The following is a 41,047-nucleotide window of genomic DNA, read 5'->3' as shown; positions in this document are numbered from 1 at the left end:
CTGATCGCTAAGTGGAAAATGAGGTTGGCGACGGTTGCAGCCAAACTGGAAAATTAGGCTGGCGACGGGGGTGGAAAATTTCGTTGGCGACAGCCCCCTTCAAACTGGCAAATTACCATGGCGGCCGACAAGTGTTACCAGCACCCCAGGCTTAACAGTGGACCAGACAACCACCGCCCATGACATTAGTGCCAACATGCAAATGAACACTGGCAACCCAATCACGTAACCATCTGATATTACGTTCACTATTGCGAGCAACGGGTTATCCACCCTAAGACCATATAGCAATATCACCAACTTACACGTTCCATGGAACAGAACTGACGCTTAAAGCATAGAATCCACGTCATAACTGCCACCTGATAACAGTTACATATCAAAGGGTTTAGGGTCTTTCGACTCGGATCAGGAGAGATCGTTTTGCAGCCTTTTTGCAAAATGATCTTGAGTGACCGAAAAGGTTCTTAGACCTTACTACAACGGCGACCATATTAGCCTCTGGACAGGGGGTATCGCTTCTAAGCTGGTCTACCCTATGCCTCTTAGACCGACTATCCTCTAACTACGCCATTTTGGCGGGCCTGAGTTTTTGGGGTGTGGGATTGAAAACTCGTGAGAGTCAAAAGGAGGGGATGTTACGTAATATTCGCACCATTATATTCTGGGATCACGGTAAGGTACTGATATGTTGAAGGTAGGAACTAATAGGAGGGTTACAGTGGTATGTCGATATGACGGGAATTGCAGGATCAAAGTAGACACACTTGCCTCTACTGCGTCAGAGTACCACCTGCGTCAACATCTGCGTCAGGATAACAAAAAGGCCACTTAGCTTTTGAGGTCTAAGTGGCCGTAATGTTTTGGTTGCGGGGACAGGATTTGAACCTGTGACCTTCGGGTTATGAGCCCGACGAGCTACCAGACTGCTCCACCCCGCGTCATGAGCAACTTCATTTATATACTACAGGCGATCTGCGGCGTCAAGCTAAAGTTGCACGGGCGTCGATTTGATGAACAAGGCCCCCATCCTCATCCTGTCCTTCTCCCTGAAGGAGAAGGAACCCAGGGCAAACCTATTTCCTGGCAGCCAGTCTTTGGCGGACGACTTCGAAGAGGAGGATGCCGCCGGCGACGGAGGCGTTGAGGGAGTTGACGCCCCCTTGCATCGGGATGCCTACCAGTTGGTCGCAGGATTTGCGGACCAGGGGACGGATCCCCTCCCCTTCCCCGCCGATGACGAGGGCCACCGGGCCGGTGAAGTCCTGCTGGTAGAGGGTGGACTTGGCCGATCCGTCGGCCCCGAAAACCCAGAAGCCGCTTTTCTTGAGCTCCTCAAGAGCCTGGGAGATGTTGACGACCTGGGCGACGGGGACGGTGGCCACCGCTCCCGCGGAGGCTTTCTCGGCGACGGCGGTGACGCCGGCGGCGCGGTCCTTGGGAATCACCACGGCGTGCGCGCCGGCACAGGCGGCGCTCCTGATCAGGGCGCCCAGGTTGTGCGGGTCCTGAACGCTGTCGAGCACCAGGATGAGGCCGTTGCCGGTTTCCTTCACCTTTTCCAGGATGTCGTCGAAGTCGGCGTAGGGGAAGGGTTCGACCTTGAGGGCCACGCCCTGGTGGTGGTCGGTCCCGCAGAGACGGGAGAGATCCCCCTTGTCGCGCTGGCGCACGGGGACCTTGCGGTCGGCGGCGAGCTTCAGAAGCTTTTCGATTCTCTTGTCGGAGGAGGAACCGGAGATGAAGAGCTCGAAGATGCGACGGGTGCCGCGGAGGGCTTCGGTGACGGGGTTGAGGCCGTAGATTATTTCTTCTTTGGGGGACATGGGGAACCCTTAAACACTAAAAACATCGAACGCGGATGACGGATAAAAAGGAATCAGGCGACAAACCATGAACGCGGATGACGCGGATTGAGCGGATTTACGCGGATAAACCTGAAGGCTTTCCTGATTAGCAGCCATCTTCCGCTTGGCCAACTCTCCCTCTCCTTCAAGGAGAGGGCGGGGGTGAGGATGGGGTAAAGGAGCCGGAACGATGCCCCCATCCTCATCCTGTCCTTCCCCTTGAAGGGGAAGGGACGCATAGCGGAAGATCATCGCTAATCGGCAAAGCTTTTGGGGTTACCCCAAAGGCTAAAGGGCTTAAGACTTGATCCTGCTTTTGCAGTATCCGCGTACATCCGTTACATCCGCGTCATCCGCGTTCTATGGCTTTTAGGTTTTAACCGGCTACGATCTCGTCGACGATGAGCTTGGCGGCGGCGACCGGGTCCTTGGCGGCGGCGATGGGGCGGCCGATCACCAGGTAGGAGGAGCCGGCTTTGACGGCGTCGGCCGGAGTCATGATCCGTTTCTGGTCGTCGGTGGAGGCGAAGGCGGGACGCACGCCGGGGGTGACGACCAGGAAGTCGTTGCCGCAGGCCTCGCGGATGAGGCCGACTTCCTGCGGGGAGGCGACCACGCCATCGACACCGGCGCTCTTGGCGAGCTTGGCGAGCTTCACGACCATCTCGGGGACGGAGAGCTCGATGCCGATGCCGCGCAGGGTCTCCTCGTTGGAGGAGGTGAGGATGGTGATGGCCAAAACCTTGGGACGCTCGGCGGCTTTGAAGTTCTTGTCGAGGGTCTCCATGGTGGTGTTCATCATCTCGAACCCGCCCAGGGCGTGGAGGTCGCAGAGTTTCACGCCGAGGTTGGCAGCCTCGAGGGTGGCCATGGCGACGGTGTTGGGGATGTCGTGGTACTTGAGGTCGAGGAAGATCTCGCCGCCATGCTTCTGGATCATGCGGACCGCCTCGGGGCCGCAGGAGGTGTAGAGCTGCTTGCCGACCTTGAAGACGCCGACGTGGCCGGAGAGGCGCTCGGCCCACATCTCGACCTCGTCGAAACCTTTGACGTCCATGGCGAAAATGATCTTCTTGATTGCTTCTTCTCTGGTCATATTGGAACCCCTAAAATCATGGAACGCGGATGACGCGGATTGGGCGGATTATCGCGGATCAAACCTAAAAAGCTTTTGGGGGTCCCCCAAAGTCTAAAAGATTTTAGTCTTAATCCTGATATTGCAGTATCCGCGTAAATCCGTTAAATCCGCGTCATCCGCGTTCTAATTGTGTTTGATGTTAAGCCTTCAGTGCCTCTTTGACGGCGGCTTTGACTTTGGCGACGGCGTCGGCGATCGGGAGGATCTCTACTTCACCGCTTCTTCTCTCTTTGAGCTCGACTTTGCCGTCTACCAGGTTCTTCGCCCCGACCACGATCCTGAGCGGGATGCCGATCAGGTCGGCGTCCTTGAACTTGAAGCCGGGACGCTCGTCGCGGTCGTCCAAAAGCACCTCGACACCGGCCTCCATCAGCTGCTCGTAGATCTCCTCGGCAGCCTTTTTCACCGCTTCGTCCTTGGCGCCACCCAGCTCGGAGATGATGCAGTGGAAGGGGGCGATGGGGATCGGGAAGATGATCCCGTTCTCGTCATGGTTTTGCTCGATGCAGGCGGCCACGGTGCGGCCGATGCCGATGCCGTAGCACCCCATGAAGATGATCTGCTCTTTCCCCTCGGCGTCGAGGTAGCTCGCGTTCAAGGCCTTGGAGTACTTGGTCCCCAGCTTGAAGACGTGCCCGACTTCGATGCCGCGCCAGATCTCCAGGTGGCCGTCCACGCAGCGGGGGCACTCGTCTCCCACTACGACGTTCCTGATATCGACGAACTCGGGCGCCGGGAAGTCGCGGCCGGCGTTGACGTTCTTTAAGTGGGTGTCGGCGGCGTTGGCGCCGGTCACGAAGTTGCGGAGCCCCTCGACGGAGAGGTCGGCAACGATCTTGACCTTGCCGGCGAGACCAACCGGGCCGGCGTAACCGGTCGGTGCGCCGGTGACTTTCACGACCACCTCGTCCTCGGCCATCTCCAACTCGGTGCAGTTCAAATGGTTCTTCAGCTTGATCTCGTTGAGGTCGTAGTCGCCCCTGAGAAGGGCCACCACCGGCTCTCCGTCGGCCACCAGCACCAGGGTCTTCACGATCTGGGTGGTGTTGAGGCCGAGGAACTTGGCAACGTCCTCGATGCTCTTCTGCCCCGGGGTCGCCACCCTTTCCAGCGGGCGGGGATCGGCGTGCTCGGCTCCGGTCGCGCTCTTCGCCTCGGCCTTCTCCATGTTGGCGGCGTACTCGCAGTGCGAGCAGGAGACGATGGCGTCCTCGCCGGAGTCGGCCAGCACCATGAACTCATGGGAGTAGTTCCCCCCGATGGTGCCGGTGTCGGCCTCGACGGCGCGGAACCTGAGGCCGCAGCGCTCGAAGATCCGGCGGTAGGCCTTGTACATCTTCTCGTAGGAGACGTTGCCGCCGGCCTCGTTCACGTCGAAGGAGTAGGCGTCCTTCATGATGAACTCGCGGCCGCGCATCAGGCCGAAGCGGGGGCGGATCTCGTCACGGAACTTACCCTGGACCTGGTACAGGTTGATCGGCATCTGGCGGTAGCTGCGGATCTCCTTGCGGATCAGGTCGGTGATTACTTCCTCGTGGGTGGGGCCCATGCAGAATTCGGCGTCCTTACGGTCCTTGAAGCGGAGGAGCTCCTTGCCGTAGAAATCCCAGCGGCCCGACTCCTTCCAGAGTTCGGAAGGCTGCACGGCCGGCATCAGGAGTTCGATGGCGCCGGCGCGGTTCATCTCCTCACGGACGATCTGTTCCACCTTCCGGATGGAGCGAAGCCCCAGCGGGAGGTAATTGTAGATGCCGGCGGCCAGTTTGCGGATCATGCCGGCCCTCAGCATCAGCTTGTGGGAAATGACCTCGGCGTCGGAGGGAGTCTCCTTGACGGTCGGGATGAAGTACTGGGAGTAGCGCATGGGTTAGCCTCTCTATTGGATTAAATAAAAACCGAATCAAAAGCCAGGGAACGCGGATGACGCGGATTGAGCGGATTTGCGCGGATAAGGCAAAAGACAGTGATTCAAAAAAGCCTTTGGGTTACCCCCTGAAAGCTTTAGGGTTTATCCGCGTAAATCCGTCCGATCCGCGTCATCCGCGTTCAATGGTTTAGGTGTTATTAGTTTTTATCGCTGTTAGTAGCTTTCAGGACTTCCTCGACCAGTGCGTCGGCCATCTCGCCCTCGGGGACTTTGCGGATGATCTCCCCGTTTTTGAAGAGGAGCCCCTCCCCTTTTCCGCCGGCGATACCGAAGTCGGCTTCGCGGGCCTCGCCGGGACCGTTGACGGCGCACCCCATCACGGCGACCGTGATGTTCTTGTCGAGGAAGCCGAGCCTGCGCTCGACCTCTTCCGCCACCGGGATGAGATCGATCTGGCAACGCCCGCAGGTCGGGCAGGAGACGAAGTTGATCCCCCGCTGCCTGAGACCGAGGCATTTAAGGATGTCGTAGGCCACCCGCACCTCGTCCACCGGGTCGCCGGTCAAGGAAACGCGCATGGTGTCGCCGATCCCCTGGTTCAGGAGGATGCCGAGCCCCACGGACGACTTGATGGTGCCGGAGAACTTGGTGCCGGCTTCGGTCACCCCGATGTGGAGTGGATAATCGACGGCTTCGGAGAGAAGCTGGTAGGCCTTGAGGGTGCGTACGACATCGGAGACCTTGATGGAGATCTTGATCTGGTCGTAGTTGAGCTCTTCCAGGATCCGCACGTGACCAAGTGCCGACTCGACCATCGCCTCGGGGGTCGGGTGGCCGTACTTGATCAGCAGCTCCTTTTCGAGTGAGCCGCCGTTGACGCCGATGCGGATCGGGATCTGCCGTTCTGCGGCAGCCTTGACGACCTCGGCGACCTTCCAGCGCTCGCCGATGTTGCCGGGGTTGAGACGGAGACCGTCGACGCCTGATTCGAGCGCTTTGAGGGCCAGTTTGTAGTCGAAATGGATATCGGCGATGAGGGGCATCGGACTTCCGGCCTTGATCTTGCCCAGGGCCAGGGCCGCGTCCATGTCGGGAACGGCGCAGCGGATGATCTCGCACCCGACTTCGGCCAGTTGACCGATCTGGGCGAGGGTCGCCTCTACGTTTCGCGTGTCGGTGGAGCACATGGACTGGACGACGCAGGGAGCGCCGCCGCCGATGGGGATATTACCTACCTTGATCTGCTTGGTTGTTTTTTTCATAGCGGGACATAGTAGCTAAATCAGCCCCGGAAATCAAGGAAGATCCCCCCTTTATGGCTCTTCCCCCATCCTCACCCTGTCCCTCCCCTTGAAGGGGAGGGAACGTTGGCCGGAGGAGTTGATCTGATTTTATTTCTTGCTGTAGGTCCCCATCAACTCGCACTGTGCCAGTATCTTCCCTTGCATGGCATGCTCGAGGTCCTTTTTCTGGGCTGACGAGGGGAGGGTGAGAGTATCTTTCAGAGCATAGAGCTTGAAGAAGTAGCGGTGGGTACCGGAGGGGGGACAGGGGGCGCCGTAGTTGGTCTTCTTCCAGCTGTTGGTTCCCTGGCGGGCTTCGGCGGGGGCGTGGCCGGCGGGTATTTCGATGGTGCCGGGAGCGATGTTCCAGACCACCCAGTGGACCCACGTACCCACCGGGGCATCGGGGTCGTCGACGACCAATGCGAGAGATTTCGTTCCGCTGGGGACACCCTGGATCGCCAGCGGAGGACTCGCGTCCTTGCCATCGCAGGTGTACAGGGCCGGGATCGGCTGGCCGTCGGCAAACGCGGGGCTGGTCAGGTTCATCTTTCGCACCTCCTTGGCTGACAGGGAAACGGCAAGGACGAATAACAGGAGCGGGATTAAGAGATAGAGGGGGCGTGGCATGATGGGCACCTCCTTATCGGATTCGTCTAGGCAATATCCCCCCTGTCCCCCCTTCGCAAAAGGGAACCAGTCTCCACCCTTTGGGAGTGAGCAACGAAAGATGCGGGGAGCGAGACTATGGAGAAGGGGGAAACAATGGTCAAAGTGTAGCGCCGGCGGGGGGCGGTGCAAGAGAGATCGGTGATTCGGCGGTTGACAGTGGGGGGTTTTCCATTTAAGTAAGAGGGCATGAAAAATAAAAGACATACGACAGACATCACGGCCAAAGCCGGCAACGCCCACTCAGAGAAAAAAGACCACGTAAAGAGTGGTGCGTCGAAGGGGACCGCCGCAAAGCCCTTCAAGCCTCATGCGGATAAGGCTCTCTTTCCCAAGCGTGGCGGCGGCGCTCCCTCGAAGGGGAACCCGGGACACGGCGATCAGGATCCCCGGGAAAAACGAAACGCGACCAATGCCGGCAGCAGCTCCGAGCCGGTGTCCAAGCCTCCCCGCAGAGCCGAGAGGCTGAAGCACCGCGATTTCGATAACGAAGAGGCCAAACACGGAACCATCCAGGCCCCCAAAGGTACCAAGGCCCGTGCCTTTGAAAAGAGCCCCCCGCGTGCTGCACGGGGAGCGGATTCTCCTGCCGGTTCCGCACGCTCTAAGGCCGCGCGGGGAGCGGACTCTCCTGCCGGCTCCGCACGCTTTAAGGCCGCACGTGGAGCGGACTCTCCTGCCGGCTCCGCACGCTTTAAGGCCGCGCGAGGAGCGGATTCTCCTGCCGGCTCCGCACCCTCTAAGGCCGCAACCAAGGATAAGGCCCCCAAAGTAGCCACGCGCGGCGGCGAGCAGCGGGAAACGCCGGGCAAGCCGAGCCTGCGAAGCGGAATGACGGTGGAGCTATCCATCACCTCCACCAACGAGGACGGCTTCGGCGTCGCCCATCACGAGGGAACGCGCGTCCTGGTCGCCGGTGGGCTTCCGGGCGAGGTGCTGGTGGCCAGAATCACCTATGTCGGCCGCCGCGAATCGTTCGGCAACATCATCAAGGTTCTCAAGACCTCCGCCGATCGTGAGGCGGCTCCCGCCTGCGGGATGGGGAAAGCCTGCGACGGCTGTCCTCTCATCCAGATGCGCTATCCGGCCCAACTCGCCTGGAAGAAGAACATGGTCCAGCGCGAGATGACCAAGTACCCTTCGCTGGCGGCGGTCCCGATCCACGACACCATCGCCTCCCCGAAACAGCTGGAGTACCGGAACACGGCCAAGCTGGTGGTTGCCGGCAAGCATTCCGATCCGGTCATCGGCATCTACCGCCGCAACACGCACGACGTGCTGGAGATTGCGGACTGCCCGCTCCACCACCCCCTCATCAACAAGGTCGTTAAGGCGGCCAAGGAGGGGATCAAGAAAGGGAAAGTCCCTATCTACAACCCGAAGAGCGAGATGGGTCTTCTCCGCTACCTGGTGGTCCGCGTGGCCGAGCCGAGCGAGCGGGTCATGGTGGTCTTCGTCACCAGCGACCAGGGGTACAACGAGATCCACCACCTGGCGAAGTTCGTCCAGCAGGCGGTGCCGGAGGTCGACGTGGTCGCCCAGAACATCAACGCCTCGACCGGCAACGTCATCTTCGGGCACAAGGACCGCTTCCTCACCCGCGAGCACACCCTGCGCGCCTACGTCGGGGAGAAGAGCTTCCACCTTTCGCCCCACTCTTTTTTCCAGGTCAACAGCGGCGCAGCCAACATCATCTATGAGAAGGTGCGGGAGCTGGCCAAACTCTCCGGCAAGGAACGTGTGATCGACGTGTACTGCGGGATCGGCGGGATTTCCCTGTTCCTCGCCGACCAGGCCCGGGAGGTGGTGGGGATCGAGTTCGTGGAGGCGGCGGTCGCCGATGCCACGGCCAACGCGCTTCTCAACAAGGCGGAGAACTGCAGCTTCGAGGCGGGCGATGCCGCCCATCTCATCGACGAGATCGGGGAGGAGGGAGGCGCGGACCTGGTGGTGCTCAACCCCCCGCGCAAGGGGTGCGAGGAGAAGGTGCTGAAGAGCGTCGCGGCCATCAAACCGAAGCGGATCGTGTACGTGTCCTGCTCGCCAGAAACGCTCGCGCGCGATCTCGACATACTCTCCCGGCTGGGTTATCGGACGGTCGAGATCAACCCGGTGGACATGTTCCCGCAGACGGTGCATGTCGAGGACGTTGCGTTGCTGGAAACAGCCTGAGAGGGCCAGGGTGAGGGGGCGGGTTCAACGTAGAAAAAACCTCCCCCACCCGGCCTTCGGCCACCCTCTCCCCTGAAGGGGCGAGGGTATAAAATACACTCTCTTCATCGTCAGGGGATAATGGTGGGCACCGGGTGTCCACCATTTGTTTGTTTCGGCGTGCATCGAAACGTTTTATGTGGACGGGAAAGGGGCAACGCGATGGATCGTGTCATCGAAAAGGTAAGACGCCTCTTCCCGTCGCAACTGCACGACCGGCTCTTTATGGTCGGCGGGATGGTGCGGGATTTCATGCTCGGCATCCCCTGCCAGGACATCGATCTCGTTGCCATCGTCCCCCCCGACGATCTCACCTCGCTTGGCTTTCGTCTGGTGGAGGCCAAGAGCTCTCCCAATATCTATTTCCGCTTCGACAGGGAACTCGGCAAGGTGGAGGTGACGCGGCTTTCCTCCCCCGGGGATCTCGCGGAGGACCTGCGCCGAAGGGACTTCACCGCCAACGCCATGGCGATGAAGCTCGACGGCACGGTCGAGGACCCGCTGGACGGAAGACTTGCGGTCGAGAACAGGGTGCTTCAACTCTGCTCGCCGACGAGTCTCTCCGACGATCCTGCCAGGATCTTCCGCGCTTTCCGGTTCGAGTGCGAAGGGTGGCGGCTCGATGCCGAGGCGGAGGCGGCGATCTCCTCCCGGCAGTGGTCGGAAGCGCTCTCCCGCCTTCCGATGGAGCGTTTCTCCCAGGAGATGCTGAAGGCGCTCTCCAAGGACGCCCCGTCCCGTTTCTTCCGCCGCATGCTCCAGCTCAACGTAGGCGGCAACCTCCTCCCCGAGATTTTCCTGATGCCCCAGGTTCCCGCCGGGCCGCTCCACCACCCGGAAGGCGACCTCTTGGAGCACTCGATGCTGACCCTCGAGCGGATGACCGCCCTCACCCCCGACGTCAAGGCCCGCTTCTGCGCCCTCTTCCACGACCTCGGTAAACTGGCCACCGCGGAGGAGCTTTACCCGAAGCACCACGGACACGAGGAGGCGGGCGCGGATGCCGCCCGTCAGTTCTGCACCAGGCTCCGCCTCCCCTCCTCCCTGCAAAGAGGTTTGCGGGCCGCCTGCGCCCTCCACGGCAACGCCAACCGCTGGGATGAGCTGCGCGATTCGACGAGGATCAAACTGGCCTTGGGCGCCATCAAGGGGGGGATCGACGCATTCCTGCCGCTTCTCGTCGAAGCTGATTTCAAGGTTGGGATGAAGGGATGGATGGAGACCCTGGAAGTGGCGGCGCTGAACGCCGCCCGGTTGGGGATCGATCCGGCGCTTTGGAAGGGGCCGGACTTCCCGCCCGAGAAGGTCCAGCAGATCATCATGCAGCGCCGGGTCGAGGTGCTGCGGGTGCGGCGCAGGGAGGCGGAGTAGCTTCCGCCCGGTCGGAAGGGGTGGTCGGCGCGTGAAGGGCGTTACGGCTTACCTGCTTCGCTTCGCTCGCTCCCTTTCCTTTTCCTCCCGTTCATGGTCAGTTTCAGAATAGAACTGTCGTAGATCGCCTCGAACATCCCCTCGATCTTGAAGAAGGCGGCCAAAACGGCCGGATCGAAATGCCCCTCCGGATTTATCCGCTCGTCCCCCTCCCGGAAGACCTGCAGCGCCTCCTGGTGCGTCATCGGCCTCTTGTAGCTTCGACGGGAGCGGAGGGCATCGTAGACGTCGGCAACCTTGACGATACGGCCGGCGATGGGGATGCGCTCTCCTTTGAGCCGCTTCGGATAACCGGTGCCGTCCCAGTTCTCGTGGTGGGAGATGGCGATCTCGCGCGCCACCTTCAGCCGGGGAGAATCGCCCAGTATCTGCAGCCCCAAGGCGGGATGCTGGCGTATGAGCTGCATCTCCCGGTGGTTGAGAGGCCCCTTCTTGAGGAGGATGTCTACCGGGATCCTGATCTTCCCTACGTCGTGCATCTGCGCCGATATGGAGATGTCCTCCACGAAGGCCAGGTTGAATCCCATGTTGGCCGCCAAGGCACCCGCGTACCGGTTGACCCGGACCACGTGCCTCCCGGTGTCCTCCTCGGCCGCCTCGCAGGCGCGCGCCAGGGCCTCGATGGTGTAGGTGAAGGCCCGTTCGGTCTCCCGCATCTCGTCGGAGACGGTGACGAGGGAGCCGATCACCACCGCGGCGCTTCTCAAGACGTCGGCGTCGTACTCGCTGGCGCCACCCGGGTAATTGAAGGCCACCAGCACCCCGGGGGAGCCGCCGCTTATCCGGCAGCTCACGAAATTGAGGATGGGATCCCCCATCGCCCTCACCACGGAGGGATGAAAGAAGTTCTGGAACTCCTCGATGCTCCCGCTGATCTCCCTCCAGTTGATGGGGACCACGTCGGTGCCACCCTCCACCCGCACCAGGCTCAGGGCGTAGCTGGAATCCGGTTCGATGGTGATCTCATCGGATCGCTCGATCAGCTGTCCCTCCCTCAGGTGAAAGACCCTTCCGGTGCAGCAGGTGCAGTTGGGGCCTTCCTGGGCGATGAAGATCGCCGCCGGACCGCGCCTCCCCTTCCCTCCCAGCAGATGGGCCAGTACCTGGTAATACAGTTCATCCGAGGTGAACTTGCGGCGGGACAGGTCCTTCAGCGTGCTGTCGGTCAGGGAGATCAGGTCCAGGGTCTGTCGCAGGGCCATGTGGCAAAGTTCGATGGACATCGGGGCCTCGGGAGTATGCCTAAATGGTATTAACGACGGAGAGTATTGCTTTTAAGGAAAGTATAGCAGATGACGGAGGAGTCCTTGAGAACCTCCCTCACCCGTCCCGCGGCCGCCCTCTCCCCTGAAGGGGCGAGGAGGCAAAAAAAAAGCCCGGCGGGTTTCCCCGCCGGGCCGGTACTGCGATGTTCCGGGTCGGCTTAGGCCTGGGCGGCGATCGCCTTCTCGTAGCCCATGTTGAAGGCCTTCTTGTTCAGCTCGAGGAAGGCTTCCGGTACGCGGGAGAGCACGGCCTTCTCGGCGGACTCCTTGGAGACCACGCCGGTCAGGGCGACGATGGCGCCGAGAGCGACGATGTTGGCCACGATCTCGCGGCCGACTTCGTTCTTGGCGGTGTTGATGATCGGGAAGGCGACGGTCTTGAAGTTCCCTTTGGGGAGATTCTTCACGAGGTCGGAGTCGATCAGCAGCACGCCACCCTCTTTGAGGTCGTGGGAGTACTTGTCGCAGGCTTCCTGGGTCAGCGCCAAGAGGGCGTCGACCACGGTGGCCTTCGGGTAGTCGATGGTGGCGTCGGAAACGATGACTTCCGACTTGGAAGCGCCACCACGGGCCTCCGGACCGTAGCTCTGGGACTGGACAGCCTGTTTCCCGTCGTAGATGGAGGCGGCTTCGGCCATGATCACGCCGGCAAGGATGAGACCCTGCCCGCCTGCCCCGGAAAATCTGATTTCATATCTCTGAGACATTTTGGGTTCTCCTTACTTTTTTATTTCTGGGCGCGCTCGATGACTTTGGCGTACTCGGTGGTGTACTCCGGCTTCTCGACCTTGTGCAGGACACCGGTGATGATCTTGCCCTGGAGCTGCTCGGCGGTCATCTTCTCGGCGGCCTTGACCGGAACGGCGACGTCTTTCAGGCGGTTCATCATCTCGATGACCGACTTGAACTTGTTGCGGCGGCCGTAGGTGGTCGGGCAGTCGTCCAGGATCTCGACCACGGAGAAGCCTTTGTGCTGGATCGCCTCGACGATCAGCTTGTCGATCTGGGTCGCGTGGTAGGCGGTTCCGCGGGCCACGAAGGTGGCGCCGGCGCCGATGGCGAGCTGGGCGACGTCGAAGGACGGGTCGGGGTTGCCGTACGGGGTGGTGGAAGCCTTGGCACCGGTCGGGGTGCAGGGGGAGAACTGGCCACCGGTCATCCCGTAGATGTTGTTGTTCATGATGATGTAGGTCATGTCGATGTTACGGCGGCAGGCGTGGATGAAGTGGTTACCGCCGATGGCGGTGCCGTCGCCGTCGCCGCCGCACAGGATCACGTTCATCTCCGGCTTGGCAAGCTTCACGCCGGTGGCGAAAGCAGCGGCACGGCCGTGAGCGGTGTGCAGGGTGCAGCAGTCGAGGTAGCCCGGCAGACGCGAGGCGCAGCCGATACCGGAGACGATGGCGGTGTTGTTCTTGTCGAGGCCGAGGGTATCGATGGCCCTGATCAGACCCTTCATGACAATGCCGTGGCCGCAGCCCGGGCACCAGATGTGCGGGAGCTTACCGGGGCGGATGTATTTATCGTAATCAAAAGCCATGTTACTTGACCTCCTTGATCTTTTCGAGGATCTGCCCCGGGTTGATCGGCTCGCCGTCAACACGGAAGATGCCGTGGACCGGAGCCTTGCCGTCGATGCACCCTTTGACCACGCCGGTGCACATACCGAGGTTCATCTCCGGGGTGATGATGGCCTTCACCTTGCCGGCGAGAGCGTTGATCTGCTTCTCCGGGAACGGCCAGAAGGTCTTGATCCTGAAGAGGCCGGCTTTGATACCCTGCTTGCGGGCTTCGTTCACGGCGAAACGGGCGGAACGGGAGGTGGAACCGAAGGCGACCACGGCAACCTCGGCGTCGTCCAGCAGGTACTCTTCGAACTGGACGATGTCGTCCACGTTGGCTTCAACTTTACGGACCTGGCGCTCTTCCTCGGCCTGGACCCAGGCGGCCTTGGTGGTCGGGAAGCCGTCCTGGCCCTTGTTGAGGCCGGTGACGTGGAAGCGGTAGCCGGAGCCGAAGGCGGCCAGGGGCGGCACGTCGCCGAAGCTCGTGTCGTACGGCTTGTACTCGGCCGGGCCGACCGACGGAGCGGTGCGGTTGATCACTTCGAGCTCGCCCGGCTCGGGGAACACGATGCGCTCACGCATGTGGGCGACGATCTCGTCCGGCATGACCATGACCGGGGTGCGGTACTTCTCGGCCAGGTTGAAGGCGCGGACGGTTTCTTCGAAGAGCTCCTGGACGGAGGCCGGGGTCAGGCAGATGGCCGGGTGGTCACCGTGGGTGCCCCACTTGGCGCTCATCACGTCGGACTGCGACGGGCCGGTCGGCATGCCGGTGGAGGGGCCGCCCCTCATGACGTTGACGATGACGCACGGGGTCTCGGCGATGCAGGCGTAACCGATCAGCTCCTGCTTGAGGGAGAGGCCCGGGCCGGAGGTCGCGGTAAGAACTTTCGCGCCGGTGAGCGATGCGCCGATGACGGAAGCCATGGCGCCGATCTCGTCCTCCATCTGGATGAACTTGCCGCCGATCTTCGGCAGCTCAACGGACATCACCTCGGCCACCTCGGTGGAAGGGGTGATCGGATAACCGCCGAAGAAAGTGCAACCGGCGTAGAGCGCACCCTGAGCGGCTGCCTCGTTCCCCTGAAGGAATGCAACTTTTTTAGCCACTTTAACTACCTCCTGAAATTATTAAGCTGACACTTTGATGGCAAAGTCAGGGCAGCGCAGTTCGCACTGCATGCACTTGATGCAAGCTTCAAGGTTCTTGACGCTTGCCACAAAACCTTTCATCTCCAAGACTTTGGTCGGGCAGAATTCCACACAGATGTGGCACCCCTTGCAGTACTTTTCGATGATCTCGATCGTCGGCAGTTTTTTCTCCATCCACGTAGCTCCTTTGACTGAAATGCCTTTTTGAGGCTGGAAATGTTGCCTTATAACACAATCTGTATACACAATGCAAGCGGCAATATTCGGATAAAACGATACTTTATCGGTACCGTTGCCGCAAAAAAGGGGCAAGGAGGGGACACCTCCTTGCCCCTGGTACAGATTTCGTGAGGCCTGTTACTTCAGGGTGCCGACCAGTTCTTTAACGGCGGCGACCGACTTGTCCATCATGGCCTGCTCGTCGGCATCCAGTTCGAACTCGAGGATGGACTCGATGCCGCCAGCGCCGATCACGGTCGGAACGCCGACGTAGTACCCTTTCACGCCGAACTCGCCGTTGAGGTACACGCAGGAGGGGAGTACGCGCTTGGAGTCCTTGAGGTAGGACTCGGCCATCGCGATGGCGGAGGAAGCCGGGGAGTAGAAGGCGGAACCGGTTTTCAGCAGGGCGACAACCTCGCCGCCCGCACCGCGGGTACGCTTGACCATGGCGTCCATGACTTCTTTGGCCTTGGCTTTGTCCTTGTACTTCCTCTCGAGGAGCTCCATGACCGGGATGCCGTTCACGGAGGCGTAGCGGATCAGCGGCACCATGTCGTCGCCGTGGCCGCCCAGGGTCATGGCGTTGACGTCCTTCACGGAGACGCCGAGTTCCCAGGCGATGAAGGCCTTGAAGCGGGCGGAGTCGAGCACGCCGGCCTGGCCGATGATCTTGTTGTGCGGGAAGCCGGTGATCTTCTGGCAGAGGGTCACCATGGCGTCGAGCGGGTTGGAGATGACGATCACGAAGGCGTTGGGGGCGTTGGCCTTGATCCCTTCGGCGACGGAGGTCATGATCTTGGAGTTGACTTCGATCAGGTCGTCGCGGCTCATGCCCGGTTTGCGGGGGAGACCGGCGGTGACGATGACGACGTCGGCGCCTTTGATGTCCTCGTAGGTGTTGGTACCTTTCAGGCAGACGTCGAAGCCGTCAACCGGGGCAGCCTCGGCGATGTCGAGCATCTTGCCCTGGGGAAGACCTTCGACGATATCGAACATCACGACGTCGCCGAGTTCGCGCAGAGCGCAGAGCTGAGCAAGGACGCCACCAATCTGACCACCACCGATGAGTGCGATTTTCTTACGTGCCATTTTTTGTTCCTCCACAATGAGATTGAAGTTGTCTACGTGATGCTGCGGATTATTTGTTGATAGCGTCGATGATTGCGTTCAGGGTCGCGCTCGGACGCATGGCCTTCTCGGTCTTCGCGTCGTCCGGGTGGTAGTAGCCGCCCATGTCGACCGGCTTGCCCTGGGCCCCGATCAGCTCGGCGTTGATCTTCTCCTCGTTGGCCTGGAGCTCCTTGGCGATCTTGGCGAACTGGGCGGCGAGAGCTGCGTCCTTGGTCTGGGCGGCCAGCGCCTCGGCCCAGTACATGGCGAGGTAGAAGTGGGAGCCGCGGTTGTCGATCTGGCCGACCTTACGGGCCGGGTTCTTGTTCTGGTCGAGGAACTTGGTGTTGGCCGCATCCAGGGTGTCGGCCAGAAGCTGCGCCTTCTCGTTCTTGAAGGTGGCGGCCAGGTGCTCGAGGGAGACGGCCAGGGCCAGGAACTCGCCGAGCGAATCCCAGCGGAGGTACCCTTCCTGCTGGAACTGCTGCACGTGCTTGGGAGCGGAGCCGCCCGCACCGGTCTCGAAGAGGCCACCGCCGGCCAGAAGCGGCACGATGGAGAGCATCTTGGCGGAGGTGCCGAGCTCGAGGATCGGGAAGAGGTCGGTCAGGTAGTCCCTCAGGGCGTTGCCGGTGACGGTGATGGTGTCGAGGCCGGCCTTGGCGCGCTTGCAGGTGTAGAGCATCGCCTCGGGCGGTGCCATGATCGGGAGCTCAAGCCCGGTGGTGTCGTGGTCTTTGAGGTACTTCTGAACCTTGACGATCAGCTGGGCGTCGTGGGCGCGGTTCTTGTCGAGCCAGAAGACGGCCGGGGTCTTGGTGGCGCGGGCGCGGTTGACGGCGAGCTTGACCCAGTCCTGGATCGGGAGATCCTTGGCCTGGCAGCCCCTCCAGATGTCCCCCTCTTCGACCTGGTGCTCGAACACCACCTTGCCGGCCGGGTCGACCAGGCGGAAGGTGCCGTCGGCGGCAGCCTTGAAGGTCTTGTCGTGGGAGCCGTACTCCTCGGCCTTCTGAGCCATGAGGCCCACGTTGGAGGTGGAGCCCATGGTGGTCGGGTCGAACTGGCCGTTCTCCTTGCAGAAGTCGATGCAGACCTGGTACCACTCGGAGTAGCTCGTGTCGGGCACCACGCACTTGACGTCGTGGAGTTTCCCGTCCGGGCCCCACATCTTGCCGGAGTCGCGGATCACCACCGGCATGGAGGCGTCGATGATGATGTCGTTGGAGGCGTGCAGGTTGGTGATCCCTTTGTCGGAGTCGACCATGGCCATCTCGGGACGCTTGGCGTAGACGGCCTTGATGTCGGCCTCGATCTCGGCGCGCTTGGCGTCGGGGAGGCTCGCGAGCTTCTTGTAGAGGTCGCCCAGGCCGAGGTCGGGGTTGACCCCCAGCTCCTTGAAGGTGGCGGCGTGCTTGGTGAAGACGTCCTCGAAGAAGACCGAGACGAAATGCCCGAAGATGATCGGGTCGGAGATCTTCATCATGGTGGCCTTCAGGTGGACGGAGAAGAGGATCCCCTTGGCCTTGGCGTCGGCGATCTGCTCGGCGATGAACTTGCGGAGGGCCTTGACGCTCATGAAGGAGCCGTCGACCACCTCGCCGGCCTGCAGCTTCAGCTCTTTCATGCAGGTGGCCTTGCCGGCCTTGTCGACGAACTCGATCTTGTAGGTGCCCGCCTCCGGAACGGTGGCGGACTTCTCGGAGTGGTAGAAGTCGCCGGCGGTCATGTGGGAGACGTGGCTCTTGGAATCGGGGCTCCAGGCGCCCATCTTGTGCGGGTGCTTCTTGGCGTACTCCTTGACGGCCTTGGCGGAGCGGCGGTCGGAGTTACCCTCGCGCAGTACCGGGTTGACGGCGGAACCGAGCACCTTGGCGAAACGGGCGTTAAGGGCCTTTTCCTCTTCGGTCTTGGGATCTTCCGGGTAGTCCGGAATGTCGTAACCCTGGCTCTGCAGCTCGGCGATGGCGGCTTTCAGCTGCGGAATCGAGGCGGAGACGTTGGGGAGCTTGATGATGTTGGCTTCCACCTTCTGGGTCAGGTCGCCCAGGTAAGCCAGCTCGTCGGCGATCTTCTGGTCCGCTCTCAGTTTCTCGGGGAAGTTGGCGATGATTCTGCCGGCGAGGGAGATGTCCCTGGTCTCGACCTCAACGCCCGCTGCCTTCGTGAAGGCATTGACGATGGGAAGCAGGGAGTAGGTGGCAAGTGCCGGGGCCTCGTCGATCTTGGTCCAGATAATCTTTGCTGTTGTCATCGTTTAGTTCTCTCCTTGGTTTTTGTGCCTGAAGGCCGGAAGCTCGATGAAAAATCGGGTGGCGATCCGCCGCCAGTCGCCTGGAAACGGCCACCCCGTCGAAACAAAAGGGAAAAAGAGACCATCGGAGGCGAAAGCGCGCCCTCCGTCGTCCCCGTCCGATAATTCCTGTGGATTTGAGGGATGTTACAGGAAGCCTATCCTGAATAAAATTTTGTATACAGTATACAAATCGGTTTTCAGTGTCAAGGGAAAATCTTGGCGCAAACTTATGGATGGAAAAAAATTCGGGGCCCTTGGCGAGGGAGGATGGAAGGAGTTGAAAGTGCGACCTTTTTTGCCTCTGAAAGGGGGCGTCCGGCGGCCTTGCGACGGGCTTTTCACCCTCGCGGACCGCTCCAGTATAGCGCACTTTTTTGAGTTCGCCGCCGGGGCGGTTTTAATGTGAAAAAAAAGCCGGTCCGTGTGACGAAAAGAGGGAGACGGAAGGATGGAAAACGGGGTGGCCGGAGGCCGGGTGAGGGAAGACCTTGAAACCGGAAGTGGTTTTAGTGCAGCGGGCGGTCCTGCGAGTAGCGGCGGGCCTCGGCGATGTCCTCGCGGGAGAGGTTCCGCGGGATCTTCAGCACCTGGCCGGGCCAGATGTGGCGGGGGTCGCGGATCTGGGCGCGGTTGGCCCGGTAGATGAGCGGCCAGAGCATCCGGTCGCCGTAGACCTCGGGCTGCGAGGCGATGTAGGGAAGCGATTCGCCGCGCCGCACCGTGTAGGTGGAGACCAGCGCGTGCTCCCTGGGGACCGGCTTGACCGCCTTCTTGGCCCGGGCGGCCTCCTCGGCCTGCTCCCGCTCCTTCTGGGCCAGGGCCTCCAGCTCGGCCTGCGCCTTGCGGTTGGCCTCCTCGCGGGCGAGCCGCTCCTCCTCGGCGCGCTTTCTCTCCTCGGCAAGCCTCGCCTCCTCGAGCCGCTTCGCCTTGATATCGGCCAGTTCCTTCTCGAGGAGCTCCCCCTTCATGAGCGCCAGTCCGTAGTAGCTGTCGGCCTCCTCGGTATCGCCGTCCTTGAGAAAGGTTTCCCCCCTGCCGTACGCCTCGAGGGCGCTCCTGAATTCGGAGGCGAGCTGGGTGTCCGCTCCCGCGCTCCTTGCGCGCTCCAACACCGCCAGAGCCTCCCCGCGGTGACGGGGAGGCTCAGTGGCGCAGGAACAAAGGGCGCAAACGCAGAGCAGCGGTATGAGTAGAGCGCAAAGCCTCAAAGGCGACAGCCCCCGGGTTACTGCTTGGCCAGGCGGATGCCGAGTTCGCGCAGCTGCAGGGTGTCGACCTCGGAGGGAGCCTCGGACATGAGGCAGGCGCCCTTCTGGGTTTTCGGGAAGGCGATGACGTCGCGGATGGAGTCGGAGCCGGTGATGAGCATCATCAGGCGGTCAAGACCGAAGGCGATGCCGCCGTGCGGCGGGGTGCCGTACTCGAGGGCGTCCAAGAGGAAGCCGAACTTGCTGCGGGCGTTTTCGGCGGAGAGTCCCAGCATCTTGAACATGAGGGACTGCACCTGCTCCTGGTGGATCCTGATGGAGCCGCCGCCGATCTCGTTGCCGTTGAGGACCAGGTCGTAGGCCTTGGCACGGCAGCGCCCCGGGTCGCTCTCGACGAACTCGAGGTCCTCGTCCATGGGGGCGGTGAACGGATGGTGGACGGCGGCCCAGCGGCCGGCCTCCTCGTCCCACTCGAGGAGCGGGAAGTCGGTGATCCAGACGAAGCGGTACTCGTTGGGATCGGCGAGCCCCATCTTGGCGGCGAGGTGGTTCCTCAGGCGGCCCAGCGAGTCGTTGACCACCTTCGGCTTGTCGGCCACGAAGAGGAGCAGGTCACCTTCTTCCGAGCCGAAGGCCTTGTCCATGGCGGCGATTTCCTCGGCGGTGAAGAACTTGGCGATCGGGGACTGCCAGCCGTCGGCGGTGATCTTCACGTAGGCGAGCCCCTTGGCGCCGTAGATGGCGGTGAAGGCGGTCAGGTCGTCGATCTCCTTCCTGGAGAAGGCGCCGCCCCCCTTGACGTTCATCCCCTTGACGATGCCGCCCGACTTGGTCACGTCGGCGAACACCTTGAAGCCGGAGTTCTTGACCAGGTCGGAGAGCTCGACGAGCTCCAGGCCGAAGCGGAGGTCCGGGTTATCGACGCCGAAGCGGCGGATGGCCTCGGCGTAGGTCATGTGCTGGATCGGGAGCTGCACCTCGATCCCTTTGGCCTCGAAGAAGATGCGGGCCATGAGCCCTTCCATGACGCGGATGATGTCTTCCCTCTGGATGAAGGACATCTCGCAGTCGATCTGGGTGAACTCCGGCTGGCGGTCGGCGCGCAGGTCCTCGTCACGGAAGCAGCGGACGATCTGGAAGTAGCGGTCCATACCGGCGACCATGAGGATCTGCTTGAAGAGCTGCGGGGACTGGGGAAGTGCGTAGAAATTCCCCTTGTTGATCCTGGAGGGAACCAGGAAGTCGCGGGCCCCTTCCGGGGTGGACTTGGTCAAAAACGGGGTCTCGATCTCCAGAAAGCCGTTTTCGGTCAGGTAGGAGCGGGTGACCTGGGCCACCTTGGACCTGAGAATCATGTTCGACTGCAGGGTCTGGGTCCTGAGGTCGAGATAGCGGTACTTCAGGCGGATGTTCTCGTTCACGTCGACGAAGCCGTCGAGCATGAAGGGAAGCGCCTTGGAGGGGTTCAAAAGCTTGCACTCGGTGACGTTGATCTCGACCTCGCCGGTCTTCATCTTCGGATTGACGGTCCCCTCCGGGCGCGGGGCCACGATCCCCTTGACGGCGAGGACGTACTCGTTACGGGCGCTCTCGGCCTTGCCGTGCGCTTCGGCGGACCTTTCCGGGTCGAAGACCACCTGGGCGATACCGTCGCGGTCGCGCAGGTCAATGAAGATGAGGCCGCCGTGGTCGCGCCGCTTGGCCACCCATCCCATCAGCACCACTTCCTGCCCGATGTGCTCGGCCCTCAACTCGCCGCAATAGCTGGTCCTTTTCCAATCGCCCAGAAAATCTATCATCGAAAACCCTCCTTGGTTTTATCTAATACCGATAAATCGGGTAACTATACCCAAAAAGCCCCCCTGCATCAACCAAAAACAGCCTCTGGTGGTGAGCCTTTGCGGAGTTTATCCCATCTTCCCCGCCCCGGCCCGTCTCCTCATCCAATCCTCACCCCATCCTCACCCTGTCCCTCCCCTTGAAGGGGAGGAAACGCTGCCTGAAAGGCGTCGGGTACGGCCGGCAGAAACGGCGAAGGGCCCGGCGTTCTCGCCAGGCCCTTCTCTTCACTCTACCTGCTTTGCTCTTCATCCCTCCCCCCTCCGCGCACTCTCCCCCCCCTTCAAGGGGAGGGTTGGGGTGAGGATGGGGGTATACCTTCCGGCCTACGCCACCGACAAATCCGCCCCGCCGCGCATGGAGACGTAGGCGGAGCAGCGTTTGTGGGCGAAGGTGAGGTGCTCGAGCATGGCGTCCCTCGCCCCGTCGGGGTTGCGGTCGCGGATCATGTCGTAGATCCGGCGGTGGTGGCTGTAGAGAAGGTGGTGGTCCTCGGCGGTCAGGTAGACGGCCCGCCAGACGTCGCGCTGGAACTCCTGCATGGCGTCGAAGATGCTCTGCATCATGTGGAACCAGACCACGTTGTGGGTGGCCTTGGCGATCAGGGTGTGGAAGTGGGCGTCGAGGTCCTCGGAATGCTTGAGCTCCTCGAGGTTCTTGGCCATCCCCTCGATCACCAGCTCCAGACGCCTTAGGTCCTCCGGGAGCGCGCGGCTGGCGGCGTAGTACGACGTCCAGGACTCCATCCCCTTCCTGACCTCGATGACGTCCAGGGCGCGGTCGCCGTCGATCCGGATCAGCTCGGAAAGCGGGACGTTGGTCGTCACCTCCACCAGCGAACGGACGATGGTCCCCCCTCCCTGGTAGGTCTCGACCATCCCGCTGGAGGCGAGCAGGTTGAGTGCCTCGCGGACCGAGGGACGGGAAACGCCGAACATCTCGGCCAGTTCGCGCTCGGGGGGGAGTTTCTCGCCGGGAGTGAACTCTCCCGCCAGGATGGAGGCACGTATCTGCTCGGCTATTTGGGTGGAGACTTTTTTGGGCTTGATCGGCGTAAACATCATGACGCAACCGATACTATATTAACTATTTGTTGGCAACAGATTTTTGTAAACGGAATCCGGGTGGCTCCTGTCCTGACAGTTTCCCCACGGCGAGCAGAAGGGAGAGATGAGATAAAGACCGAATTTTGAGTAAGAGTTTGACGTGACTCAGGCATTCAGACTCATCTTCAGCAGCTCGGTGATGTGGATCACCTTAACCTGCGGCGAGGCGTCGGTGAGCGCTTTTTTGAGCTGCAGCAGGCAACCGGGATTCCCGGTCACCAGGTACTCGGCGCCCGTCTTCTGGACGTTGGCCACCTTCCGGTTCAGGACCCGTTCTGACATCTCCGGCTTCTCGAGATTGTAGGTGCCGGCCGAGCCGCAGCAGGCGTCGGCCTCGGGGAGCTCGCGGAAGTCGATCCCCGGGATCAGCTTGATCAGGGAGCGGGGCTGGCTGCGGATCCCCTGGCAGTGTGCGATATGGCAGGGGTCGTGGTAGGTGACCTTCACCGGCAGCGGTTTGAGCACTCCCTTGAGAGTTTCCGCCTCCCCCGCGAGGATCTCGGAAATGTCCGCCACCTTGGCGCTGAAGGCGGCCGCCTTGGAGTCCCCTTCCAGGTGGTGACCGTACTTCTTCAGCTCGGCCCCGCACCCTCCACAGTCGGTGACCACGAAGTCGAGGTTATGGGAGGAGAAGAGGTCGGTGTTGAAGCGGGCGGCCTGCTGCACCCCCTCGGCGTCGTGGCCGAGCATGTTGGGAGCCCCGCAGCATTTCTGCTCCTTGGGGGTGATCACCTTGTACCCCAAAAGGGAGAGAAGCTCGACGGTGGCGAGGCTCGCCTCGCTGAAGACGAGGCTCATCACGCAGCCGAGGAAAAATCCCACCGTCCCCTTCTCCTTGCCTTGGGCGGGAGTGACCTCGTCAAGGGTCTGGCGAAGCGGCGCCGCCGGGAGCTTCGGCAATAGCCCCTCCATGCGCCCCAGCGAGGCGGGGAACATCTTCAAGAGCCCCAGGGTCCGCACCACCTTCTGCACGCCGCTTCGCTGGTAAAGGCGTAAGGGGGCGGTAGCGGTCTCCAGCCGGTCCGGATGGGGAACGAGCTTTCTGAGGATCACCTCCTCCATGAAAGAGAGCCCCTCCTGGGCCTTCTTCTCGCAGCGGAACTCGGCCACCAGCTCGCCGGCGTTGACCCCGCAGGGGCAGGCCGAGGCGCAGGCCTGGCAGTCGAGGCAAAGCGAGAGGTACTCGAGGAAGTTTTCGGTGGCGGAGAGTTCCCCTTCCTGGAACTTCCTCACCAGCGCCACGCGTCCGCGCGGGGAGGCGGTTTCCAGGAAGGTTTCCTTGTAGGTGGGGCAGTGCGGGAGGCACATCCCGCAGCGCATGCAATTTATCAGCTTTAAGTAATCCATAGTCGTTACCTGCTTCTAGTATCCCCCTCCCTTCCTTGATCCACCTGCTTCGGCGAAAGGGTCCCCCCCTTGTTAAAGGGGGGACAGGGGGGATGTGCGTTGGTCACCGAACACGAGCATTAAGGGCAGTCTCCCACTCCCGACGGGGGAGCGACCTACCTGCCTGAGGCTCCCCCTAGAAGATCTTCCCGGGGTTTAGGACACCTTTGGGATCCAGCGCCCCCTTGATGCCGCGCATGACGCGCAGCCCCGCCTGGCCGACCAGCTTGGGAAGGTACTTCTTCTTGGCCACCCCTACCCCGTGCTCGCCGGTGATGGTGCCCCCCATCCCGATGGTCGCCTCGAAGATCTCCCCGAAGGCCTGGTGGGCGCGGGCGATCTCGTCCTGGTTTCTCTCGTCGGTGAGGCAGGTGGGGTGCAGGTTGCCGTCCCCCGCGTGCCCGAAGGTGCCGATCAGGAGGTCGTACTTCCTGGCGGTCTCCTGGATCAGCTTCACCATGGGAGCGATGCAGCTTCTCGGGACGGTGGCGTCCTCGAGGATGGTGGTCGGCTTAAGCCTTGCCAGCGCGGAGAGCGCCACCCGCCGCGCGGTCGCGAGTTTCAGCGCCTCGTCGGCGTCGGCCGCGGTCTGGAAGAAGGAGCACCGGTGGCGCTCGCAGATCTCCCGGATCCCGGCGGCATCCTCCTCGACCTGGGCGGGGTGCCCGTCCACCTCGATGAGCAGGACCGCGTCCACGTCGAGCGGGAGCCCCACGTGGGCGTAATCCTCCACGCACTTGATGGTCACCCGGTCGAGGAACTCGAGGGTGGCCGGGATGATGCGGGCGGCGATGATGTGGGAGACGGTCAGGGCCGCCTGCTCGAGCTGCGGGAAGTGGACCAGCATGGTTTTCTTGGTCCGCGGCCTGGGGATCAGCTTGACGGTGATCTCCGAGAAGATCCCGAGGGTCCCCTCGGAGGAGACCAGCAGGTGGTTCAGGTTGTAGCCGGCCACGTCCTTCACCACCTTGCCGCCGGTCCTGAGGATATCGCCGTCGGAGAGGACGGTCTTCAAACCCATGACGTAGTCGTCGGTGACGCCGTACTTGAGCCCCCGCAAGCCCCCGGAGTTCTCGGCGACGTTCCCCCCCATGGTGGAGATGTTCATGCTCCCCGGGTCGGGGGGATAGAAGAGGCCCCGGCTTTCCACCTCGCGGTGAAGCGTGCTGGTGACCACCCCCGGCTCGACGGTGGCGGTCAGGTTCTCCTCGTCGATCTCGAGGATGCGGTTCATCCGGCTGGTCTGCAGCACCACCCCCCCGTCGAAGGAGATCGATCCCCCCGAGAGGTTGGTGCCCGAGCCGCGGGGGGTGACCCGTGTCCCTGCCCCGTGGCAAAGGGCCAGCACCCGCGAGATCTCCTCGGTGGTGGCGGGGAGCACCACCGCACCGGGCCTGCTGTTAAGCTCGGGGGTGGAATCGTAGCCGTAGCAGGCGAGCGATTCGTCGTCAGCGAGGGTGTAGGTATCCCCCACTATCTCGGTCAGCGCCTTGATAAAACTCTTTTCCATGGGTGCCAGTCCTCTTGGTTCCACCCTGTCGTAACGCTGCGCAGTCGAATACGGCCCGCTCCGTAGCTGCCTGGCAGGGCCGTCCCCCCCCTTTTCGAAGGGGGGACAGGGGGATTTGCTTTTAAGGGTTCAAGAAAAGCCTTGTCGCTTGAGGCCAAGGCCCCTACGGAATCATCCACGGGAAGACGTAGGCCTGCAGCGCCACGATGCACCCCATCACCGCGGTCAGGAAGAGGGCGTGCTTGACGGTGAAGCGGAAGAGGTTCCCCTCCTCCCCAATGAGGCCGGTAGCCGCGCAGGCGACCGCGATGGACTGCGGGGAGATCATCTTGCCCATCACGCCGCCGCTGGTGTTGGCGGCACAGGTCAAAAGGGGATTCATCCCCAGGTTCTCCGCGGTCACCTTCTGCAGCCCGCCGAAGAGGACGTTGCTGGAGGTATCGGAGCCGGTCAGGAAGACGCCGAGCATCCCGAGGAAGGGGGAGAGAAACGGGAAGAGCGCGCCCGCCTTGGTGAAGGCCATCCCCATGCTGGTGGTCATCCCCGAGGCGTTCATGACGAAGGCGAGACCGACCACCGAGGCGACGGTGACGGCCGGAAAGCGCATGTCGTAGAGGGTCTTGCCGAGCACCTGGAAGAAATCGGCCACGCCGACCCCGCAGATGAGGGCCGAAAGGAGCGCGGCGATCAGGATGGCGGTGCCGGCCGCGGAGAGGTAGTTGAAGGCGAACTTGGCCGGGATCTTGGCGGGGAGCTGATCGGCGACGACCTTGTCGAGCGCCTTGAAGCGGTCCTTCTCGACGACCTTAGCCTTCACGAGCTCTTTCTCGAGCTTCTGGAGATCCTTCCCTTTCTTCTCGACGGCATCGAAGGCGGCCATCCTCTCCGCGGTGATAACCGGCGCTTCGGGGGGAAGGGTCATCTCGACCGCCAGGAGCTTCTCCTCTGCGCCACCGAGCTCGGCCAGGGCGGCGCCCAGGGCGGCCTGCTTCGGATCGGCCGGGGCGAGGAGGCCGAGCTCCTTGTCAATGGCGTCCTTCACGGCGGCCACCTTCTTGATCCCGTCGGAGGGCTTGGTCACCTTCTTCACGATCGCGTTGTCGAGACCGGCGACCGGGATGACGATCTTGCTCTTGTCGAGGGAATCCTTCACGGAGGGGATCCCCCAGATGAGCACCATGGCGGTCAGCGCGAGGTAGGGAGCCCAGGCGCGGAAGACCTGCCCCCCCGTGTAGTCGTGGCTCTCCTTCCCCTTCGGCTCGGGCTCGTGATCGAAGGTCCAGATGGTTTTCGGCTGCCAGAACTTGAGCAGGATCACCAGGGCGGCGAGGGTGGAGAGCGAGGCGATGATGTCGGGGAGGTAGGGCCCGAGGAAGCTCGCGCATCCCCACTGGGCCAGGGCGAAGGTGCCGCCGCAGACGATGATGGCCGGGAGCACCTCGATGGTCTTCTTCCAGCCGGCCATGATCATGATGACGTAGAACGGGATGAACATCGACACGAAGGGGAGCTGGCGCCCCACCATGGTGGAGAGCTTCATGAGCCCCGCGTCGTCGTACCCCATCACCCCCGCGAGGGCCACCACCGGGATGCCGATGGCCCCGAAGGCGACCGGCGCGGTGTTGGCGATCAGGCAGACGCTGGCGGCGTAGAACGGGCGGAAGCCGAGGCCGACCAGGGTGGCACCGGCGATGGCGACCGGGGTCCCGAAACCTGCCGCCCCTTCGATGAAGGCGCCGAAGCAGAAGGCGATGAGCAGCGCCTGCAGCCGGCGGTCACCGGTCAGCCCGGCCAGCGAGGCGCGGATGATCTCGAATTGCCCCCCCTTGACGGTGATGTTATAGAGAAGGAGCGTGGTGACCACGATGTAAAAGACCGGGAAGAGACCGAAGGCAACGCCATGGAAGGTGGAGAGGGCGGCTAGCTTGACCGGCATCTGCCAGCAAAACACCGCGATCGCGATGGCGACCGCCACTGCCAGCGGGCCCGCCTTGTGAGCCTTCATCTTGAAGACGGCCAGACAGGCAAAGATAACGACGAGGGGGAGGGCGGCGACCACGGCGGAAATCCCGAGACTGCCGCCGATGGGGGTGTAGCTCTGAATCCATGGCATGACTTCTTCTCCTTGCGAGTTGTTGCTGCACTAACGAACCTCCCGCCGAGGGAGGAGTAAACGATCCAGAGACACCGCTCACCGGATGGACCGGGCCGTTGAGGGGGGCACACGCCGGGAGCCGGAGCCAGCCCTGCCACGCGATTCCATTTTGGTAAGACCAATTACCAAATTTTTTAAAACACTGTCAAGTTTTTTTAGCCACCCCCTCCAAAATGCTTTACTGTGGCGGTTTTTTCTACTATGATCCGACTACCTGCAGCGGTCATATAAGTTGGCATGAGCGCTGGAAAGGGGGGCGAACAGAAGTTTCGCCGCCCCAAAACCGGGTCGTGCGGGCGGAGATAGAACGGTTTTTCCGGTGCGAAAATACCCTGTTTACCATGGAGAAGCGGGGAGATAGCTTTAGCGGGGAAGAAGGAGAGCGGACATGTATGACCAATTTTCAACCAAGGCGACTGCGGTAGGTGCCGAGGTGCACCGGTTCGCGACGGTGAAGGGGGCGGTGGAGTTCCTGCTCCCCTTCCTGAAGGCGGAGGGGATGGGCGACGAGCCGGGAAGATACGCGCTCTGGGCGAAGGGCCCCGTGCTGGCCGGGCTGGACAGGGGGACCCTCCAGGGGGCGGGCCTCAGGTTCGAGGTCAGCAGGGAACTGGCCTCGCAGGCCCGCTTCGGCATCAGCCAGGTGGACTTCGCCCTGGCCGACACCGGCTCGCTGGTACAGGACCAGAGCGGGGTCGAGCAGCGGCTGGTCTCCTCGCTCCCCGAGATCCACGTCGCCATCGCCGCCACCGACTCCATCCTCGACGGCAAGGTCGAACTCTTCAGGCGGCTCAACCCGGCCAACTCCCGCTACATCGCCTTCATAACCGGACCGAGCCGGACGGCCGACATCGAGCGGGTGCTGACCATCGGGGTGCACGGCCCCCAGCGGCTGGTCATCCTCTTCATCGACGAACTCGGAGGGGATAGGCAATGAAAAAGGGGTTCAAGGCTTCCATCAACCGCGCGGTCAACAACGCCAACCTCACCGGCGCCCTCGGTAAATTCTCCCAGGCCTACAAGGTGAACCGCGCCAAGGCCTACGAAGGGATCGACTTCGAAGGGCTCAGGGGGAGGATCGCCGAGGCGAAGTCCTCCGCGGCCGGCCATCTCGACGAGGTGGCGGAAACCTTCAGGAAAAACGCCGAAGCGCTCGGGGCCACCGTCTTCCGGACCCGGGACCCGCAGGAGGTCAAGGATTACATCCTGAAGGTGGCCCGGGAGAACGGGGTGAAGACGGTCGTAAAATCGAAGTCTATGGCGACCGAGGAGATCCATCTCAACCCGTACCTGCAGCAAAACGGGATCTCGGTGGCGGAAACGGACCTGGGGGAATGGATCATCCAGCTGGCGGGACAGACCCCGTCGCACATGGTGATGCCCGCCATCCACCTGACCAAGGAGGAAGTGGCCGACATCTTCAGCAAGGAGGTCAACGAGCGGCTCTCCACCGACATCCCGAGGCTCGTCAAGGTGGCGCGCAACGAGCTCCGTCCCAAGTTCCTGGCCGCCGACATGGGAATCTCCGGCGGGAACATCGCGGTGGCCGAGACCGGCAGCATCGTACTGGTCACCAACGAGGGGAACGCCCGACTGGTCACCACCCTCCCCCGCATCCACGTCGCCGTCATCGGGGTGGAGAAGCTGGTGGAGAAATTCGAGACCGTGCCGACCATCCTGGAGGCGCTCCCGAGAAGCGCCACCGCCCAGCTCCTCACGAGCTACGTCTCCATCATCTCCGGCCCCACGCCTAACGACGACGGCAGCCCCAAGCAGCTCCACATCATCCTGATGGACAACAAGCGGACCGAGATGGCGGAGGATCCCAAGTTCAAGCAGGCGCTGCAGTGCATTCGCTGCGGCTCCTGCCTCAACGTCTGCCCCATCTTCCGGCTGGTCGGCGGCCACGTCTTCGGCGCGGTCTACACGGGGGGCATCGGCACCATCCTCACCGCCTGGTTCGACGAGCTCCAGAAGTCAGAGGAGATCCAGGGGCTCTGCATCCAGTGCGGCAACTGCAAGGAGGTCTGCCCCGGCAAGCTCGACATCCCCGAGATGATCATGGAGATCCGCCGCCGGCTCGTGGTGGAGAAGGGGCAGCCGCTGGTCCAGAAGGCCATCTACGCGGTGGTGAACAACCGAAAGATCTTCCACGGTATGCTGAGGGCGGCCTCGCTGGCGGCCAAGCCGTTCACCTCCGGTGGATTCATCCGCCACCTCCCGCTCTTTCTCTCCGACCTGACCGAAGGGAGGAGCCTGCCGGCCATCGCCGCGGAGCCGTTCCGCGACCGCTTCCCGAGGATCGCCCAGCCCAAGGGGAAGGAGAAGGTGGTCTTCTACGCCGGCTGCCTGATCGACTTCGCCTATCCGGAGACCGGGGCTGCGCTGGTCGAGGTGCTCAACAAGGCGGGGATCGAGGTGCTGTTCCCGCAGGAGCAGACCTGCTGCGGAGCGCCGGCCCTGTACAACGGGGCCTACGAGGTGGCGGCCCAAAACGCGGCGGACAACATCGAGGCGCTTTTGGCCGAGGAGGCGAGTTACGTGGTCTCCGCCTGCCCGACCTGCACGGTGGCGCTCGCCCACGACTTCAGGGAAACGCTGAAGACGCTGGGACGCACCGATCTCCTCGTAAGGGCCGAGGCCTTGGCGGGGAAAACCATCGACTTCTCCACGCTGGTGAAGAAGCTGGTCGACGAGGGGCGGCTTTCCTTCAAGGAGGCCGCCGACCTGGGGAGTGTCACCTATCACGACTCCTGCCACCTGAAAAGGACCCTCCGGGTCTCGGAGGAGCCGCGGGAGCTTTTGCAGAAGGCCGGCTACCGGATCAGCGAGATGCACGAGTGCGACATGTGCTGCGGCATGGGGGGCTCCTACTCCATGAAGCTCCCGGAGATCTCGGCCCCCATCCTCAAGGCCAAGATCGGCAACATCAAGGAGACCGGCGCCCCGGTGGTCGCCATGGACTGCCCCGGGTGCGTCCTGCAGATCAGGGGGGGGATCGACCAGGAGGGATCGAAGGTGGCGGTGAAGCACAGCGCCGAACTGTTGGTGGGGCGCCTCAAGTAAGAACCCCACCCCGCCTTCCCGGTCGGGCACCCTCGCCCCTTCAGGGGAGAGGGTGCCCGAAGGGCGGGTGAGGGAGGTTTTGAAGAAGTCGCGACCAGGCATCACAATAGGCACAAAAAAAGCCGCTCTCTCGAGCGGCTTTTTTCGTTCGCACTTCCGCCGTACCTAGATCCGGTACTTGGCCTCCTCGTCCTTGCCGAGAAGCCCTTTGGCGGCCCCGATCAGCATCAGGGCGGCGGGCACCAACTGCCCGACGAAGATCACGGCGCAGAACCCCATGAACGCCCAGCAGAGGATGCCGGGCTCGTCACTCTGCCCACCCGCGGCATACGCCGTGGTAGCCGATGCGGCCATCGCGATAAGTGTGTTGATTGGCGCTCTCATGACATCCTCCCCTGGTCCCGAAAATATCTGACTCGATGTCCATTAATAGCAGCAAACATGCCAACTCTAACGAAACCGTCAACAACGCGCCAACATCCCGATTTTGCGCGTTTTGCCGACATGAAGAACATGAGCAGAGGAACCGGGAAGGAGCGCCGTTGTATAGCTACCGCATACACCCCCTCCCCCTCCGCCGGGGCAAAAAACGGCGGCAACCGGCTAAGACGCCGGGATTCCGGGACTTTGCCGGCAAACGCATGGTGTATAGAAGATATATGCGGATTTATCGAAGGGAAAACGTACCGGGGCCGGAAGGGAGGGGAGTCCGGGGAGGCGGGCGGTCACCCGGCGCTTTGCGCCGGTTCCCGGCTGGCGAGAGTGATGGCCTTGGGGAAGGTCGGGCAGAGGTCCTGGCAGATGCCGCAGCCGGTGCATCGGTCAGGGACTACCTCGACGCCCACGCCCGGGACGAGGGAGATCGCCTCCTCGGGGCAGCGCTCCAGGCAGGAAAAGCACCCGCAACTGCGGGCCAGGCACAGCCCGGGCGAAGGCGCCGCCACCGGCTCGGGCCGAGGGAGAAAGCTTGGCTCCCCTCCCCCGGCCGGTTCGGTGGAGGGAGTTCGCTCCGCGCCCCGCAGGCCGGCCAGGTCCAGGACGGCGCTCCCGAGCGAGAGCACCCCCTGCCTGAAAAATTCCTTGCGGGTGAGGGTCACCGGCGGGCCTTCTTGTGGGCCGGTTTGGCCGGCTCCTGGGGGGCCGCGTCCACCACGCTCCGTACGTGGCACTGCGTGCAGGCGGTCCGGAGCGGGTGCGGGGTATAGGTCGCCTTCCCCGGCGGCCAGTGGCAGCCAAGGCACTCCTTGGCGGTGGCGTCGTCCTGGATCCGGTGCGGGATGACCGGCGGGTTCCCTTCCGCGAACCGTGCATCGGCATCCAGGTTGTCGGCGGCGGCCAGCAGCGGAGTAGAGCCGAGCGCCACCAGCATGACGATGAAGCTACTGCAGGTACTGAATCTCATCTATGAACCTCCTCGACCACGCGATGTCCGTTGTCAGATCTTCTCCACCTTGACTGCGCACTTCTTGAAATCCGGCTCGGCGGAGATCGGGCAGTAGGCGTCGATGCAAAGTTCGTTGATCAATTTACCTTCGTCGAAGAAGGCCACGAAGACGTTCCCGCGCTCGGCCCGCCCGCGGCCACGGAGGTCGGCGGTCAGCACCAGGCTCCCGCGCCGGGACGAAACCTTCACCTTCCCGCCGTGGTGGACACCGAGCCTTGCGGCATCGTCCGGGTGCATCTCGCAGACCGCCTCGGCGTAGGCCCGTTTGAGCTCGGGCACCCTCCCGGTCATGGTGCCGGTGTGCCAGTGCTCGAGGACGCGGCCGGTGCAGAGCCAGAACGGGTACTGCCGGTCGGGGACCTCGGGAGCCGGCTCGTAGGGGCGGGCCCAGATGACCGCCTTGTAGTGGTCGGGCTTGTTCTTGTAGAACTTGATCCCCTCCCCCGCCTTCACGTAGGGGTCCTCTCCCTCGAGGTAGCGGTAGCGGGTCTCCTTGCCGTTCACCACCGGCCAGCGCATTCCGCGGACCTTCGCGTACTCCTCGTAGGGAGCCAGGTCTTTTCCCATCCCCTCGGCGAACTTCCGGTACTCCTCCCAGATCTCCTTTTCCGGATAACTGTAGGGGAAGAGGTTGCCGTGCCCCAGGCGCTTGGCGAGCTCGATGGTCTGCCAGAGGTCGTTCTTCGCCTCCCCGGGGGGATCTACCATCTTGAACCACTGCTGGGTGCGGCGTTCGGCGTTACCGAAGGCACCCTCCTTCTCCACCCAGGAGGCGGACGGAAGCACGACGTCGGCGATTTCTGTGGAGCGGGTGGGGTAGATGTCGGAGACGATCAGGAACCTCCCGTCCCCTTTCTGGGCCCCCTTGCGGTAGCGGTTCAGGTTGGGGAGCGACTGGAACGGGTTGGTGACCTGGCTCCAGAGCACCTTGATGTCGCCGCGGTCGAAGGCGCGGAACATCTCGGTGGCGTTGTAGGTCGGCTTGGCCGGGATCTTGTTGGGATCCACCCCCCAGATCCTGGCCGCCTTCTCCCGGTGCTCGGGGTTCATGACCACCATGTCGGCCGGGAGGCGGTGGGTGAAGGTGCCGACTTCGCGGGTGGTCCCGCAGGCGGAAGGCTGGCCGGTCAAAGAGAACGGGTTTTCGCCGGGACGGCAGATCTTGCCGGTCAGAAGATGCAGGTTGTAAACGAGGTTATTGACCCAGGTGCCGCGGGTGTGCTGATTGAACCCCATGGTCCAAAGCGAGTTGACCTTGCGGTTAGGGTCGGCGTACAGGTGCGCGAGCTCCACGATGGTGGCGGCCGGCACCCCTGAAAGTTTTGCGACGTGTTCGGGCGTGTACGGCTTGAGGAAATCCTTGTAGGCGGCGAAATCGATCGCCTTGGCCTCGTCGGCGAACTTGAACTTGTCGGTGAGACCGTAGCCTATGTTCTCCTTCCCCTTCTTGAAGACCACGTGCTCGTCGATGAAACGCTGGTTGTACAGCCCGTCCCGGATGATGACGTGGGCGAAGGCGTTCAAGAGCGCCAGGTCGGTCTGGGGAGCGAACGGCACGTAGCGGTCGGCCATCTGCGAGGTGCGGGTCTTCCTGGTGGCGAAGTCGATGATCTTCACCTGCGGGTTGCTGCGCTTGTTGTCCAGTATCCGCGAGAAGAGCACCGGGTGGCACTCCGCCATGTTGGCCCCCCACAGGAAGAAGGTATCCCCCAGGTCGAAGTCGTCGAAGCACCCCATCGGCTCGTCGCTGGCGAAGGTGGTCATGAAGCCGGTCACCGCTGAGGCCATGCAGAGGCGGGCGTTAACCTCGATGTTGTTGGTGCCGATTCCCGCCTTGAAGAGCTTGCTGGCGGCGTACCCCTCGAAGACGGTCCACTGCCCCGAGCCGTAGATGGCGACCGAATCGGGGCCGTGTTTCGCGATGGACTCCTTGTATTTGGAGGCAATCAGGGCCATCGCTTCGTCCCAGCTGGCCTCGACGAGCTTGCCGTTCTTGCGGATCAGCGGGGTGGTGAGCCGGTCCTTGCCGTAGAGCACCTTGGCGAGGAAGTATCCCTTGACGCAGTTGAGCCCCTTGTTGACCGGGGCCTCCGGATCCGCCTTGGTCGCCACGATCCGCCCATCCTTCACCCCGACCAGCACGCCGCAACCGGTGCCGCAAAAACGGCAGGGAGCCTTCCCCCAGGTAAGCCCACCTTCGGACGCCTGGGCATCATCCGGTTGAATGCCTTTTAGGCTGGTGACTCCCGCGGCGGCGAAGGCTGCCGCTGCCGCACTCGCCTTGAGAAACGTGCGCCTGCTGAGTTCCATGACTCCTCCTGATTGTGACTTCTCCATGACAATGCGTTGCTTACAGATCCTCGAAACTGTGGTAGGCAAGCCGGACCGCGCTGACGCCGTCGATCTCGTGGATCCTGGTGACCAGGCCCACCTCGCTCTCGACGTCCTCGGCCTCGATAACCGCCACAATCTGCCCTTCCGGCAATACGCCGCGGACTTCCACCCCGTCGAGGGCCGAAACGACACCGGCCGCAGCTTCGCAGCAGTTGGGCTGGCAGGTAATTAGCACACCTGAAATTGGCACGGCTCTCCTCCTTCTCGGCCGCAGTGGCGAACCGTACGTTGATGGCGCGAATCGGTGTCGAAATTCGGGGCGCCCCATCATGAAGGTTCTTCGGCCGAAAGAATTTGACATAAGTCAAATACCCTCTTTTTTGTCGGGAATTCTAGATTATGACTTTTGCCTGGCAATTCTACCACCAAGGCAGACAAAGTGAACGTTCGTCACTCTCTCAGCTAAAGCCGGGACTGAGACAGTATAATTTCGAGAGGTTGGCTACTGGATCAGGATCTCAAGGGGGAAAAAAGTAGAAGGGCCATGCATAGGAGGATGCGGGCAGTGCGGGTGGCGCTGGATCTGAAATGAAAAATGCCCGCCCTTTTTACAAGGGCGGGCATCCTGTTTTCGACTCACTCTCCGAGATACGTGTAGGACTGCAGGGTCTTCTCCATCAGCTCGAGGAAGTGGCTGCTCTCCTCGATGGAGACCTTTTGCAGGGAGACGTCCTTCTCGAGGTTGTTGCGGACCCTCTTCAAGATCTCGGAGCTGTCGTACTGGACGTACTTGAGGCTCTCCCAGGTGGCGTCGCCGGTGATGACCGTATCGATCTTGTAGTTGGTCTTCTTGTTGAAGGTGATATGCACCGCGTTGGTATCGCCGAACAGGTTGTGCATGTCCCCCAGGATCTCCTGATAGGCGCCGATCAGGAAGAAACCGATGTAGTAGTCCTCTTCCCCCTTGATCTTGTGCAGCGGCAGCGCCTTGGTGCGGCCGGTCTGGCCGACGAAGCTCGTGATCTCGCCGTCGGAATCGCAGGTGATGTCGGCGATGGAGGTGAGGACGTCCGGCTTCTCGTCCAGCCGCTGGATCGGCACGATCGGGAAGAGCTGGTCGATGGCCCAGGAGTCCGGGATGGACTGGAAGAGCGAGAAGTTGGTGAAGTAGGTCTGCCGGAGACTCAGCTGGAAGTTCTGCAGCTCCTCCGGGATCGGCTTGAGCTTCTCGACGATGTTGTTGATCTTCCGGATGATCCGGGAGTAGATCCATTCCGCGTGGGCCCGCTCGTTCATGTTGAGGTAGCCCAGGTTGAAGAGGCTCACCGACTCCTGGATCAGCTGGATGGTGTCGTGGTAGTCCTCCCTGAGCGAGTGGCGGTCGATGCTCTTGTAGATGTCCAAAAGCTTCTTGACGGTCGGGGAGAGCTCACCCACCTTGCTGGCGTCGTTCAATACCGACTCGAAATCCGGGAGCAGGGTCTGGGTGTTGTTGTTTAGAACGTTGGTCACCAGCACGGAGTAGTGGGCGACCGTGGCACGGCCCGATTCCGAGATGATGTTCGGGCAGGGGACGCCGGCGTCGTCGCAAATGTTCTTCACCTGGTAGATGACGTCGTTGGCGTACTCCTCGATCGAATAGTTCACGCTTGAGAAGTAGCTCGACTTGGAGCCGTCGTAGTCGACCCCGAGGCCGCCGCCGATATCGAGGAACTCGAGGTCCACGCCGAGTTTGCGCATCTCGGCGTAGATCCTGGTCCCCTCGATGAGCGCGTTCTTGATCTTGTCGATCTTGGTGATCTGGCTTCCCACGTGGAAGTGGAGAAGCTTGACACACCCCAGCATGTTGCTTTCCTTGAGCTTGTCGATGGCGGCTATGATCTCGGAAATCCTCAAACCGAATTTGGCGTCGTCCCCGCCGGAGGTCGACCATTTGCCGATCCCTTTGGACGAGAGTTTTACCCGGATGCCCAGCTTGGGGAGGATGCCGGTCCGCTTGGAGACCTCGACGATCTTCTCCAGTTCGAACAGCTTCTCGATGACGATGGTGATGTCGTAGCCCACCCGGGTGGCGAAGAGCACCGTCTCGATGAACTCGGTGTCCTTGTAGCCGTTGCAGATGATCGGAAGGTTCGAGCCGGTCGACATGGAGATCGCCGCCACCAGCTCCGGCTTGGAGCCGACCTCGAGGCCGATGTTGTACTTCTTGCCGAAGTTGGCGATCGCCTCGACCACCTGGCGCTGCTGGTTCACCTTGATCGGATAGAAGGTCTGGTACTTGGCCGGGTAGTTGTTCTCCTGGATGGCGTTCTTGAAGACCCGGCTGATGGAGGCGATACGCCCCTCGAGGATGTTCATGAACCGGAGCAGGATGGGAGGCTTGATCTTCCTCTTGATGAGGTCGTCCATCAGCATCCTGAGGTCGATCGAGTACTTGGAGTTAGGGGAAGGATGCACGCAGACGTTGCCCTTCTTGTTGATGGAGAAGAGCTCGGCGCCCCAGTTGTCGATGTTGTACACCTTCGCGGAATCGTTAATGGACCATTTGGGCATAGTAGGCGTCACCTGTCAGTTTTAAGTATGAAGCCGAGGCTTACGACAAACGGGATTTGAAATCCTGGTAGTTGAAACTGCGCACCACCTCGAGCTTCCCGGTACGGGGTTCGAAGGTGCAGATGCTGGGATGCTGAATCCCGTTGAAGGTGGTGGTCTTCACCATGGTGTAGTGCGACATGTCGAGAAAGGCCAGCCGGTCGCCTGGTTGAAGCGGCTGCCCGAACGACCAGTCACCGATCACGTCGCCGGCCAGGCAGGAGGGCCCGCCGAGCCGGTAGTCGTGCGCCTTGACGCCGGGATCGAAGCCATCCTTGATCTCGGGGCGATACGGCATCTCCAGGATGTCCGGCATGTGGCAGGTGGCCGAGACGTCGAGGATGGCGATGTCGACCTGGTTGTGCACCACGTCCATCACCTCGGAGACCAGGATTCCGGTCCCGATCGCGATCGCCTCGCCCGGCTCGAGGTAAACCTCCACGCCGTATTTGCCGCGGAAGTATCGGACCAGCTCCACCAGGGCGTCGATGTCGTATCCCTCCCGGGTGATGTGGTGCCCTCCCCCGAGGTTCAGCCATTTCATCTGCGGCAGGAACTCGCCGAACTTCTCCTCGAAGGCGGCGGCGGTCCGCTGCAGGGGTTCGAAGAGCTGCTCGCAGAGGGTGTGGAAATGAAGCCCCTCCACCCCGTTGAGCGATTTCCCCTCGAACTCGGCACGCACGATCCCGAGCCGCGACTTCGGCGCCGCGGGGTCGTAGATGACGGTGTGCCCCTCCGAATGCTCCGGGTTGACGCGGAGGCCGATGGAGACGCGGCCGGCGCACGGCTCCCAGAGCGGGCGGAAGCGCTCGAACTGGTTGAACGAGTTGAAGACCAGGTGGTTCGAGGTAGTGAGAAGCTCCCGGACGTCACCCTCCTTGAAGGCCGCCGCAAAGCTGTGCACCTCGCCGCCGAACTCCTCGCGGCCGAGCCTCGCCTCCCAGGGAGAGCTCGCGCAGACACCTTTCAGCGTCTGCGCAATGATGGGGAAGACGCTCCACATGGAGAAGGCCTTGAGCGCCATCAGGATCTTGGCGCCGCTCCGCTTTTGGACCTCGTCCAGGATGGCCAGGTTGTGGCGCAGCCGTCCCAGGTCCACCACGTAGGAGGGGGAAGGGGCCAGCCTGGTCATCTCTTCAACGTGCAGCCGGGTCACGTAAGTTCCAGCCAGTCGCCGCCTTCGATCACCTCGTAGGGGAGGCCGTAGGCGGAGAGGACTTCGAGGAACGGTTCGGGATCGAACTGCTCCATGTTGTATACGCCGGCCTGGTGCCACTTGCCCGAGAGCATCATGATGGCGCCCACCACGGCGGGAACCCCGGTGGTGTAGCTGATCGCCTGCGACTTCACTTCGCGGTAGCACGCCTCGTGGTCGCAGATGTTGTAGATGTAGACCTGCTTCCTCTTGCCGTCCTTGAGACCTTTGGCCGCCACGCCGATGCAGGTGCGTCCCTTGGTGAGCGGCCCGAGGCTACCAGGATCCGGGAGGACGGCCTTCAAAAACTGCAGCGGAACGATCTTCTGACCGTTGAATTCGACCTCGTCGATGCGGGTCATGCCGACGTTCTGGAGCACTTCGAGGTGCTTCAAATAGTTGTCCGAGAAGGTCATCCAGAACTGGGCCTTCTTGATGGTCGGGATGTGCTTGACCAGCGACTCCATCTCCTCGTGGTACATCCGGTAGATGTTCATGGGGCCGATCCCGTCGGGGAAATCGAAGGAGCGCTTGGTCGCCAGCGGGCCGGTCTCCACCCAGGCGCCGTTCTCCCAGTGACGGCAGGGAGCGGTGACCTCGCGGATGTTGATCTCCGGGTTGAAGTTGGTGGCAAACGGCTGGCCGTGGTTGCCGGCGTTGGCGTCGATGATATCGATCTCCTGCACCTCGTCCAGGTACTTCTTGGCGGCCAGCGCGGTGAAGACATTGGTGACGCCCGGGTCAAAGCCCGAGCCCAGCAGCGCCATGAGCCCGGCCTCTTTGAAGCGGTCCTGGTAGGCCCACTGCCAGCTGTACTCAAACTTGGCGGTGTCGAGCGGCTCGTAGTTGGCGGTGTCGAGGTAGTCGACACCGGTGGCCAGACAGGCGTCCATGATGGTCAGGTCCTGGTAGGGGAGCGCCACGTTGATGACCAGCTTAGGCTGTTCTTTCTTGATGAGCTCGATCAGCTCGGGAACGTTATCGGCATCCACCTGGGCAGTCTTGACGGGGAAATGCGGGATCTGCTCCGCGATGGCCCGGCACTTGGATTCGGTCCGGGAAGCAAGGGTGATCTCGGTGATGATCCCTTTGGCCTGGGCGCACTTGTGAGTGACGACCCCGCCGACTCCGCCCGCACCAATAATCAGTACTTTGCTCATGTAGATTCTCTCTCCTGTCGTGTTGTTCAGTAGTAGAAGGTCGGCGGCGTGACTACCCAGAGGAGCTTAGCCGCACCTTTGCCAATGTTCTTAACCGTGTGACGGTGATCCGAAGAGAAGTAGAAGCATTCCCCCTTGTCCACCGTGTACACCTTGTCATCCAACCGTAACTGCACCTTGCCGGAAATGACGAAGCCGAATTCCTCGCCTTCGTGCATCGGCTGTTCGTCCATTTCCCCGCCCGGTTCGAGCGTCACCAGCACCGGGTCCATCTCGCGGTTCTGGGCTCCCGGAACCAGCAGTTCCACCTTCACGTTGTCACCGTCATCGGTTGCCTGTACGCGGGATTCCTTTCCGAAGACCACGTCCTGGGCCGGCTCTTCGCTGAAGAACTCCTGCATGCTGATGCCCAGCACGTCGACGATGTCCTTCAAAGTGGCGATGGAAGGAGAAGTGGCGTCGTTTTCAAGCTGTGAAATGAAGCCTTTGGTAAGGTCGGCGCGGCTGGCAAGTTCCTCTTGTGTCAAGGAGTTAGCCATTCTGAGCCGCTTCAACCTCTCACCGATCTTCACGCAGGTCCTCCAGTTTAGCAATGGTAAACATTTTGTATATTTTGGCACTCTAGGCTTTTCAGGATCATTTGTCAACGAAAAGTTTAGTAATGGTATACTTCCTGTTTAATAGTTAAAAAAAACAAATCCATCTTCCTCCCCTTCAAACAAGCGAGATTTAAGGTAAAATTTCACCGTTTGCCACGCAGCGAGAGGAGGAATTATCCCGGGCAAAAATGGCCTAGGGGCGGGAAGACCGGGAAACCACCAACGTATACGCCGTACAACTTTGTAAACATTGAGAACTAAAGAGTTTTATGCTAACAAAAAATGAAAAAAGGGGACAAGGCAGCGGGCATGCCAAGGGGGCCGACCTGCCGGACTCAAAAAGGAAGAAAACATGAAATTACTCGATGGAAAACTTTGTGCGGAAAGTCTGGTCGCCGACATATCCCGCCAAGTCGCAGTGCACGTGGCTGCGGGACTGCGCAAGCCGCACATGACGGTGATCCTGGTGGGAAACCAAGCCCCGAGCGAATCGTACGTGAAGTCGAAGATCACCACCTGTTCTCTGTCGGGATTCGACAGCAGCCTGGTCAGATTTCCCGAGACCGTCGCCGAAAAAGAGCTCCTCGCGAAGATCAAAGAGATAAACCTGGATCCCTCCACCGACGGGGTTATCGTACAGCTGCCGCTGCCGGCCCACATCGACCCGCAGCGAGTGATCAACAGCATATCTCCGGAGAAGGACATCGATGGCTTCCACCCCACCAACTTCGGCAGGATGGCGCTCGGGCAAAAGGCCTTCCGCCCCGCTACGGCTTACGGCATCTGCAAGCTGCTGCAGTTTTACCAGGTGCCGGTGGTGGGGAAGCACTGTGTGGTTATCGGCAGGTCGAACATCGTCGGGAAGCCGATCTCGATCATGCTTTCCAACGATTTCGATATCGGCAACGCGACGGTGACCCTCACCCATATCGAGACGCCCCGAGAGTTGCTGCTGGACGAAACCCGCAGGGCGGACATCGTGATTGTTGCGGTTGGGATTCCTGGTTTCGTGACGCCGGACATGGTAAAGGAAGGGGTAACCCTCATCGACGTCGGCATCAATCGGTTGGAAAATGGAAAGATTGTCGGCGACGTCGACTTTCAGCCGGTGGCCCCGAAGTGCGCCTGGATAACGCCGGTGCCGGGTGGTGTTGGGCGGATGACGGTGGCTGCGCTGATGATCAATACGCTGATCGCCTATCAAAACAATTTCAACCTGGCCTAGCCGGTCAGGCCGAGGGATAATTGAAAAGCCCCGCGCTGGATGACCAGGCGGGGCTTTCTATTAAATTCCCTGCGGCGACCTACTCTCCCACACCGTTACCAGTGCAGTACCATCGGCCCTGAGAGGCTTAACTTCCGTGTTCGGGATGGGAACGGGTGTGGCCCTCTCGGCA

The 41,047-nt window shown here is 61.8% G+C and carries 32 protein-coding genes, 1 tRNA gene and 1 rRNA gene; 5 read left to right on the top strand and 29 right to left on the bottom strand.

All coding sequences use genetic code 11. The features are described 5' to 3' along the window. Nucleotides 1-864 precede the first annotated feature (864 nt). From ACYVL5_RS20895 to ACYVL5_RS20870, 6 genes are all read right to left on the bottom strand, one after another. A tRNA-Met gene (locus ACYVL5_RS20895) sits at nt 865-941 on the bottom strand. Nucleotides 942-1,076: 135 nt separating this feature from the next. After that, nucleotides 1,077-1,826: a TrmH family RNA methyltransferase gene (rlmB, locus tag ACYVL5_RS20890; protein WP_460597505.1), complete on the bottom strand. Its 750-nt coding sequence runs from the start codon at nt 1,824-1,826 to the stop codon at nt 1,077-1,079. Between the two features lie 397 nt (nt 1,827-2,223). Next, nucleotides 2,224-2,943, bottom strand: a complete 720-nt coding sequence (pyrF, locus tag ACYVL5_RS20885; RefSeq protein WP_460597504.1) for an orotidine 5'-phosphate decarboxylase — start codon at nt 2,941-2,943, stop codon at nt 2,224-2,226. A gap of 181 nt (nt 2,944-3,124) precedes the next feature. Continuing rightward, nucleotides 3,125-4,849, bottom strand: coding sequence for a proline--tRNA ligase (locus ACYVL5_RS20880; protein WP_460597503.1), 1,725 nt, complete (start codon nt 4,847-4,849; stop codon nt 3,125-3,127). Between the two features lie 200 nt (nt 4,850-5,049). Beyond that, nucleotides 5,050-6,114, bottom strand: a complete 1,065-nt coding sequence (gene ispG, locus ACYVL5_RS20875; protein WP_460597502.1) for a flavodoxin/ferredoxin-dependent (E)-4-hydroxy-3-methylbut-2-enyl-diphosphate synthase — start codon at nt 6,112-6,114, stop codon at nt 5,050-5,052. Between the two features lie 129 nt (nt 6,115-6,243). Beyond that, the gene (locus tag ACYVL5_RS20870; protein WP_460597501.1) at nt 6,244-6,684 is read right to left on the bottom strand and encodes a YbhB/YbcL family Raf kinase inhibitor-like protein; all 441 of its coding nucleotides are present in this window, start codon (nt 6,682-6,684) and stop codon (nt 6,244-6,246) included. Between the two features lie 951 nt (nt 6,685-7,635). Between ACYVL5_RS20870 and rlmD the strand changes: the two genes are divergently transcribed. Both rlmD and ACYVL5_RS20860 read left to right on the top strand, forming a co-directional pair. Next, complete coding sequence (gene rlmD, locus ACYVL5_RS20865) at nt 7,636-8,976, top strand: 23S rRNA (uracil(1939)-C(5))-methyltransferase RlmD (RefSeq protein WP_460597500.1); 1,341 nt, start codon at nt 7,636-7,638, stop codon at nt 8,974-8,976. Nucleotides 8,977-9,177: 201 nt separating this feature from the next. Then, a complete protein-coding gene (locus ACYVL5_RS20860; RefSeq protein ID WP_460597499.1) occupies nt 9,178-10,386 on the top strand; it encodes an HD domain-containing protein in 1,209 nt (402 codons plus the stop codon). A 41-nt stretch (nt 10,387-10,427) separates the two neighbouring features. On the opposite strand, the gene ACYVL5_RS20855 is transcribed toward ACYVL5_RS20860, so the two are convergent. The 13 genes from ACYVL5_RS20855 to ACYVL5_RS20795 form a co-directional block, all read right to left on the bottom strand. Next, nucleotides 10,428-11,669, bottom strand: a complete 1,242-nt coding sequence (locus ACYVL5_RS20855) for an HD-GYP domain-containing protein (RefSeq protein WP_460597498.1) — start codon at nt 11,667-11,669, stop codon at nt 10,428-10,430. Between the two features lie 200 nt (nt 11,670-11,869). Beyond that, nucleotides 11,870-12,418: a 2-oxoacid:acceptor oxidoreductase family protein gene (locus ACYVL5_RS20850; protein WP_460597497.1), complete on the bottom strand. Its 549-nt coding sequence runs from the start codon at nt 12,416-12,418 to the stop codon at nt 11,870-11,872. Nucleotides 12,419-12,438: 20 nt separating this feature from the next. Next, nucleotides 12,439-13,251, bottom strand: coding sequence for a 2-oxoacid:ferredoxin oxidoreductase subunit beta (locus ACYVL5_RS20845; RefSeq protein WP_460597496.1), 813 nt, complete (start codon nt 13,249-13,251; stop codon nt 12,439-12,441). A 1-nt stretch (nt 13,252) separates the two neighbouring features. Next, on the bottom strand, nt 13,253-14,386 hold the full coding sequence (locus ACYVL5_RS20840; protein WP_460597495.1) for a 2-oxoacid:acceptor oxidoreductase subunit alpha: 1,134 nt from the start codon (nt 14,384-14,386) through the stop codon (nt 13,253-13,255). 21 nt (nt 14,387-14,407) lie between these two features. Next, nucleotides 14,408-14,602, bottom strand: a complete 195-nt coding sequence (locus tag ACYVL5_RS20835) for a 4Fe-4S binding protein (protein ID WP_015836638.1) — start codon at nt 14,600-14,602, stop codon at nt 14,408-14,410. A 183-nt stretch (nt 14,603-14,785) separates the two neighbouring features. Then, complete coding sequence (gene mdh, locus ACYVL5_RS20830) at nt 14,786-15,739, bottom strand: malate dehydrogenase (RefSeq protein ID WP_460597494.1); 954 nt, start codon at nt 15,737-15,739, stop codon at nt 14,786-14,788. 49 nt (nt 15,740-15,788) lie between these two features. After that, on the bottom strand, nt 15,789-18,014 hold the full coding sequence (locus ACYVL5_RS20825; protein WP_460597493.1) for an NADP-dependent isocitrate dehydrogenase: 2,226 nt from the start codon (nt 18,012-18,014) through the stop codon (nt 15,789-15,791). A gap of 548 nt (nt 18,015-18,562) precedes the next feature. Continuing rightward, nucleotides 18,563-19,168 (bottom strand): LysM peptidoglycan-binding domain-containing protein, encoded by a 606-nt coding sequence (locus ACYVL5_RS20820; protein ID WP_460597492.1) that lies wholly within the window; start codon nt 19,166-19,168, stop codon nt 18,563-18,565. Between the two features lie 113 nt (nt 19,169-19,281). Next, nucleotides 19,282-21,063: an aspartate--tRNA ligase family protein gene (gene aspS / locus ACYVL5_RS20815; RefSeq protein ID WP_460597491.1), complete on the bottom strand. Its 1,782-nt coding sequence runs from the start codon at nt 21,061-21,063 to the stop codon at nt 19,282-19,284. Between the two features lie 366 nt (nt 21,064-21,429). Continuing rightward, nucleotides 21,430-22,167 carry a FadR/GntR family transcriptional regulator gene (locus tag ACYVL5_RS20810; protein ID WP_460597490.1) on the bottom strand — a complete coding sequence of 246 codons (738 nt, stop codon included), beginning with the start codon at nt 22,165-22,167 and terminating at the stop codon, nt 21,430-21,432. 147 nt (nt 22,168-22,314) lie between these two features. Then, nucleotides 22,315-23,556, bottom strand: a complete 1,242-nt coding sequence (locus ACYVL5_RS20805; RefSeq protein ID WP_460597489.1) for a (Fe-S)-binding protein — start codon at nt 23,554-23,556, stop codon at nt 22,315-22,317. Between the two features lie 175 nt (nt 23,557-23,731). Further along, nucleotides 23,732-25,105: an FAD-binding oxidoreductase gene (locus ACYVL5_RS20800; RefSeq protein WP_460597488.1), complete on the bottom strand. Its 1,374-nt coding sequence runs from the start codon at nt 25,103-25,105 to the stop codon at nt 23,732-23,734. Between the two features lie 163 nt (nt 25,106-25,268). Continuing rightward, complete coding sequence (locus ACYVL5_RS20795; protein ID WP_460597487.1) at nt 25,269-27,218, bottom strand: L-lactate permease; 1,950 nt, start codon at nt 27,216-27,218, stop codon at nt 25,269-25,271. A gap of 430 nt (nt 27,219-27,648) precedes the next feature. On the opposite strand from ACYVL5_RS20795, the gene ACYVL5_RS20790 reads away from it, so the two are divergent. Together ACYVL5_RS20790 and ldhH are read left to right on the top strand one after the other, a co-directional pair. Then, nucleotides 27,649-28,197, top strand: a complete 549-nt coding sequence (locus ACYVL5_RS20790) for a LutC/YkgG family protein (RefSeq protein WP_460597486.1) — start codon at nt 27,649-27,651, stop codon at nt 28,195-28,197. Next, nucleotides 28,194-30,326 carry an L-lactate dehydrogenase (quinone) large subunit LdhH gene (gene ldhH, locus ACYVL5_RS20785; RefSeq protein WP_460597485.1) on the top strand — a complete coding sequence of 711 codons (2,133 nt, stop codon included), beginning with the start codon at nt 28,194-28,196 and terminating at the stop codon, nt 30,324-30,326. The genes ACYVL5_RS20790 and ldhH overlap by 4 nt, the downstream gene beginning before the upstream one ends. Before the next feature lie 165 nt (nt 30,327-30,491). Here ldhH and ACYVL5_RS20780 read toward each other — a convergent pair whose 3' ends face one another. The 9 genes from ACYVL5_RS20780 to ACYVL5_RS20740 form a co-directional block, all read right to left on the bottom strand. After that, a complete protein-coding gene (locus ACYVL5_RS20780) occupies nt 30,492-30,710 on the bottom strand; it encodes a hypothetical protein (RefSeq protein WP_460597484.1) in 219 nt (72 codons plus the stop codon). A 341-nt stretch (nt 30,711-31,051) separates the two neighbouring features. Beyond that, complete coding sequence (locus ACYVL5_RS20775; RefSeq protein ID WP_460597483.1) at nt 31,052-31,423, bottom strand: 4Fe-4S dicluster domain-containing protein; 372 nt, start codon at nt 31,421-31,423, stop codon at nt 31,052-31,054. Further along, a complete protein-coding gene (locus tag ACYVL5_RS20770) occupies nt 31,420-31,728 on the bottom strand; it encodes a hypothetical protein (protein ID WP_460597482.1) in 309 nt (102 codons plus the stop codon). Before ACYVL5_RS20770 ends, ACYVL5_RS20775 begins: the two co-directional genes overlap by 4 nt. A 33-nt stretch (nt 31,729-31,761) precedes the next feature. Next, a complete protein-coding gene (locus ACYVL5_RS20765) occupies nt 31,762-34,080 on the bottom strand; it encodes a molybdopterin-binding domain-containing protein (RefSeq protein WP_460597481.1) in 2,319 nt (772 codons plus the stop codon). A 40-nt stretch (nt 34,081-34,120) separates the two neighbouring features. Beyond that, entirely contained in the window at nt 34,121-34,354 is a 234-nt protein-coding gene (locus ACYVL5_RS20760) for a chaperone NapD (protein ID WP_460597480.1), read from the bottom strand. A gap of 386 nt (nt 34,355-34,740) precedes the next feature. Beyond that, on the bottom strand, nt 34,741-36,657 hold the full coding sequence (gene speA / locus ACYVL5_RS20755; protein ID WP_460597479.1) for an arginine decarboxylase: 1,917 nt from the start codon (nt 36,655-36,657) through the stop codon (nt 34,741-34,743). Between the two features lie 40 nt (nt 36,658-36,697). Then, a complete protein-coding gene (gene nspC / locus ACYVL5_RS20750; RefSeq protein WP_460597506.1) occupies nt 36,698-37,828 on the bottom strand; it encodes a carboxynorspermidine decarboxylase in 1,131 nt (376 codons plus the stop codon). A 20-nt stretch (nt 37,829-37,848) separates the two neighbouring features. Continuing rightward, entirely contained in the window at nt 37,849-39,051 is a 1,203-nt protein-coding gene (locus ACYVL5_RS20745) for a saccharopine dehydrogenase family protein (RefSeq protein ID WP_460597478.1), read from the bottom strand. Between the two features lie 26 nt (nt 39,052-39,077). Further along, nucleotides 39,078-39,623, bottom strand: a complete 546-nt coding sequence (locus ACYVL5_RS20740; protein ID WP_250679223.1) for a helix-turn-helix domain-containing protein — start codon at nt 39,621-39,623, stop codon at nt 39,078-39,080. 379 nt (nt 39,624-40,002) lie between these two features. Between ACYVL5_RS20740 and ACYVL5_RS20735 the strand changes: the two genes are divergently transcribed. After that, entirely contained in the window at nt 40,003-40,875 is an 873-nt protein-coding gene (locus ACYVL5_RS20735; RefSeq protein WP_460597477.1) for a bifunctional 5,10-methylenetetrahydrofolate dehydrogenase/5,10-methenyltetrahydrofolate cyclohydrolase, read from the top strand. Between the two features lie 66 nt (nt 40,876-40,941). Here the strand turns inward: ACYVL5_RS20735 and rrf are convergent. Next, nucleotides 40,942-41,047, bottom strand: a 5S ribosomal RNA gene (gene rrf / locus ACYVL5_RS20730); the annotation flags it as partial.

It is taken from the genome of Geomonas sp. Red276 (genome assembly GCF_054784495.1).
Note: the sequence above shows the minus strand (reverse complement) of the source record. Positions and strands in the feature narration are given on the sequence as shown.

What these genes read in the sequence shown, in the direction of transcription:
- rlmB (WP_460597505.1), bottom strand. Translation starts at nt 1,826, where the DNA reads ATGTCCCCCAAAGAAGAAATAATCTACGGCCTCAACCCCGTCACCGAA.
- pyrF (WP_460597504.1), bottom strand. Translation starts at nt 2,943, where the DNA reads ATGACCAGAGAAGAAGCAATCAAGAAGATCATTTTCGCCATGGACGTC.
- ACYVL5_RS20880 (WP_460597503.1), bottom strand. Translation starts at nt 4,849, where the DNA reads ATGCGCTACTCCCAGTACTTCATCCCGACCGTCAAGGAGACTCCCTCC.
- ispG (WP_460597502.1), bottom strand. Translation starts at nt 6,114, where the DNA reads ATGAAAAAAACAACCAAGCAGATCAAGGTAGGTAATATCCCCATCGGC.
- ACYVL5_RS20870 (WP_460597501.1), bottom strand. Translation starts at nt 6,684, where the DNA reads ATGAACCTGACCAGCCCCGCGTTTGCCGACGGCCAGCCGATCCCGGCC.
- rlmD (WP_460597500.1), top strand. Translation starts at nt 7,636, where the DNA reads ATGACGGTGGAGCTATCCATCACCTCCACCAACGAGGACGGCTTCGGC.
- ACYVL5_RS20860 (WP_460597499.1), top strand. Translation starts at nt 9,178, where the DNA reads ATGGATCGTGTCATCGAAAAGGTAAGACGCCTCTTCCCGTCGCAACTG.
- ACYVL5_RS20855 (WP_460597498.1), bottom strand. Translation starts at nt 11,669, where the DNA reads ATGTCCATCGAACTTTGCCACATGGCCCTGCGACAGACCCTGGACCTG.
- ACYVL5_RS20850 (WP_460597497.1), bottom strand. Translation starts at nt 12,418, where the DNA reads ATGTCTCAGAGATATGAAATCAGATTTTCCGGGGCAGGCGGGCAGGGT.
- ACYVL5_RS20845 (WP_460597496.1), bottom strand. Translation starts at nt 13,251, where the DNA reads ATGGCTTTTGATTACGATAAATACATCCGCCCCGGTAAGCTCCCGCAC.
- ACYVL5_RS20835 (WP_015836638.1), bottom strand. Translation starts at nt 14,602, where the DNA reads ATGGAGAAAAAACTGCCGACGATCGAGATCATCGAAAAGTACTGCAAG.
- mdh (WP_460597494.1), bottom strand. Translation starts at nt 15,739, where the DNA reads ATGGCACGTAAGAAAATCGCACTCATCGGTGGTGGTCAGATTGGTGGC.
- ACYVL5_RS20825 (WP_460597493.1), bottom strand. Translation starts at nt 18,014, where the DNA reads ATGACAACAGCAAAGATTATCTGGACCAAGATCGACGAGGCCCCGGCA.
- aspS (WP_460597491.1), bottom strand. Translation starts at nt 21,063, where the DNA reads ATGATAGATTTTCTGGGCGATTGGAAAAGGACCAGCTATTGCGGCGAG.
- ACYVL5_RS20810 (WP_460597490.1), bottom strand. Translation starts at nt 22,167, where the DNA reads ATGATGTTTACGCCGATCAAGCCCAAAAAAGTCTCCACCCAAATAGCC.
- ACYVL5_RS20805 (WP_460597489.1), bottom strand. Translation starts at nt 23,556, where the DNA reads ATGGATTACTTAAAGCTGATAAATTGCATGCGCTGCGGGATGTGCCTC.
- ACYVL5_RS20800 (WP_460597488.1), bottom strand. Translation starts at nt 25,105, where the DNA reads ATGGAAAAGAGTTTTATCAAGGCGCTGACCGAGATAGTGGGGGATACC.
- ACYVL5_RS20795 (WP_460597487.1), bottom strand. Translation starts at nt 27,218, where the DNA reads ATGCCATGGATTCAGAGCTACACCCCCATCGGCGGCAGTCTCGGGATT.
- ACYVL5_RS20790 (WP_460597486.1), top strand. Translation starts at nt 27,649, where the DNA reads ATGTATGACCAATTTTCAACCAAGGCGACTGCGGTAGGTGCCGAGGTG.
- ldhH (WP_460597485.1), top strand. Translation starts at nt 28,194, where the DNA reads ATGAAAAAGGGGTTCAAGGCTTCCATCAACCGCGCGGTCAACAACGCC.
- ACYVL5_RS20780 (WP_460597484.1), bottom strand. Translation starts at nt 30,710, where the DNA reads ATGAGAGCGCCAATCAACACACTTATCGCGATGGCCGCATCGGCTACC.
- ACYVL5_RS20770 (WP_460597482.1), bottom strand. Translation starts at nt 31,728, where the DNA reads ATGAGATTCAGTACCTGCAGTAGCTTCATCGTCATGCTGGTGGCGCTC.
- ACYVL5_RS20765 (WP_460597481.1), bottom strand. Translation starts at nt 34,080, where the DNA reads ATGGAACTCAGCAGGCGCACGTTTCTCAAGGCGAGTGCGGCAGCGGCA.
- speA (WP_460597479.1), bottom strand. Translation starts at nt 36,657, where the DNA reads ATGCCCAAATGGTCCATTAACGATTCCGCGAAGGTGTACAACATCGAC.
- nspC (WP_460597506.1), bottom strand. Translation starts at nt 37,828, where the DNA reads ATGACCAGGCTGGCCCCTTCCCCCTCCTACGTGGTGGACCTGGGACGG.
- ACYVL5_RS20745 (WP_460597478.1), bottom strand. Translation starts at nt 39,051, where the DNA reads ATGAGCAAAGTACTGATTATTGGTGCGGGCGGAGTCGGCGGGGTCGTC.
- ACYVL5_RS20735 (WP_460597477.1), top strand. Translation starts at nt 40,003, where the DNA reads ATGAAATTACTCGATGGAAAACTTTGTGCGGAAAGTCTGGTCGCCGAC.